The 56,288-nt window shown below is 70.1% G+C and carries 52 protein-coding genes, 2 tRNA genes and 1 pseudogene (2 of these 55 only partly in view); 13 read left to right on the top strand and 42 right to left on the bottom strand.

Translation table 11 applies throughout. The annotated features are described in order from the left end of the window. A protein-coding gene (locus tag ACX80F_RS05230) for an aminoglycoside phosphotransferase family protein (RefSeq protein WP_459335315.1) crosses the window boundary here: on the top strand, positions 1 to 619 show its 3' portion. It extends 431 nt beyond the left edge of the window; only the last 619 of its 1,050 coding nucleotides appear in the window; the start codon falls outside the window, past its left edge; its stop codon occupies positions 617 to 619. A 7-nt stretch (positions 620 to 626) separates the two neighbouring features. Here the strand turns inward: ACX80F_RS05230 and ACX80F_RS05225 are convergent, their stop codons facing one another. The 9 genes from ACX80F_RS05225 to dxr all read right to left on the bottom strand — a co-directional run bounded on the left by ACX80F_RS05225 (position 627) and on the right by dxr (position 9,598). Further along, positions 627 to 1,442, bottom strand: coding sequence for a sulfite exporter TauE/SafE family protein (locus tag ACX80F_RS05225; protein ID WP_459335314.1), 816 nt, complete (start codon positions 1,440 to 1,442; stop codon positions 627 to 629). 2 nt (positions 1,443 to 1,444) lie between these two features. Beyond that, the gene (locus ACX80F_RS05220) at positions 1,445 to 3,244 is read right to left on the bottom strand and encodes a proline--tRNA ligase (RefSeq protein ID WP_459335313.1); all 1,800 of its coding nucleotides are present in this window, start codon (positions 3,242 to 3,244) and stop codon (positions 1,445 to 1,447) included. Positions 3,245 to 3,363: 119 nt separating this feature from the next. Further along, positions 3,364 to 4,182: a GNAT family N-acetyltransferase gene (locus tag ACX80F_RS05215; RefSeq protein WP_459335312.1), complete on the bottom strand. Its 819-nt coding sequence runs from the start codon at positions 4,180 to 4,182 to the stop codon at positions 3,364 to 3,366. 37 nt (positions 4,183 to 4,219) lie between these two features. Then, entirely contained in the window at positions 4,220 to 5,386 is a 1,167-nt protein-coding gene (gene ispG, locus ACX80F_RS05210) for a flavodoxin-dependent (E)-4-hydroxy-3-methylbut-2-enyl-diphosphate synthase (RefSeq protein WP_459335311.1), read from the bottom strand. Between the two features lie 99 nt (positions 5,387 to 5,485). Beyond that, entirely contained in the window at positions 5,486 to 5,776 is a 291-nt protein-coding gene (locus tag ACX80F_RS05205; protein WP_459335310.1) for a YciI family protein, read from the bottom strand. 10 nt (positions 5,777 to 5,786) lie between these two features. Beyond that, entirely contained in the window at positions 5,787 to 6,233 is a 447-nt protein-coding gene (locus ACX80F_RS05200) for a hypothetical protein (protein WP_459335309.1), read from the bottom strand. A gap of 105 nt (positions 6,234 to 6,338) precedes the next feature. After that, complete coding sequence (locus ACX80F_RS05195) at positions 6,339 to 6,944, bottom strand: MarR family transcriptional regulator (protein ID WP_459335308.1); 606 nt, start codon at positions 6,942 to 6,944, stop codon at positions 6,339 to 6,341. A gap of 39 nt (positions 6,945 to 6,983) precedes the next feature. Next, complete coding sequence (locus ACX80F_RS05190; protein ID WP_459335307.1) at positions 6,984 to 8,327, bottom strand: M50 family metallopeptidase; 1,344 nt, start codon at positions 8,325 to 8,327, stop codon at positions 6,984 to 6,986. Further along, the gene (gene dxr, locus ACX80F_RS05185) at positions 8,324 to 9,598 is read right to left on the bottom strand and encodes a 1-deoxy-D-xylulose-5-phosphate reductoisomerase (RefSeq protein ID WP_459335306.1); all 1,275 of its coding nucleotides are present in this window, start codon (positions 9,596 to 9,598) and stop codon (positions 8,324 to 8,326) included. The genes ACX80F_RS05190 and dxr overlap by 4 nt, the downstream gene beginning before the upstream one ends. A gap of 60 nt (positions 9,599 to 9,658) precedes the next feature. Between dxr and ACX80F_RS05180 the strand changes: the two are divergent. Continuing rightward, positions 9,659 to 11,137, top strand: a pseudogene (locus tag ACX80F_RS05180) (HNH endonuclease signature motif containing protein). 3 nt (positions 11,138 to 11,140) lie between these two features. On the opposite strand, the gene ACX80F_RS05175 reads toward ACX80F_RS05180, so the two are convergent. The 7 genes from ACX80F_RS05175 to ACX80F_RS05145 are packed head-to-tail and all read right to left on the bottom strand — an operon-like array spanning position 11,141 to position 18,822. Next, complete coding sequence (locus ACX80F_RS05175; protein WP_459335305.1) at positions 11,141 to 11,965, bottom strand: HpcH/HpaI aldolase/citrate lyase family protein; 825 nt, start codon at positions 11,963 to 11,965, stop codon at positions 11,141 to 11,143. Then, positions 11,962 to 12,441 (bottom strand): MaoC family dehydratase, encoded by a 480-nt coding sequence (locus ACX80F_RS05170; RefSeq protein ID WP_459335304.1) that lies wholly within the window; start codon positions 12,439 to 12,441, stop codon positions 11,962 to 11,964. The genes ACX80F_RS05175 and ACX80F_RS05170 overlap by 4 nt, the downstream gene beginning before the upstream one ends. Further along, positions 12,438 to 13,085, bottom strand: coding sequence for a CoA transferase subunit B (locus ACX80F_RS05165; RefSeq protein WP_459335303.1), 648 nt, complete (start codon positions 13,083 to 13,085; stop codon positions 12,438 to 12,440). Before ACX80F_RS05165 ends, ACX80F_RS05170 begins: the two co-directional genes overlap by 4 nt. Positions 13,086 to 13,087: 2 nt before the next feature. After that, positions 13,088 to 13,873 (bottom strand): CoA transferase subunit A, encoded by a 786-nt coding sequence (locus ACX80F_RS05160; RefSeq protein ID WP_459335302.1) that lies wholly within the window; start codon positions 13,871 to 13,873, stop codon positions 13,088 to 13,090. A 44-nt stretch (positions 13,874 to 13,917) separates the two neighbouring features. After that, positions 13,918 to 15,090 (bottom strand): acyl-CoA dehydrogenase family protein, encoded by a 1,173-nt coding sequence (locus tag ACX80F_RS05155; protein ID WP_459335301.1) that lies wholly within the window; start codon positions 15,088 to 15,090, stop codon positions 13,918 to 13,920. Further along, positions 15,087 to 17,198, bottom strand: coding sequence for an acetyl/propionyl/methylcrotonyl-CoA carboxylase subunit alpha (locus ACX80F_RS05150; RefSeq protein WP_459335300.1), 2,112 nt, complete (start codon positions 17,196 to 17,198; stop codon positions 15,087 to 15,089). The genes ACX80F_RS05155 and ACX80F_RS05150 overlap by 4 nt, the downstream gene beginning before the upstream one ends. A gap of 4 nt (positions 17,199 to 17,202) precedes the next feature. Next, a complete protein-coding gene (locus ACX80F_RS05145) occupies positions 17,203 to 18,822 on the bottom strand; it encodes a carboxyl transferase domain-containing protein (protein ID WP_459335299.1) in 1,620 nt (539 codons plus the stop codon). A 137-nt stretch (positions 18,823 to 18,959) separates the two neighbouring features. Between ACX80F_RS05145 and ACX80F_RS05140 the strand changes: the two genes are divergently transcribed. The 3 genes from ACX80F_RS05140 (at position 18,960) to ACX80F_RS05130 (ending at position 20,737) form a co-directional block, all read left to right on the top strand. Further along, the gene (locus tag ACX80F_RS05140; protein ID WP_459335298.1) at positions 18,960 to 19,571 is read left to right on the top strand and encodes a TetR/AcrR family transcriptional regulator; all 612 of its coding nucleotides are present in this window, start codon (positions 18,960 to 18,962) and stop codon (positions 19,569 to 19,571) included. An 84-nt stretch (positions 19,572 to 19,655) separates the two neighbouring features. Next, positions 19,656 to 20,123: a GNAT family N-acetyltransferase gene (locus ACX80F_RS05135; RefSeq protein WP_459335297.1), complete on the top strand. Its 468-nt coding sequence runs from the start codon at positions 19,656 to 19,658 to the stop codon at positions 20,121 to 20,123. A gap of 74 nt (positions 20,124 to 20,197) precedes the next feature. Beyond that, positions 20,198 to 20,737 (top strand): SRPBCC domain-containing protein, encoded by a 540-nt coding sequence (locus ACX80F_RS05130; RefSeq protein WP_459335296.1) that lies wholly within the window; start codon positions 20,198 to 20,200, stop codon positions 20,735 to 20,737. Between the two features lie 16 nt (positions 20,738 to 20,753). Here the strand turns inward: ACX80F_RS05130 and ACX80F_RS05125 are convergent, their stop codons facing one another. The 3 genes from ACX80F_RS05125 to pdhA are packed head-to-tail and all read right to left on the bottom strand — an operon-like array spanning position 20,754 to position 24,354. Next, positions 20,754 to 22,133, bottom strand: a complete 1,380-nt coding sequence (locus tag ACX80F_RS05125) for a dihydrolipoamide acetyltransferase family protein (RefSeq protein WP_459335295.1) — start codon at positions 22,131 to 22,133, stop codon at positions 20,754 to 20,756. After that, the gene (locus tag ACX80F_RS05120; protein ID WP_459335294.1) at positions 22,130 to 23,164 is read right to left on the bottom strand and encodes an alpha-ketoacid dehydrogenase subunit beta; all 1,035 of its coding nucleotides are present in this window, start codon (positions 23,162 to 23,164) and stop codon (positions 22,130 to 22,132) included. Before ACX80F_RS05120 ends, ACX80F_RS05125 begins: the two co-directional genes overlap by 4 nt. Next, positions 23,164 to 24,354 carry a pyruvate dehydrogenase (acetyl-transferring) E1 component subunit alpha gene (gene pdhA, locus ACX80F_RS05115; RefSeq protein WP_459335293.1) on the bottom strand — a complete coding sequence of 397 codons (1,191 nt, stop codon included), beginning with the start codon at positions 24,352 to 24,354 and terminating at the stop codon, positions 23,164 to 23,166. The genes ACX80F_RS05120 and pdhA overlap by 1 nt, the downstream gene beginning before the upstream one ends. A gap of 186 nt (positions 24,355 to 24,540) precedes the next feature. On the opposite strand from pdhA, the gene ACX80F_RS05110 reads away from it, so the two are divergent. Next, complete coding sequence (locus tag ACX80F_RS05110; protein ID WP_459335292.1) at positions 24,541 to 25,017, top strand: Lrp/AsnC family transcriptional regulator; 477 nt, start codon at positions 24,541 to 24,543, stop codon at positions 25,015 to 25,017. A gap of 86 nt (positions 25,018 to 25,103) precedes the next feature. On the opposite strand, the gene ACX80F_RS05105 is transcribed toward ACX80F_RS05110, so the two are convergent. Next, positions 25,104 to 26,741, bottom strand: a complete 1,638-nt coding sequence (locus tag ACX80F_RS05105) for a solute symporter family protein (protein WP_459335291.1) — start codon at positions 26,739 to 26,741, stop codon at positions 25,104 to 25,106. Further along, positions 26,738 to 27,121: a DUF485 domain-containing protein gene (locus ACX80F_RS05100; RefSeq protein ID WP_459335290.1), complete on the bottom strand. Its 384-nt coding sequence runs from the start codon at positions 27,119 to 27,121 to the stop codon at positions 26,738 to 26,740. The genes ACX80F_RS05105 and ACX80F_RS05100 overlap by 4 nt, the downstream gene beginning before the upstream one ends. Before the next feature lie 211 nt (positions 27,122 to 27,332). Between ACX80F_RS05100 and ACX80F_RS05095 the strand changes: the two genes are divergently transcribed. Genes ACX80F_RS05095 through ACX80F_RS05080 form a run of 4 tightly spaced genes read left to right on the top strand, consistent with a single transcriptional unit; the run spans position 27,333 to position 31,154 of the window. After that, on the top strand, positions 27,333 to 28,520 hold the full coding sequence (locus ACX80F_RS05095) for a histidine kinase (protein WP_459335289.1): 1,188 nt from the start codon (positions 27,333 to 27,335) through the stop codon (positions 28,518 to 28,520). 19 nt (positions 28,521 to 28,539) lie between these two features. Further along, entirely contained in the window at positions 28,540 to 29,259 is a 720-nt protein-coding gene (locus tag ACX80F_RS05090) for a LytR/AlgR family response regulator transcription factor (protein WP_459335288.1), read from the top strand. Between the two features lie 16 nt (positions 29,260 to 29,275). Next, positions 29,276 to 29,662, top strand: coding sequence for a DUF485 domain-containing protein (locus ACX80F_RS05085; protein WP_459335287.1), 387 nt, complete (start codon positions 29,276 to 29,278; stop codon positions 29,660 to 29,662). Then, positions 29,655 to 31,154 (top strand): sodium/solute symporter, encoded by a 1,500-nt coding sequence (locus tag ACX80F_RS05080; RefSeq protein WP_459335286.1) that lies wholly within the window; start codon positions 29,655 to 29,657, stop codon positions 31,152 to 31,154. Before ACX80F_RS05085 ends, ACX80F_RS05080 begins: the two co-directional genes overlap by 8 nt. A gap of 15 nt (positions 31,155 to 31,169) precedes the next feature. On the opposite strand, the gene ACX80F_RS05075 is transcribed toward ACX80F_RS05080, so the two are convergent. The 6 genes from ACX80F_RS05075 to rpsB all read right to left on the bottom strand — a co-directional run bounded on the left by ACX80F_RS05075 (position 31,170) and on the right by rpsB (position 36,204). After that, a complete protein-coding gene (locus ACX80F_RS05075; RefSeq protein ID WP_459335285.1) occupies positions 31,170 to 31,748 on the bottom strand; it encodes a DivIVA domain-containing protein in 579 nt (192 codons plus the stop codon). Between the two features lie 93 nt (positions 31,749 to 31,841). Next, positions 31,842 to 32,771 (bottom strand): phosphatidate cytidylyltransferase, encoded by a 930-nt coding sequence (locus ACX80F_RS05070; protein WP_459335284.1) that lies wholly within the window; start codon positions 32,769 to 32,771, stop codon positions 31,842 to 31,844. Continuing rightward, positions 32,771 to 33,328 (bottom strand): ribosome recycling factor, encoded by a 558-nt coding sequence (gene frr, locus ACX80F_RS05065; RefSeq protein ID WP_459335283.1) that lies wholly within the window; start codon positions 33,326 to 33,328, stop codon positions 32,771 to 32,773. The genes ACX80F_RS05070 and frr overlap by 1 nt, the downstream gene beginning before the upstream one ends. A 113-nt stretch (positions 33,329 to 33,441) precedes the next feature. Then, on the bottom strand, positions 33,442 to 34,182 hold the full coding sequence (gene pyrH, locus ACX80F_RS05060; protein ID WP_459335282.1) for a UMP kinase: 741 nt from the start codon (positions 34,180 to 34,182) through the stop codon (positions 33,442 to 33,444). 176 nt (positions 34,183 to 34,358) lie between these two features. Further along, positions 34,359 to 35,195, bottom strand: a complete 837-nt coding sequence (gene tsf / locus ACX80F_RS05055) for a translation elongation factor Ts (protein WP_459335281.1) — start codon at positions 35,193 to 35,195, stop codon at positions 34,359 to 34,361. A gap of 76 nt (positions 35,196 to 35,271) precedes the next feature. Beyond that, positions 35,272 to 36,204 (bottom strand): 30S ribosomal protein S2, encoded by a 933-nt coding sequence (gene rpsB, locus ACX80F_RS05050; RefSeq protein ID WP_459335280.1) that lies wholly within the window; start codon positions 36,202 to 36,204, stop codon positions 35,272 to 35,274. A 435-nt stretch (positions 36,205 to 36,639) separates the two neighbouring features. Between rpsB and ACX80F_RS05045 the strand changes: the two genes are divergently transcribed. Continuing rightward, entirely contained in the window at positions 36,640 to 37,287 is a 648-nt protein-coding gene (locus ACX80F_RS05045) for a M23 family metallopeptidase (RefSeq protein ID WP_459335279.1), read from the top strand. Positions 37,288 to 37,290: 3 nt separating this feature from the next. Here the strand turns inward: ACX80F_RS05045 and ACX80F_RS05040 are convergent, their stop codons facing one another. From ACX80F_RS05040 to ACX80F_RS05010, 7 genes are all read right to left on the bottom strand, one after another. Beyond that, on the bottom strand, positions 37,291 to 38,481 hold the full coding sequence (locus ACX80F_RS05040; protein WP_459335278.1) for an acyl-CoA dehydrogenase family protein: 1,191 nt from the start codon (positions 38,479 to 38,481) through the stop codon (positions 37,291 to 37,293). Between the two features lie 193 nt (positions 38,482 to 38,674). Further along, positions 38,675 to 38,748, bottom strand: a tRNA-Ile gene (locus ACX80F_RS05035). 16 nt (positions 38,749 to 38,764) lie between these two features. After that, entirely contained in the window at positions 38,765 to 39,994 is a 1,230-nt protein-coding gene (locus ACX80F_RS05030) for a glycosyltransferase (RefSeq protein ID WP_459335277.1), read from the bottom strand. Positions 39,995 to 40,044: 50 nt separating this feature from the next. Further along, complete coding sequence (locus ACX80F_RS05025; protein ID WP_459335276.1) at positions 40,045 to 40,920, bottom strand: DMT family transporter; 876 nt, start codon at positions 40,918 to 40,920, stop codon at positions 40,045 to 40,047. Next, positions 40,908 to 41,531: a CDP-alcohol phosphatidyltransferase family protein gene (locus ACX80F_RS05020; RefSeq protein ID WP_459335275.1), complete on the bottom strand. Its 624-nt coding sequence runs from the start codon at positions 41,529 to 41,531 to the stop codon at positions 40,908 to 40,910. The genes ACX80F_RS05025 and ACX80F_RS05020 overlap by 13 nt, the downstream gene beginning before the upstream one ends. Positions 41,532 to 41,641: 110 nt before the next feature. Continuing rightward, a complete protein-coding gene (locus ACX80F_RS05015) occupies positions 41,642 to 42,445 on the bottom strand; it encodes a phage holin family protein (protein WP_459335274.1) in 804 nt (267 codons plus the stop codon). A gap of 71 nt (positions 42,446 to 42,516) precedes the next feature. Further along, positions 42,517 to 43,953 carry a sugar porter family MFS transporter gene (locus tag ACX80F_RS05010; protein WP_459335273.1) on the bottom strand — a complete coding sequence of 479 codons (1,437 nt, stop codon included), beginning with the start codon at positions 43,951 to 43,953 and terminating at the stop codon, positions 42,517 to 42,519. Between the two features lie 284 nt (positions 43,954 to 44,237). Here ACX80F_RS05010 and ACX80F_RS05005 point away from each other — a divergent pair, with 284 nt between their 5' ends. Further along, positions 44,238 to 45,479, top strand: a complete 1,242-nt coding sequence (locus ACX80F_RS05005) for a multidrug effflux MFS transporter (RefSeq protein WP_459335272.1) — start codon at positions 44,238 to 44,240, stop codon at positions 45,477 to 45,479. A 37-nt stretch (positions 45,480 to 45,516) separates the two neighbouring features. Here ACX80F_RS05005 and ACX80F_RS05000 read toward each other — a convergent pair whose 3' ends face one another. The 6 genes from ACX80F_RS05000 to ACX80F_RS04975 all read right to left on the bottom strand — a co-directional run bounded on the left by ACX80F_RS05000 (position 45,517) and on the right by ACX80F_RS04975 (position 53,352). After that, complete coding sequence (locus ACX80F_RS05000; RefSeq protein ID WP_459335271.1) at positions 45,517 to 47,034, bottom strand: SDR family oxidoreductase; 1,518 nt, start codon at positions 47,032 to 47,034, stop codon at positions 45,517 to 45,519. A 137-nt stretch (positions 47,035 to 47,171) separates the two neighbouring features. After that, positions 47,172 to 47,244 (bottom strand) — tRNA-Asn (locus ACX80F_RS04995). 53 nt (positions 47,245 to 47,297) lie between these two features. Further along, on the bottom strand, positions 47,298 to 49,238 hold the full coding sequence (dnaG, locus tag ACX80F_RS04990) for a DNA primase (protein WP_459335270.1): 1,941 nt from the start codon (positions 49,236 to 49,238) through the stop codon (positions 47,298 to 47,300). 85 nt (positions 49,239 to 49,323) lie between these two features. Next, positions 49,324 to 50,607, bottom strand: coding sequence for a deoxyguanosinetriphosphate triphosphohydrolase (locus tag ACX80F_RS04985; RefSeq protein ID WP_459335269.1), 1,284 nt, complete (start codon positions 50,605 to 50,607; stop codon positions 49,324 to 49,326). A gap of 67 nt (positions 50,608 to 50,674) precedes the next feature. Continuing rightward, positions 50,675 to 51,916, bottom strand: coding sequence for a tRNA dihydrouridine synthase DusB (gene dusB / locus ACX80F_RS04980; protein WP_459335268.1), 1,242 nt, complete (start codon positions 51,914 to 51,916; stop codon positions 50,675 to 50,677). An 80-nt stretch (positions 51,917 to 51,996) separates the two neighbouring features. Then, a complete protein-coding gene (locus tag ACX80F_RS04975; RefSeq protein ID WP_459335267.1) occupies positions 51,997 to 53,352 on the bottom strand; it encodes a YibE/F family protein in 1,356 nt (451 codons plus the stop codon). A gap of 193 nt (positions 53,353 to 53,545) precedes the next feature. Between ACX80F_RS04975 and ACX80F_RS04970 the strand changes: the two genes are divergently transcribed. Continuing rightward, positions 53,546 to 54,361 (top strand): lysophospholipid acyltransferase family protein, encoded by an 816-nt coding sequence (locus ACX80F_RS04970; protein ID WP_459335266.1) that lies wholly within the window; start codon positions 53,546 to 53,548, stop codon positions 54,359 to 54,361. Positions 54,362 to 54,394: 33 nt separating this feature from the next. Here ACX80F_RS04970 and ACX80F_RS04965 read toward each other — a convergent pair whose 3' ends face one another. Next, a complete protein-coding gene (locus ACX80F_RS04965) occupies positions 54,395 to 55,306 on the bottom strand; it encodes a GNAT family N-acetyltransferase (RefSeq protein WP_459335265.1) in 912 nt (303 codons plus the stop codon). Continuing rightward, positions 55,306 to 56,288, bottom strand: the 3' portion of a protein-coding gene (locus ACX80F_RS04960) for a glycine--tRNA ligase (RefSeq protein WP_459335264.1). It continues 406 nt past the right edge of the window; only the last 983 of its 1,389 coding nucleotides appear in the window; its start codon lies beyond the right edge, outside the window; its stop codon occupies positions 55,306 to 55,308. Before ACX80F_RS04960 ends, ACX80F_RS04965 begins: the two co-directional genes overlap by 1 nt.

Raw genomic sequence — 56,288 nt, 5'->3', positions numbered from 1 at the left:
GGACGAGACCCCCGGGCCGTGGGGCACGGTCCTGCGGCAGCTCTGCCTCCGCGCGGGCGACAGTGCGCCCTGGGCGGCCTTTCCCCACCTCGCGTCCGAGGCCGAGCAGTGGACGGACACGCTCCCCGCGCAGTGGGACGATCTCGGCGAACCGTTCCCGCGCTGGCTCATGGAGGCCGCGCTGGAAGTCTGCCAGGCACGCGGGGTCCTCGGCCGGCGGTCGGAACGGGACGTCCTCGTCCACGCGGACCTGCACTACGACAACCTCCTGCCGTCCTCGCCGGGCCGGCTCGGGGACTTCGTCGCCATCGATCCGAAGCCCGTGCTGGGTGACGCGGAGTATTCGGTGGCCCCCATGCTGTGGAACAGGCTCGGCGAGCTCGACCCCGCCGATCCGGCCGGTCACCTGCAGGCGCACTGCCGCGCGCTGGCGGGCGCCGCGGGGCTCGACGCGGACCTGGCGCGGGGGTGGTCCGTGGTCCGCGAGGTCCGCAACGCGCTGTCCTATCTGGCGCACGGCCGGAGCGACGACGCCGACCGGTCACTCTGGGTGGCGAGCTCGCTGCTCGGCCGGACCCTGGACGGGTTACCGCCCGCCGGCCACCTGTCCGTCCTGTGAACGCTCCTCAGTCCCCTGCCGTCAGCGGTCGGATGTTCTCGATCCACACGTCGTAGCCGAGCTTGACGATGAGTGCGCCGACGACGACCAGGAACACGACCCTGATGAAGCGGCTGCCCTGGCTGATGGCCATGCGTGATCCGGTGTAGCCGCCGGCCATGTTCGCGACGCCGAGCAGCAGGCCGAGTCCCCACAGGAGGGACCCGCTGGGCAGGAAGAACAGGAGGGCCCCGAAGTTGGTGGCCATGTTCACGATCTTGGCCTTGGCGCTGGCACCGAGAAAGTTGTAGCCCAGCAGCGTGACCATCGCGATGATCAGGAAGGACCCGGTGCCGGGGCCGATCAGTCCGTCGTAGAACCCGATGACGAGCCCGATGGCGCACGCCGTCGCGTAGTGCCGGGCGCCCTGGTACCGCAGCTTCGTGAGCGTCCCGACGGTGGGCTTCAGCGCGGTGAACACCGCGACACCGACGAGCGCCACCACGATGATGGGCTTGAAGACCGACGCCGGCAGCGACGACGCGAGGACGGCACCACCGAAGCTGCCGAGCAGGGCAACGCCCGCCATGGGCAGCGCCGTCCGCAGATCCGGGTGGGCGCGCCGGTAGTAGGTGATGGCGCTCGTCGTCGTGCCGAAGATGGACCCCATCTTGTTGGTGGCCAGGGCCTCCACGGGGGCGATGCCGGGCACCAGGAGCAGCGCGGGCAGCTGCAGCAGGCCACCACCACCGACGACGGCGTCCACCCAGCCGGCCGCGAAGCCGGCGACGAGCACCAGCAGGATCGTGGCGAGGTGCAGCTCCTCGAGTCCCGAACCTGCCAAGGTCAGTGCGCGGTGAGTTCGCGCAGCAGCGCGGCGGCCCCGTCGACGGCGACGTTCTGCGTCCCGCCGGTGCGCCGGTCCTTGACCTCGAGCACGCCGTCCGCGAGCCCGCGCCCGACGACGACGATGGTGGGCACGCCGACGAGTTCGGCGTCGCCGAACTTCACCCCCGGGGAGACCTTCGGGCGGTCGTCGTAGAGCACCGTCAGGCCGGAGGACTCCAGCTCCGCCGCGAGCTTCTCGGCGGCCTCGAACACCTCGGCGCCCTTGCCCGTGGCGACGATGTGGACGTCGGCGGGTGCGACGTTGCGGGGCCAGATGATGCCGCGGTCGTCGTGGTTCGCCTCGGCGAGGGCGGCGAGGGCGCGCGTCACCCCGATGCCGTAGGAGCCCATGGTCACCGTGGCCAGCTTGCCGTTGTGGTCGAGGACCTTCAGGCCCAGCGCGTCGGCGTACTTCCGTCCGAGCTGGAAGATGTGGCCCATCTCGATGCCCCGGGCTGCGACGAGCGGTCCCGAGCCGTCGGGTGCCTCGTCGCCCTCGCGTACCTCGACGGCCTCGACGACGCCGTCCCAGGTGAAGTCACGGCCGGCGATCAGGCCGAACACGTGTTTCCCGTGCTCGTTGGCGCCGGTGATCCACGGGGTGCCGCTGACCACGCGGGGGTCCACGAGGTAACGCAGGCCCGTTGCGGATGCGGCGCCGAGCACGGCTGTCTCGGGCGTCAGGCCCGGACCGATGTAGCCCTTCACGAGGCCGGGGTGCTTCCTGAGTTCCTCGTCCGTGGCGGCCTCCACCGCGACCTCGCCGCCGGTCTCCAGATGGCCCGCGATGTTCGCCTCGATGCGCTTGAGGTCCACGGTGCGGTCACCGGGCACGCCGACGACGACGATCTCGCGCTCCCCTGTCGGCAGGACGGCTGCGAGTACGACGTTCTTCAGGGTGTCCGCGGCGGTCCAGGGCCGGTCCGCGCGGGGGGTCGTCGTGTTGGCGGCGGCCACGAGCGTGTCGATGGTCGGCGTGTCCGGGGTGTCGAGCACCTCGGCCGCCGGGGCGTCGGTGTAGTCGACGGCGTCGGGGACCACGGTGGTGACGGCCTCGACGTTCGCGGTGTACCCGCCCGCCGACTGGACGAAGGTGTCCTCGCCGATGGGCGTCGGGTGCAGGAACTCCTCGCTCTTCGAGCCGCCCATGGCACCGGCGGTCGCGGTCACGGGGATGACCTCGAGGCCCAGGCGCTCGAAGATGCGCAGGTAGGCCGCCCGGTGGAGCTGGTAGCTGGCCTCGAGACCCTCGTCGTCGATGTCGAAGGAGTAGGAGTCCTTCATGATGAACTCGCGGCCGCGCAGGAGCCCTGCGCGGGGGCGCGCCTCGTCGCGGTACTTGGTCTGGATCTGGAACAGGCTCACCGGGAGATCCTTGTACGAGCTGTACAGGTCCTTCACGAGGAGCGTGAACATCTCCTCGTGCGTGGGCGCCAGGAGGTAGTCCGCGCCCTTGCGGTCCTGGAGGCGGAAGAGGCCGTCGCCGTACTCGGTCCAGCGGCCCGTGGTCTCGTAGGGCTCCCTGGGCAGCAGCGCCGGGAAGTGGACCTCCTGGGCGCCCATGGCCTCCATCTCCTCACGGACGATGCCCTCCACACGCGCGAGGACCTTCAGGCCCAGGGGCAGCCAGCTGTAGATGCCCGGGGCCGCGCGCCGGATGTAGCCGGCCCGGACCAGGAGGCGGTGGCTGGCGACCTCGGCGTCGGCGGGGTCATCACGCAGGGTGCGCAGGAAAAGGGTGGAGAGTCGTAAGACCACGCGGGTGTCCGTTCGTATTCATCGAGCGCTTCACGCCCCCGCCGTCCGGCGGGAAACAACAGGTACCAATCTAGCCGGTCCGCCCGCCCCGACGCCGTCACCTGCGCTCCGAGGGGGCCTCAGAAGAGGATCGTGGCGAAGGTGTCCACCTGCTCGAAGCCCACGCGCTTGTACGCCGCGAGGGCACGCGCGTTGTACGAGTTCACGTACAGGCTGACGGTGGGTGCCAGCGAACGGGCGGCGACGACGACGCCGGCCATGTAGGCGGCGCTGAGGCCCCGGCCGCGGTGGTCGGGGTGCACCCAGACCCCCTGCACCTGGACGGCCTGCAAGGACACGGTGCCGAGCTCGGCCTTGAAGATCACCGTGCCGTCGTCGTCGAACGCCGCCAGGGAGTGCCGGCGACCGATCAGCGAGGCGACCCGCCGACGGTAGTGGTCGGACCCGCCGAGGAAGGGCGAGTAGCCGACCTCCTCCTCGAACATCGCCGCGCAGGCGGGCAGGAGGCGGTCGAGCTCGTCGGGCCGGGTGAAGCGCAGATCCGGCGCCGGGGCGACGAGGGGGTCCGTGTCGATGGCCATGAGGGGCTGGGTGGGCCGGATGTCGAACGGCTCGGCGCTGTAGTCCTCGAGGGTCGACCACATGTCCATCACGCCCTCGGACAGGCCGAAGATCGAGGAGAAGGTGCGCCCCGACCGGCCCAGGTGGTCACCGAAGATGGCACCGGTCTCGTCCGTCACGCCGACCGGGACGAGATTGACCCCCGCCCAGCAGGCGGCACGGAGCTCCTGGTGGCGGAACATCCCGATGACCTCGCCGCCGGCGAACGACGGCGCAGCACTGCGCGTGGCTTCGAGATGCGACGCGACGAAGACGTTGGCCACGGGGTCCGCGTTGACGAGGCTCCACAGGTCGGGAGTGTCCGCTTCGCCGAGCACCCGGAACGACCACGGCCCCTCCGGGTCGGGCTGGGGCCTAGCTAACGGTAACCATGGGGCCACCCTGGCCAGCAGTTTCGCCATCAGCCTCCCCCATCTCCTCCGCGATCCGCATGGCTTCCTCGATGAGGGTCTCCACGATCTGGTCCTCGGGCACGGTCTTGATGACCTCGCCCCGGACGAAGATCTGGCCCTTGCCGTTGCCGGAGGCGACGCCGAGGTCGGCCTCGCGGGCCTCGCCCGGTCCGTTGACCACGCAGCCCATCACGGCCACGCGCAGCGGGACCTCCATGCCTTCGAGGCCGGCGGTCACCTCCTCGGCGAGGGTGTAGACGTCCACCTGCGCGCGGCCGCACGAGGGGCAGGACACGATCTCGAGCTTGCGGGGGCGCAGGTTGAGGGACTGGAGGATCTGGTTGCCCACCTTGATCTCCTCGACCGGCGGCGCCGAGAGGGAGACGCGGATGGTGTCGCCGATGCCCTTGGACAGGAGCGCGCCGAACGCGGTGGCGGACTTGATCGTGCCCTGGAAGGCCGGCCCGGCCTCGGTGACCCCGAGGTGCAGGGGCCAGTCGCCGCGCTCGGCCAGGAGCTCGTAGGCCCGGACCATGATCACGGGGTCGTTGTGCTTGACGGAGATCTTGAAGTCGTGGAAGTCGTGCTCCTCGAACAGGGAGGCCTCCCAGACGGCCGATTCGACGAGCGCCTCCGGAGTGGCTTTCCCGTACTTCTCCATGAGGCGCGGATCGAGCGACCCGGCGTTGACGCCGATGCGGATCGAGGTGCCGGCAGCCTTCGCGGCGTCGGCGATCTGCTTGACCTGGTCGTCGAACTTGCGGATGTTGCCCGGGTTCACGCGGACCGCCGCGCAGCCGGCGTCGATCGCGGCGTACACGTACTTGGGCTGGAAGTGGATGTCCGCGATCACCGGGATCTGCGACTTCTTCGCGATGATCGGCAGTGCCGCGGCGTCGTCCGCCGAGGGGCACGCGACGCGGACGATGTCGCAGCCGGTGGCCGTGAGCTCCGCGATCTGCTGCAGGGTCGCGTTGATGTCCGTGGTCGGCGTCGTCGTCATCGACTGGATGCTGATCGGGGAATCGGATCCGACCCCCACCGATCCCACCTTGATCTGGCGCGTCTTGCGCCGGGGAGCGAGGACGGGGGGCGGTGCTGCTGGCATTCCTAGGTTGACCGAGGTCAAAACATCCTCCATGCTGGCGGCCCTGGCCGCACGTGTGACGACATACGTGTCTTCATTATCCACCCGGCAGGACGCCGCGGCGTCCTGCCGGGATGCAGGTCACACGAGGTTGCGGAAGGCTCCGACGACGGGGTTCCATGCGGTGGTCTTGACGGCGGAGATCGCCCCGGCCTGCGCGAACGGATCCTCGCTCACCAGCTGGTGGAGGTCGGCCTCGGTCGGGGAGGCGAAGAGCAGGAGCGCCCCGGTGCCGTCGGCGAACGGGCCCGACGCGAGGACGCGGCCGTCGCCGACGAGCGCTTCGAGCCACTCCCGGTGTGCAGGCCGGTGCTCGGCGCGGATGTGGTCGTGATCGGGGTTGTAGACGTACTCGACGGCAAAGATACTCATGGGTTTCACCCTACGTGACTCCCAGCAGGTAGACCTTGACGATCGTCGCGACGCTCGCGGCCCACAGCAGGGAGGTCAGTGTGCCGATGATGAACCGCTCCGCCGCGGCGGGGGTCTCCTTCAGCTCGGCATAGCGTCCGAGGGCCTTCACGGCTACGACGTAGGCGATCGCGACGGGCTGGCCGCCGAGGATGGCGACGGTCACTGCGAGGCGCTCGAGCACGCCGATGACCAGCCCGCCGCGGAGCACCCCGGGCGGGAGGGCATCGATCGGCGCCTGCGGCGGATGTTCCGGAGGCTCCGGCATCTCGAGCTGCGGCTGGTCCGCCGGTTCGGGGAGTTCCCTGCGCCGCTCCGCGGTGTCCACCGATCGCGCCAGGCGCAGCACGAGCATGGTCACGGGATACCCCAGGCCGCCCGCGGCGACGAGGGCCACCGCGATCCACAGAGCCTCCACCGCTACCTCCTGAACCGTCGTCGACCGCACCGGTCGTCCATCCTGTCTACCGCACGCCACCCCCTGATTGGGGCAGGGCGTCGTCGGGCCGGTCGGCGCCGGGAATCATTCCTCCCGGTCGGTCCAGGCCAGGAGGCGTGCCGCCGCATTCCGGACCGCACGCTCCTCGTGCCAGGCCGCACGGGCGGCCGCCTTGCTCACGGCCTGCGGACTGATGCCGAGGCTCCGTGCGACAGCGGTCTGGGTGCCGCGCTCGCCGGGCTGCAGGAGATCGAGGATGCGCCACTCGGCCTCGGAGCGCCCCATGATGTGCCGGCCGAGCAGCGCGAGGACGCCTTCGGCCTCCACTGCGACATCGGCGCGGCCGTCCGGCCCCTCGACGGCGAGCGGCGCTCGGTCACCGGTCTTCTTCGCCCGGTCCACGGCCTTCCTGGCGGCGACGAACGCGGACCCCCGACCTTCCCGCGGCGACGCCGGGAAGGGTTCCTCCACTCCACCGACGCCGATCCCCACGTACCAGCCGCCCGCACGAAGGCAGAGCAGGACGGCGTCGACGACGTCGGCGGGATCGATGAGGGCGCCCTGCGCCTCGTCCCCTACCGAGCGCTCCCAGGGCAGGACGGCGCGGATGGGCTGCAGGAGGTCCAGCAGCTCCGGGATCCGGTCCGGGGAGGTGCGGCTGGCGGCCTGGTCGATCGTGAGGACGAACATTCTTCAACCGTATGAGGTTGAATTCGTAATTACAACCGGCTAGCCGAAGAGATCGACCGGCTTCACGATATCGGCGTAGATCAGCAGGACGCCCATGCCCAGCAGGAGGATCGCGACGGCGTAGGTGAGCGGCAGCAGCTTCGCCATGTCGAACGGTCCCGGATCCGGGCGCTTGAACAGGCGGGCGACGCCGCGGCGGAGCCCCTCCCAGAGCGCTCCGGCCACGTGCCCGCCGTCGAGCGGCAGGAGCGGGATGAGGTTGAACACGAACAGGGCGAGGTTCACGCCCGCGACGAGTCCGACGAGGGTCGCGGCGCGGGAGGCGACGGGGATCTCCTCCATCGCGGAGATCTCCCCGGCGATCCGGCCGACGCCGACCACGCTGATGGGGCCCTCCGGGTCACGCGGGGCGTCCGAGAACGCCGCCTGGCCCACCTCGATCACGCGCTGCGGCAGGTTCAGCACCACGCCGGCCACGCTCGCGAGCGAGTCGCCGACGGCGGGAAGCACCTCCGTGGCGGGCTGGGGCACGAGCTCCTGCGTCGAGCCGACGCCGATGAAGCCGACCTCCTGGGTGAGTGCGGTGCCGTCGTCGTCGACCGCTGCGGTCCCGTCCTCCGCAGCGACGGGCCGTTCCGTCAGCAGGGGCGTGATCGTGGAGTCGATTCTCTCGCCGTCGCGGACGTAGGAGATGCCGACCTCGCGTCCGGCCGCGTCCCGGATCCAGCCGGACAGCTGGTCCCAGTCGGTGACGTCACGTCCGTCGAAGGCGACCACGCGGTCGCCGGGCTCCAGGCCTGCCTGGAAGGCGGGGGCGGCGGGGTCGTCGGGTCCGCAGTCGGTCTGGCCGGTGGCCGCCTGCTGGCTGGCGGGGACCACGCAGCGGTACACCTCGGCGACCGTCGTGGTGGCCTGGGCGGTCCCGAACCCCATGATGAGGACCGCGAAGAGGACGACGCCGATGAGGAGGTTCATCAGCGGGCCGCCGAGCATGATGATGATGCGCTTCCAGATGGGCAGCTTGTAGAAGACGCGGTCCTCGTCGCCGGGCTGCAGCTGCTCGGCCGCGGCGCGGCGTGCGTCGTCGGACAGTTGCTGGAAGACGCCCGTGCTGGACTGGCGGACGGCACCGGCCTCCGTCGCCGCGGGCGGGAACATGCCCACCATCGCGACGTAGCCACCCGCCGGGATCGCCTTGAGCCCGTATTCGGTCTCGCCGCGGCGCTTCGACCAGACGGTGGGGCCGAAGCCGACCATGTACTGGGTGACCCGGACCCGGAAGAGCTTCGCGGGCACCAGGTGCCCCACCTCGTGCAGCGCGATCGACGCCGCGATGCCGACGACGACGAACAGCACTCCGATGATGAACAGCAGAACAGTCACAACGTTTCCTTCTGGCCTTGCAGATCCCCTGCACGCTCCGACAGGGGCGCGTCCTCGAGCCCACAACGGACCCGGGCACTCCGGCGTGCCCAGCGTTCCGCCGCGAGGACGGCATCCAGTGTGAGCTCACCGGCGGCGGCGCCCGTGTCCTGGGCGCGCTGCTCCCCGACGACGGCGGAGACCGTGTCCACGATGTCAGTGAAACCTAGAACTCCCCTGTGAAAGGCGTCCACGGCTTCCTCGTTCGCCGCGTTGTAGACCGCCATGCGGGTGCCGCCCTCGGCTGCGGCCTGCTTGGCGAGCGCGACGGCGGGGAAGGCGTCGTCGTCGAGCGGCTCGAAGGTCCACTCCTCGGAGCGGCTCCAGTCGCATGCTTTCGCCGACCCGGGCACGCGGAACGGCCAGCCCATGCCGAGCGCGATCGGGAGGCGCATGTCGGGTGGCGACACCTGCGCCAGGGTGGATCCGTCGACGAACTGGACCATCGAGTGGATCACGGACTGCGGATGCACGACGACATCGATGCGCTCGAGCGGGACGTCGAAGAGCAGGTGCGCCTCCACCACCTCGAGGGCCTTGTTGACCATGGACGCCGAGTTGGTGCTGATCACGCGGCCCATGTCCCAGGTGGGGTGGGCGACGGCCTGGCTGGGGGTCACGTGCTGCAGCTGGGCACGGGTCATGCCGCGGAACGGACCGCCCGAGGCCGTGAGGACGAGCCGGTCCACCTCGTCCGCCGTCCCCCCGCGGAGCGCCTGTGCTATGGCCGAGTGCTCGGAGTCGACCGGGACCAGCTGCCCGGGGGCGGCCGCCGCGCGGACGAGGGCTCCCCCGGCGATCAGCGATTCCTTGTTCGCGAGGGCGAGCAGGTGCCCGGCACCGAGTGCGGCGAGGGTGGGCTCCAGTCCGATGGAGCCGGTGATCCCGTTGAGCACGACGTCGGCGTCGGGCCAGGCGGCGACGTCGGCTGCGGCGCGGTCGCCGGCGAACAGGTGCGGGGCGTAGCCGGTGACGCCGGCGTCGTCGGAGGCTTCTCCAATGGCCTTCTCAAGCTCGGCTTCGGTGCCGGATGCGACGCCGACGGCGGGGGCCCGCACGGCGACGGCCTGGCGGGCGAGGAGTTCGAGGTTCCGCCCACCTGCGGTGAGTCCGGCCACGCTGAAGCGGTCCGGCGCGGCGGCGATCACGTCGAGGGCCTGGGTGCCGATCGAACCGGTGGAGCCGAGGATGGTGACGCGCCGGTGCCCGCGGGTGGGGTTGCTGAAATCCATGGCCCCAGTATCCCGCAGGAAACTCCCTATTTTGTCGGTGGGAGGTGATTGGCTGGAGCCATGAACGGATCGGCGCTGCTGACTCTCGAGGACGCCTACAGCGAGGCGCTCGAAGGCTGGCCCGCGGATGCGTTCGAGGAGTTCCTCGGTTCGGACGGCGAATTCAATCATGACGGGGTCGACGAACATGCCCGTGCGCGTGTCGAGGACGCATCGTCGTACGGCCTGGTCGGAGGGCTGGAGGAGGCTGCATCCGGTGCGGTCGACCTTTCCAGCCTTGCGGCCACCCTCGACCTGCTGCGGGCCGCGGACCGGCTGGCGTCCTGGGCTGCCGCCCAGCGGGCCCGCCTGATCGCAAGAGCCCACACCTTCAGTAATCCTGACCATCACTCCTGGTCGGGTACGGCCTCGTCCCTGGCCTTCACCGAGACGGTTGCCGAGACCGCAGCACTGCTCACGATGTCCGAGGGATCAGCCGCGCGGCTTGTCTCGGAGTCCCTGACCCTGACCGGTGAGCTGACGAACACCCTTGCGGCCCTGGAGAAGGGCGAGATCTGCCCCGGACGGGCGTCGGTCATCGTCGAGCAGTCCCGCACCCTCCCTGACGAGGCCGTACACGGGTTCGAGACCGAGATCCTGAAGAGTGCAGGGAACCTGAACCGCCCGAGGCTCACCGCTCGGTGCCGCCGGCTGCGGGAGAAGCTCCATCCCGAGACGCTGACCGCCCGCCGGGTTCGGGCTGCGACCGACCGCTGCGTCGTCTTCGAGCCGGACCACGACGGGATGGCGTGATTGAGTGCCTACCTGCCGGCGGAGCAGGCTCTGACGATCCACACCTCGGTGGACGCGGCGGCCCGTGCCCTGCGGAGCGGCGATGATCCGCGGACGCTGCCACAGCTGCGGGCAGACATCCTGGCCGACAGGCTGCTCGGCGCCGGCGTGCCTTCCGGTGAGGGCTCGCACTCCGCGGCGGCGAAGATCGTGGTGACCGTCCCGGTGTTCTCGCTGATGGGCCTCACGGATGAGCCGGCCGAACTGGAGGGTTACGGACCGATCCCGGCCGACGCCGCGCGCCGACTGGCAGCGGACGCCACCTCGTGGATGCGTCTGCTCACCCACCCGTACACGGGTGCGGTGCTCGGCCTGGACCGGACCCGCTACCGCCCGAGCGAGGACCTGCGGACCTGGGTCCAGCTCCGGGAGAAGACCTGCAGCTTCTACGGCTGTTCCCGTCCCGCGAGCCGCTGCGATCTGGATCATCTGGTGTCCTGGGCCGACGCCGGCTGCACGAGCGCGCACAATCTCTATCCCGCGTGCAGGCGGCACCACATGCTGAAGCACCAGACGGACTGGACGCCGCGTCCCGATCCCAACGGCGGGCTGAGTTGGTTGTCGCCGGGCGGTCGGACCTATACGACGCCGCCCGAGCCACCTCCCGGCGGCCCGGGAGCGTCGGCGACCGTACGGGTCCTGCACGAGATCGAGGCGGCGATGCGTACTGAGCGCGTGCCCGACGCGGAAGCGCTGCCGCCCTTCTGAACCTCAGCCGCCCGACGCCCGGCCCAGTACACTGCGCGCGTGGCGGAGGATCGGCTCGTCGACCATCCTTCCCTCGAAGGTGAAGACTCCGCGTTCGGTCTCGGCCGCCGCGAGGACCGCGCGCGCCCACGCGACGTCGGCCTCGGCCGGGGCGAACGCTGCCCGGACCGTCGCGATCTGACCGGGGTGGATACAGGCCTTCGCCCCGAAACCGGAGGCGACGGCGTCGTCCGCTTCCGCTGTCAGGCCCTTGAGATCGGCGATGTCCACGTACACGGCGTCGATGGCCAGCCGGCCCGCGGCGCCCGCGGCGAGCAGCACCTGCGAGCGTGCCTGGAGGGCCACCGCACGGTACGCGCCGTCGGGCCGTCGGCTCGACGTCCCGCCGAGCGACGCCACGAGGTCCTCGGCGCCCCACATCAGCGCGCTGACGCCGTCGGCACGGGCGATCCCGACGGCGTTCACGACACCACGCGCGGTCTCGCACAGCGCGAGAACGTCCACGTCACCGAGGGCCGCCCGGACGGCGGCGACGTCGTCCGGCGACTCCGTCTTGGCGAGCATGATCGTGCGATAGGACGTGCGGCGGACCGCTGCGCAGTCGAGGGCGAAATCGGGTGTCCCGACAGCGTTCACCCGCACGACGGTGCTCTCTGGGTCGAGCGTGGACGCAACAAGCGCCTCCCGCGCGGCCTCCTTCGCTGCCGGCGCGACGGCGTCCTCGAGATCGAGGATCACGGTGTCGGAGCGGTCCGCTGCCTTCCCGTAGCGTTCCGGGCGGTCCGCCGGGCAGAACAGCAGGGCCGGACCCACCACACTGCTGCTCATGCCTGCGCGTCCGGTCGCGCGGTCGAGGCCCACATGAGGACGCTGCGGCTCGCCGTCGCCACCACGTCACCGTGCTGGTTGCGCCCGGTGTGGGCCATCGAGACGATGCCCTGCCCGGGCCGGGACGACGACGGCCGCACCCCGGTGATCTCGGTCTCCGTGTACAGCGTGTCGCCGTGGAAGAGCGGCTTCGGGAACGCGACGTCGGTGAGTCCGAGCTGCGCCACGATGGTGCCCTGCGTCAGCTGGGAGACGGACTGCCCCACGAGCGTCGCCAGGGTCAGCATCGAGTTCACGAGCCGCTGCCCGAACGGCTGGCCGGCCGACCACGCCGCGTCCAGGTGCAGCGCCTGCGTGTTCATGGTGAGGGTGGTGAAGAGGACGTTGTCGGCCTCGGTGAGCGTCCGGCCCGGCCGGTGCGCGTACACGGCACCGACCTCGAGCTCGTCGAAGTACAGGCCGCGCTGCTCGATCACGCCTCTCCCCCGAGCTCCACGCGCAGCGGCGCGCCCGTAGCTGCGATGACGTCGTCGGTGCTGACGCCGGGTGCCGTCTCGCGCAGCACGAGGCCGTCGGAGTCGACGTCCATGACGGCGAGGTCGGTGATGATCCGGTCCACACAGCCCTTGCCGGTGAGCGGCAGGGAGCAGGACTCGACGATCTTCGGCCGCCCGGCGCGGTCCACGTGCTCCATCATGACGATCACGCGCTTGGCCCCGAACACGAGGTCCATGGCGCCGCCCATGCCCTTGACCATCTTGCCGGGCACCATCCAGTTCGCGAGGTCGCCGTTCCGCGCCACCTCCATGGCACCGAGCACCGCGACGTCGACGTGCCCGCCGCGGATCATGCCGAAGGATGACGCGGAGTCGAAGAACGCGGCCCCGGCGTTGGCGGTCACGGTCTCCTTGCCGGCATTGATGAGGTCGGGGTCGACGGCGTCCTCCGCCGGGTACGGCCCCACGCCGAGAATGCCGTTCTCCGAGTGCAGCACCACCTCGACGCCCTCGGGGATGTAGTTGGGAATCAGCGTGGGCATGCCGATCCCGAGGTTCACGTACTGGCCGTTCCCGAGCTCCTGGGCCACCCGGGCGGCGAGTTCGTTGCGTGTCAGTGCCATGGTCATGCTCCTTCGGGCGCGGAGGGCGAGGCGGGCGTGGCCAGCGAGACGGTCCGCTTCTCGACGCGCTTCTCGGGGTCGGGTGCGACGACGACGCGCTGCACGAAGATGCCGGGCGTGTGGACCTGCCCGGGGTCGAGCTCGCCGGGTTCCACGAGCTCCTCCACCTCCGCGATGGTGATGCGGCCGGCCTGGGCACACAGCGGGTTGAAGTTCATCGCGGTCGCGTGGAAGACGAGGTTGCCGTGGCGGTCGCCCTTCCAGGCGTGGACGAGAGCGTAGTCGGGGCGGACGGACTCCTCGAGCACGTAGTCGACCCCGTCGAAGGACCGCACCTCCTTGGGCTGCGAGGCTTGCGTGACGTTGCCTGAAGCGTCGTAGCGCTGCGGCAGGCCGCCCTCGCTGACCTGGGTGCCGACGCCCGCCGTCGTGTAGAACGCGGGGATGCCCGCGCCGCCCGCCCGCAGCTTCTCGGCGAGCGTGCCCTGCGGCGTGAGCTCCACCTCGAGCTCGCCCGCGAGGTACTGGCGGGCGAACTCCTTGTTCTCGCCCACGTAGGAGCTGATGGTCCGGCGGATGCGGTGGTCGGCCAGCAGGATGCCGAGCCCCCAGTCGTCCACCCCGCAGTTGTTGCTCACCGTCTCGAGCTCCGCCGTCCCCTGGGCGTGCAGGGCCTCGATCAGGGTCGCCGGGATGCCGCAGAGGCCGAACCCGCCGACCGCGAGGGATGCGCCGTCGGGAATGTCCGCCACGGCCTCCGCCGCACTGCCAACCACCTTGTTGATCACTGCTTCTCCTTCGTGTCGCCGCTGCGTGCGTCGGCTGGATGGACCTAGAGGCCGAGTTCCCTCGCGATGAGCATGAGCTGGACCTCCGTGGTCCCCTCGCCGATCTCGAGAATCTTCGAATCACGGTAGTGCCTGGACACCACGAACTCGTTGATGAACCCGTAGCCGCCGAAGATCTGTGTCGCATCGCGGGCATTGTCCATGGCAGCCTCGCCGGCCACGAGCTTCGCGATCGAGGCCTGCGTCTTGAACGGCTTGCCGGCGAGCATGCGGGCCGCGGCGTCGTAGTAGGCGAGGCGCGCGGTGTGGGCGCGGACCTGCATGCGGGCGATCTTGAACTGGATGGACTGGTAGGCGCCGATGGTGTTGCCGAATGCCGTGCGCTCCCCGGCGTACCGGATGGACTGCTCCACGCACCCCTGGGCCGCACCGGTCGCGAGTGCCGCGATGGCGATGCGGCCCTCGTCGAGGATCTGCAGGAAGTTGGCGTAGCCGCGTCCCCGGGTGCCGAGCAGGTTCGCCTCCGGGACGCGGACGTCCTTCAGGGTCAACGGGTGCGTATCCGAGGCGTTCCAGCCCACCTTGTTGTAGGCCTTCTCCGCGGTGAACCCGGGTGTGTCGGTGGGCACGAGGATGGTGGAGATCTCCTTCTTCACCGAACCGTCCGGCCGTTCGGAGGTTCCCGTGACCGCGGTGACGGTCACGAGGGAGGTGATGTCGGTGCCGGAGTTGGTGATGAACTCCTTCGTGCCGTTGACCACCCACTCGGGACCGTTGGCCCCGTCCTCGAGCTTCGCGGTGGTCTTGGTCCCCGAGGCGTCCGACCCGGCTTCCGACTCGGTGAGGCCGAAGCCACCCAGGGCCGAGCCCGATGCGAGGGACGGCAGCCACTGCTGCTTCTGCTCCTCGGTGCCGAACCGGTAGACGGGCATGGCGCCGAGGGAGACACCGGCCTCGAGCGTGATGGCGACCGACTGGTCCACGCGGGCCAGCTGCTCGAGGGCCAGGCACAGCGCGAAGTAGTCGCCACCCATGCCGCCGTACTCCTCGGGGAACGGGAGCCCGAACAGGCCCATGTCGCCCATCTGCTTGACGACCTCGTAGGGGAAGCTGTGTTCGGCGTCGTGCTTGGCGGAGACCGGGGCCACCACCTCGTCGGCGAACTCGCGGACGGTGTCGACGAGGCTCTGGTATTCCTCGCTCAGTTCGAAGTTCATGCTGCGTTCCCTTCCGTGGAACCTGGTGTGGAGCCGGGTGTGGTGCTGGAGTCGGAGGTGGCGGCCTCGATGGTCGCGACGATCTGCTGGGCCTTGACGAGGTCCCCCGGTTTGAGGGACAGGCGGACGACGCCGGACAGGCCGGCGGTGAGCTGGTGTTCCATCTTCATGGCCTCGACCGCGACGAGGACGTCGCCGGCCTCGACCGTGGCGCCGTCGACGACCGCGACGGACACGACCGTCCCGGGCATGGGGCTGCGGACCAAGGGGTCCGCCGCGCCCTCCTCCCGCAGGATGCGGGAGCGTGCGGCGTCGACGAGCTCGCGGCGCCCGGGCCTGCGGATGCGCGTGGACCAGCCGCCGTCGCCCAGCCAGACCGTGTCCCCGTCGACCGCGGACGGGAGGTGCGACCGGAGGCCGTCGATGGTCGCGCCGGGCACACCGTCCTCGACGGTGACGGCGACCGTGAGGTCAGGGGCGTCGTCGACCGTCGCGGTCCACCCCGTGCCGTTCCGCAGCAGCCGGACGGTCGCCGTCCCGCCGTCGTACTCGAGCGGGACGGTGCGCGGCCGCGCCGGGCCGAGGCGGAAGCCGTCCCCGCGGCTCCATGGGGACGTGCGGCCGGATGCCGCCAGACCCTCCGCCTGGACGAGGAGGACGGCGGCGAGCGCCAGGTCCTGCGCCGTGACGTGCCGGAACGCGAGCTCGGGGAGCTTCCGCTCGATCAGCGTGGTGTCGAGGCGCCCGGCCCGGACGTCGTCGTCCCCGATCAGCAGGCGCAGGTACTCGAGGTTGGTGTCCACGCCGAGCACCACGGTGCCGGCGAGCGCTGCGTCGAGGCGGTCGAGCGCCTGGGCGCGATCGGCGCCCCAGGCGATCACCTTGGCGAGCATCGGATCATACGACGACGAGACGGTCCCGCCGGGCAGCAGAGAGCTGTCCACGCGGATCCCGTCGCCCGCCGGTTCGGCGAGCGCCAGGATGCTGCCGGTGGACGGGAGGAAGCCCGCCTCGGGGTTCTCGGCGTACACGCGCGCCTCGACGGCGTGGCCGGTGAGGACGACGTCGTCCTGGGTGAGCGGCAGGCGCTCCCCCGCGGCGACGCGGATCTGCCATTGAACGAGGTCCACCCCGGTGACGAGCTCCGTGACGGGGTGCTCGACCTGCAGGCGCGTGTTCATCTCCATGAAGAAGAACTCGTCCGGTGCGGCGTCGGAGACGAGGAACTCGACCGTCCCGGCACCCGTGTAGTCCACGCTGCGGGCGGCGTTGCAGGCGGCTTCGCCGATCCGGCGGCGCGTGGTCTCGTCGAGCAGGGCCGACGGCGCCTCCTCGATCACCTTCTGGTGGCGGCGCTGCAGCGAGCACTCGCGCTCGCCGAGGTGGATCACGGTGCCATGGGTATCGGCAAGGACCTGCACCTCGATGTGGCGGGGCCGTGGAACGAGCCGTTCCAGGAACAGGGTGTCGTCGCCGAAGGCGCGGGCGGCGACGCGGCGGGCCGTCGTGAGCACCTCGGGGAGGTCCTCCGGGCGGTGGACGGCGTGCATCCCCTTGCCGCCGCCGCCCGCCGAGGGCTTGATGAGCAGCGGGAAGCCGACGTCTGCGGCCGCCCGCACGAGGTCCTCGTCCGTCAGGCCCGGTTCGGCGATACCCGGGACCACCGGCACGCCGAAGCCGGCCACGTGGTTCTTGGACCGGATCTTGTCGCCCATGACGTCGAGGGAGTGGACGCTCGGGCCGATGAAGACGATCCCTGCCTCCTGCAGCGCGTCGGCGAAGGCCGCGTTCTCGCTGAGGAACCCGTACCCGGGGTGCACCGCGCCGGCTCCGGTGCGGCGGCAGGCGTCGACGACGGCAGGGATGGAGAGGTAGCTCTCCGACGGCGCGGCGGCACCGATCCGGACGGCGACATCCGCTTCCAGGACGTGCCGGGCACCGGCGTCGGCGTCGCTGTAGACGGCGACGGACCGCAGACCCAGCGCACGGACGGAGCGGATAACGCGGCAGGCGATCTCGCCGCGGTTGGCCACGAGGACGGTGTCGAAGGGCCAGTCGGCGGTCGTGGTCGGGCCGGCGGTGAGGCTGGGGGTCTGGCTGGGGGTCATCTGGTCACATCCGGAAGAGGCCGAAGGAGGTATCGGGCAGGGGCGCATTGGCGCAGACGTCGAGGGCGAGGCCGAGGACGGTCCGCGTGTCGGCCGGGTCGATCACGCCGTCGTCCCAGAGTCGCGCCGTCGAGTAGTAGGGATTCCCCTGCGCCTCGTACTGGTCGCGGATGGGGGCACGGAACGCCTCCTCGTCCTCGAGCGGCCACTCCTCGCCGCGGGCCTCGAGCTGGTCGCGGCGGACGGTGGCGAGCACGGACGACGCCTGGTTGCCGCCCATGACGGAGATGCGGCTCGCGGGCCACATCCACAGGAACCGCGGGGAGAACGCCCTGCCGCACATCGAGTAGTTGCCGGCACCGAAGGAGCCGCCGACGATGACGGTCAGTTTCGGCACACGCGCGGTGGCGACCGCGGTGACCATCTTGGCGCCGTTCTTGGCGATGCCGCCCGCCTCGTAGTCCTTGCCGACCATGAAGCCCGAGAGGTTCTGCAGGAAGACCAGCGGGACGCCGCGCTGGTCGCAGAGTTCGATGAAGTGGGCGCCCTTGAGCGCCGACTCGCTGAACAGCACGCCGTTGTTGGCGACGATGCCCACGCGGTGGCCGTGGATGGTCGCGAAGCCCGTGACGAGCGTGGTGCCGTACTCGCGCTTGAATTCGTGGAAGAGCGAGCCGTCGACGATGCGCGCGATGATCTCGCGGGCGTCGTAGGAGGCGTTGACGTCCGTGGGCACGGCCCCGTAGAGCTCGTCCTCCGCGACGGCCGGCGCCGGCGGCTCGAGGGCATCGGGAACCGGCGCGTACGGCGCAGTGGTGGCGGGCGGCAGGGTGGCGATGATGTCGCGGACGATCTCGAGCGCGTGCTGGTCGTTGTCCGCCAGGTGGTCCGTGACGCCCGAGACCCGGGAGTGCACCTCGCCGCCGCCGAGTTCCTCCGCGGTCACCACCTCGCCGATCGCGGCCTTCACCAGCGGCGGTCCGCCCAGGAAGATGGTGCCCTGATTACGGACGATCACGGTCTCGTCGCTCATGGCGGGGACGTAGGCGCCGCCGGCGGTACAGCTTCCCAGTACCGCGGCGATCTGCGGGATCTTGCGCGCCGACATGGTGGCCTGGTTGTAGAAGATCCGGCCGAAGTGGTTGCGGTCGGGGAACACGTCGTCCTGGCGGGGAAGGAACGCTCCCCCGGAGTCCACGAGGTAGACGCACGGCAGGTTGTTCTCGAGGGCGATCTCCTGCGCGCGGAGGTGTTTCTTCACCGTCAGCGGGTAGTAGGTGCCCCCCTTGACGGTCGCGTCGTTCGAGATCACGAGGATGTGGCGCCCGTGCACCAGGCCGATCCCGGCGATCACGCCGGCGCCCGGGCACTCGTCGTCGTACATGCCGTTCGCCGCCAGCGGGGCGATCTCGAGGAAGGGACTGCCGTCGTCGAGGAGCTGGTCGATGCGCTCGCGCGGCAGGAGCTTGCCGCGCGCGACGTGCCGTTCCCGTGACCGTTCGGGTCCGCCAAGGGCGGCGGTCGCGAGGCGCGAGCGGAGGTCCTCCACCAGCGCGGTCTGGGCGGCATGGTTCGCGGTGAACGCCGGCGAGAGCGGATCCACCTTCGACGTCAGGGTCTCCATCGACTACTTCCTCGGGCACGATTCAGTTAGCACGCGCTAACTCGTTTCAGGTTAGTGGTCATTAACCGGGAAGTCCATCAGAATGAGGGAACTGTTCCCTCCCGGACAGGACCGACCCCCGACGACGAGGACCCCGCATGGAGGCATCGCCCATCCGCGAGCGCGTGACCGGCCGGAGCATCGCCAAGGCCACACGGCGCGCCGCGCTGCTGCAGGCCGCCGCCCGGCTGTTCGCGGAGCGGGGCTACAACGGCGTGTCCATCGAGGACCTCGGCGCGGCGGCGGGCGTGAGCGGCCCAGCCGTCTACCGGCACTTCGCGGGCAAGCCCTCCGTGCTCTCGGCCCTACTCACCGGGGTCAGCGAGGACCTGCTCGACGGCGGACGGGAGGTCGCCGCCGCGGCCGCCTCACCCGAGGAGGCCCTGAAGGACCTCATCGCGTTCCAGGTGGAGTTCGCCGTGAGCCACGCCGACGTCATCCGCGTCCAGGACCGCGACCTCGGCGCGCTGGCGACCGACGACCAGCGCGCCGTGCGGTCCCTGCAGCGCAACTACGTGCAGGTGTGGGTGGACGAGCTGGCCGCCTACCGGCCGGACACCGACCCGTCGCTGCTGCGGCGGAAGGTGCATGCCGTGTTCGGGCTGATCAACTCGACCCCGCACACCACCCACCGCCCCAGCTCCGCGCGGGAGCTGGCCGTGTTCCGGGATCTCCTGGAACAGATGGCGTGGGCGGCCCTGACAGTGTGAGGGCCGCGCCCCCTAGTACGCTGAATCCCGAGAAGTTCCTGCCGCGCCGACCGCCCGGCCACCCCACCGACCGAAGGTACCGCCGTGATCACGCTACGACCCGTTGAAGCCACCGACCTCGACGAGTTCTTCTCGCACCAGCTGGACCCGAGCGCCAACCACATGGCCGCTTTCGGGGCCAAGAACCCGTCCGACCGCGGGGTGTTCGACAACCACTGGCAGGACATCCTCAACGACCGCCGGATCACGGTGCGGACCATCCTCTCGGACGGCGAGGTGGTGGGCAGCATCCTCGCCTACCACGACGGTGAGACGCCGGAGATCAGCTACTGGATCGACCGGTCCCGCTGGGGGCAGGGCATCACCACCGCCGCCGTCGGACAGTTCCTGGACGAGGTGACGCAGCGGCCCATCCGGGCCCGTGCGGTGGCCGACAACATGAACTCCATCCGCATCCTCGAGCGCTGGGGATTCCGGCAGGTCGGCGAGACGCAGGGTTTCGCTCCGGCCCGCGGCGCCGTGGTGCGAGAACTCATCCTCGAACTGCCCTAGCGCTTCCCGACCGTGAAGCCGTAGCCTGTCCCGACCGCAAGGCCTGCATTTCCCGACCCCAGGGAGGACATCGCATGAGCACCACCCCGCTGGGCCGCCGCGAGACGCGCGACGGAACGGAACAGCTCGTCTTCACCCGCTCGTTCGCCGCCCCGATCGGTGACGTCTGGGCCGCCTGCACCGATCCCGAGCGGATGCGGCGCTGGATCGGCACGTGGACCGGGGACCCCGCCTCAGGCGAGATCGTCTTCCGGATGACCGCCGAGGGCGACGACGTCCCCGAGGAGGCCTACCTCGTGGAGGTGTGCGAGCCGCCCCGCCGCTTCCGGGTGCGCAGCCACGACAGCGCCCCTTTCTCACCCGACGGATCCGGTCCGCGCATCGCCTGGCAGCACGGCCTGGAGCTCACCGAGGCGGACGGTCTGACACTCCTGGAATTCACCCAGGCCGTTCCCGACGGGCCGGTCGGTGCGGCCATGGCCACGAGTGTCGGACCGGGCTGGGACTACTACCTCGATCGCCTCGGCGCCGTGATCGGCGGCACCGACCCAGGGCAGATCCTCTGGGAGCCCTACCTCGAGCGCTCCGGAGGATACGGCGCCCTCTTCTCCTAGAGCCCGGTCGCGCGCGTCAGACCATCGTCAGGACCATCGCCGGGTTCCGGAGGATCGTGCCGACGTCCGCCAGGAAGCGGGAGCCCTGCTCGCCGTCCACGAGCCGGTGGTCGAAGGACAGGCTGAGCGTCATCACCGACCGCAGGGCGATGTCACCCCGGTACTCCCAGGGCATGCTGCGGACGGCGCCCATCGCGAGGATCGCCGCCTCCCCCGGATTCAGGATCGGCGTGCCCGCGTCGATGCCGAAGACCCCGATGTTCGTGATGGAGACCGTGCCACCCGTGAGGTCCGCCGGCGAGGTCCTCCCTGCCCTGGCCGTCTCCGTCAGCGCACCGAGTGCCTGCGCGAGGTCCTTGAGGGTTCGTGCCTGCGCTGCCTTGATGTTCGGCACGAGGAGTCCGCGCGGCGTGGCCGCGGCGATCCCCAGGTTCACGTCCGCGTACTGCACGATCTCCTGCGCCTGCTCGTCCCAGGACGAATTCAGGCTCGGATTGCGCCCGATCGCGATGCAGACGGCCTTCGCCACGACGGTCAGCGGCGTCACGCGGGTGCCCTCGAACGCGCGACCCGCCTTGAGCTCCGCGAGCAGCTCCATGGTCGGCGTGACGTCGATGGTCAGGAACTCGGTCGCGTGCGGGGCGGTGAAGGCGCTGGCTACCATGGCGGCCGCCGTGTGCTTCCGCACGCCGCGGATCGGCGTCCGCGTCTCCCCGGCGCCCGACCGCACCGGCTGCGGGACAGGCTCCGGCAGGGCGTGCACTGTCGGCGCGCCCGGTGAGGACGCGACCGGCGCCGGTCCACCCGCGATCGCGGCCAGCACGTCGGCCCGCGTGATGAGGGCCCCGGGACCGGTGCCCGCGAGGCCGTCGAGGGAGATGCCGAGGTCGCGGGCCAGCTTGCGGACGGGCGGCGTCGACCGGGGCCGCTCGCGGTGCTGGGGAGATGCCACCGATGGCGGCGCGCCTGCCCCCGGGAGCGTGCGGCCGCGCCGCTGCGGACGCCCGCTCTTCTCCACCGCGGCCCCGTACCCCACGAGGTTCGGCTCGCGCTTCGCCGGCACCGGGTCGTCCGAGGCAGGCCCATCGGCGGGCGGCGGCTGGTCCTGGACATCGGCGTCGGGCCCGCCCTCGACGTCGAACGAGACGATCGGCGCCCCGACGTCGACGACGGTGCCCGCAGCCTCGTGGAGGCGCACCACCACGCCGGCGTAGGGCGAGGGCAGTTCCACGACGGCCTTCGCGGTCTCGACGTCGGCGATGATCTGGTTGAGTTCCACGGTGTCGCCCTCGGCGACGTGCCACTGGACGATCTCCGACTCCGTCAGTCCCTCGCCGAGGTCGGGCAGGCGGAATTCGCGGATCCTGGTGTTGGCCCTCGACGCGGTCACGGTCACTGTCCTGCTCCCTGGCTGCTGTCCGGGTGGTCGAGGCCGCTGAGGGAGTTCGGCCGGCGCAGGGCGCGGTCCACTCCGTCGAGGATCCTGTCGAGGTCCGGAAGGTGGTGGAATTCGAGTTTCGAGTACGGGTACGGGATGTCGAAGCCCGTGACCCGCACGGGGGCGTGCTCCAGGTAGTCGAAGCACCGCTCCGTGATGCTCGCGGCGATCTCGGCGCCGAGGCCGCCGGACTGCGCGGCCTCGTGCGTGACGACGAGCCGGCCCGTCTTCCGCACGGAGGCCTCGACCGTGGCGAAATCGATGGGGGCGAGCGAACGCAGGTCGATCACCTCGATCGAGATGCCGTCGTCGGACGCTGCGACGGCGGCGTCGCGCGCGGTCGGGACCAGCGGACCGTAGGTCACGAGCGTGACGTCGGTCCCCTCGGTCACCACGCGTGCGGCTCCCATGTCCGACGACAACGGATCCACGCCCTCGTCCACCTCGCCCTTGACGTGGTAGCGCCGCTTGGGCTCGAAGTAGAGGACCGGATCGTCGCAGGCGATGGCCTGCTGGATCATCGTGTAGGCGTCCTGCGGGTTGGACACGCTGACCACGCGCAGCCCGGAGGTGTGTGTGAAGTAGGCCTCGGGAGACTCGGAGTGGTGCTCCGGGGACCCGATGCCGCCGCCGAAGGGCACGCGGACGGTGATGGGCATCTTCACGGCGCCCTGCGTGCGGTAGTGCAGCTTGGCCACCTGGCACACGATCTGGTCGAACGCGGGATAGATGAAGCCGTCGAACTGGATCTCGACGACCGGCCGGTACCCGCGGTACGCCATGCCGACGGCGGTGCCCATGATGCCGGCCTCGGCGAGCGGGCTGTCCATGACGCGGTGCGGACCGAAGTCCTTCTGCAGTCCGTCCGTGATGCGGAAGACACCCCCGAGCTTGCCGATGTCCTCCCCCATGAGGATGACCTTGGGGTCCTCGTCCATGGCGCGGCGGAGACCGGCGGTGATCGCACGGCCGAAGGTCATGGTGGACATCAGCGGGGTCCTTCCTGGGGCTCCTGCGCGAAGGAGGCGAGGTAGCGCTCGTAATGGTCCTGCTGGCGGTCCAGCCAGGAGTTGGGCGTGCTGTACACGTGCTTGAACACGTCCGACGGCGCGGGTTCGGGCATCGACAGGCAGCCCTCCCGCAGTTCGGCGGCCACGGCGTCGGCCTTGGCCTTCACGGAATCCGTGTAACCGGCCTCCAGCAGGCCGAGGGAGTCGAGCAGCGTGGCGAGCCGGGCCAGCGGGTCGCGTGCCGCCCAGTCCTCGAGTTCGTTGGCGTCCCGGTAGCGGGTGGGATCGTCCGCCGTGGTGTGCGGCCCCATGCGGTAGGTGACGGCCTCGATGAAGGTAGGACCGCCGCCGGCACGGGCCCGCGCGAGGGCCTCCCGGGTCACGGCGAGGCACGCGAGGACGTCGTTGCCGTCCACGCGCACCGAGGGGATGCCGAAGCCGGGTGCCCGGCGGGCGATGGGCACGTGCGCCTGCAGCCCCACGGGCTCGGAGATGGCCCAGTGGTTGTTCTGGCAGAAGAAGAGGACCGGCGCCTGGTAGCTGGCGGCGAAGACCATGGCCTCGTTGACGTCGCCCTGGCTCGTGGCCCCGTCACCGAAATAGGCGACGGCCACGGAATCGGCGCCGTCGTTGATGATGCCCATGGCGTACCCGGTGGCATGGAGGGTCTGCGCCCCGATGATCACCTGCGGGGTGGCCATGTTGATCGTGTAGGGGTCCCAGCCCGAGGACGCGTTGCCCCGCCAGACCCGCAGGATGTCCGAGAGGTCCACGCCGCGACAGTAGGCGACGGCGTTCTCCCGGTAGCTGGAGAACACGAAGTCGTCGGAGCGCAGGGCGCGGCCGGAACCGATCTGAGCGGCCTCCTGGCCGAGCAGCGGCGGCCAGAGTGCGAGCTCGCCCTGCCGCTGGAGCGCGGTGGCCTCGGCGTCGATGCGCCGGACCACCACCATGTCCTCGTAGAGCTTCTGCAGCGCCGGGCCGTCGACGTCGGCCACGAGTGCGTCGTAGTGCGGGTGCGGGTGGCGGACGCCGGAGGAGTCGATGAGCTGCACGAAGTCGTCCGCGCCCGCTCGGGCGGGTCCCGGGAGTACCGTCCCGCTCGCGGGTCCGGCGTCGTCGATCCCGCCGGTGGATCCCGGTCCTGGCCGGGTGCCGTCCTGAGCCATTGCACGCAACCTTCGCATTCGCAGAGGGCCCTCCGCCGGCGATCCGCTCGGCTGGAAGGGCTCCGGGCGCCGTTGCCCGGAGTGACTGTGACCCTACTCACACGGAACAGTCGGCACAACCGTAGCGCTGTCGACTGAGCAGAGTGCCCGATAAGGGGCGACTGCACCGTGTTAGCGTTGCGCACTATGCACCCCCTCGACCTCACCGACACACGCCTGCTGCAGGCCCTGTCGAAGGACCCCCGGCGCACCGTCGTCGCCCTCGCCCAGAAGCTCGGCCTGTCCCGGAACACGGTCCAGGCGAGGATGGCGCAGCTCGAGAAGAAGGGCGTCTTCCTGTCCTTCGAGCGGCGCATCAACACCGTGGCACTGGGCTACCCGCTGACCGCGTTCATCCACGTCCACGTGCAGCAGCAGAAGCTCGCGGACATCACCCGCAGCATCGCCGCGGTGCCCGAGGTCATCGAGGCGTTCGGCCTGACCGGGCAGGCCGACATCCTGGTCCGCGTGGTCGCCGTCGACGCCGAGGACCTCTTCCGGATCAACGGCAAGATCCTCGGCTGCGACGGCGTGGAACGCTGTGACACCTCCCTGGCCATGGGAGAGCTCGTCCCGTTCCGGGTCGAGCCGCTGCTGGCCCGCGGACCGCGTCCGGCGTCCTGAGGGGCCTCTACGCGTGAGGCCGCCCCACCGGAGTGGGACGGCCTCACGCGTCAGGACGGGTCGGTCAGGATCCGGTCACGTTCCGATCAGTGGTCGGTGGCCTTCTCGGCACCGACACCGGTCAGCGAGCGCACCTCCATCTCGGCCTGCTTCATGGGGTCCTCCGCGGTCTTGGAGAGCGTGGTGCCCAACCAGCCGAGGAAGAACGCCAGCGGGATCGAGACGATGCCCGGGTTGCTGAGCGGGAACACCGAGAAGTCGGCGCCCTGGATCATCGACTTCTCGCCGCCGGAGACCACGGGCGAGAGGGCGATCAGCAGGATCGCCGAGCCGAGGCCGCCGTACATGCTCCAGACCGCGCCCTGGGTGTTGAACTTCTTCCAGAACAGCGAGTAGAGGATGGTCGGCAGGTTGGCGCTGGCCGCCACGGCGAAGGCGAGCGCCACGAGGAAGGCCACGTTCTGGCCCTGCGCGCCGATGCCGCCCAGGATGGACAGCAGGCCGATCACGATGACGGTGCGGCGGGCCACCTTGACCTCGCCGTCCGGGTTGACCCTGCCCTTGCGGATCACGCTCGCGTAGATGTCGTGGGCGAAGGAGGCCGCAGCCGTGATGGTCAGGCCCGCGACGACCGCGAGGATCGTGGCGAAGGCGACGGCGGAGATCAGGCCGAGGAGGATCGACCCGCCGAGCTCGTAGGCGAGCAGCGGCGCCGCCGAGTTCACGCCGCCCGGAGCGCCCAGGATGCGCTCGGAGCCGATCAGCGCACTGGCGCCATAGCCGAGCACGAGCGTGAACAGGTAGAAGGCACCGATGAGCCAGATGGCCCAGACCACGGACCGGCGGGCCTCCTTCGCCGTCGGGACGGTGTAGAAGCGCATGAGCACGTGCGGCAGGGCCGCGGTACCGAGGACGAGCGCGAGCGCCAGCGAGAGGAAGTCGAGCCGCGTGATGGCGCTGAGGCCGTACTGCAGGCCGGGGCTCGTGATGGCCGCGTTGCCGGAGGTCTCGATCGCCGCACCCAGCAGCGTGGAGAAGTTGAAGTCGTGGATGGCCAGGACCCAGACGGTCATGATGAACGCGCCGGAGATCAGGAGGCAGGCCTTGATGATCTGCACCCAGGTGGTGCCCTTCATGCCGCCGATGAGGACGTACATGATCATCAGTACGCCGACGACGGTGATGACCAGGGACTGGCCGAGGCGGTCGTCGATGCCGAGCAGGAGCGAGACGAGCCCGCCGGCGCCCGCCATCTGGGCGAGGAGGTAGAAGAAGCAGACCGCCAGCGTCGTGATGGCCGCCGCGATGCGGACGGGACGCTGCTTCAGGCGGAAGGACAGCACGTCCGCCATGGTGAACTTGCCGGTGTTGCGAAGGAGTTCGGCGACCAGGAGCAGTGCCACGAGCCAGGCGACGAGGAACCCGATCGAGTAGAGGAAGCCGTCGTAGCCGTTGATGGCGATCGCGCCGACGATGCCGAGGAACGACGCCGCCGAGAGGTAGTCCCCCGCGATGGCGGTGCCGTTCTGGCCGCCGGTGAAGGACCGGCCGGCGGCGTAGTAGTCGGCCGCCGTCTTGTTGTTGCGGCTCGCCCTGAGCACGATCACGAGGGTGACGGCGACGAACAGTCCGAAGATGGTGATGTTGAGCAGCGGTGAGCCGACCGTCGTCGTCTCGGTCGCCTGGAGCGGCACGTGCACGCCCGCACTCACGAGAGGGATCATTTCTTTCCGCCTGACGGGTCGATGAACACTTCGGGGGCCGCTTCCTCGAGCTCGTGCCGGAGGTTCGCGGCGATCGGGTCGAGGCGCCGGTTGGCGTAGCTGACGTACCACATCGTGATGGCGAAGGTGCTGACGAACTGCAGCAGCCCCATCACGATGCCGATGTTGATGTTGCCGACCACCGGAGTGGCCATGAAATCGATCGCGTAGGCGGCCAGCAGCACATAGGCGAAGTACCAGAGCAGGAAGAACACTGCCATGGGGAAGACGAAACTGCGGTGGCGCTTGCGCAGTTCCCTGAACTGCTCGGTCTGCTGGACTTCGGTGAAGTCGACGGCAGAACCGGAGCCGGCGGCCGGCTCTCCTGGGTGCGAGCCCATGGTTCCTCCTTCTTTCTCGGGAGTCACTCCAGCCGCGAGGGCGGCAGCGTCGCCGCGCAGGAATGCACGTCGGTGTGACTCCGATCACTCTGCTGGATGGTCGCGGGCCGCACCAGCCGGACACGGGCGTTCGTCGCCGAGCGTGCGGGTGGGTGCGGTGAACGGTCGACCGTCGCGCTGGAGGGCGCGCCCGCCCGACTACTCTGGAGCAATGTTCAGCGCCGCCGTCGACACCGCCCTGGTGTGCGCCGTCATCGTCGTCACCGTCGCCGTCGTCGCCTCGCTCGGGTTCCGCCTGTCCCGCTCCTACCGGGACCTCGGCTCCGACGCGGACCGCGCCACCTACGCCACGCTCCACACCGCGGCCCTCGCCTCCGAGCACCTCCGCGAGGGCCTCACGCCGGCGGGGGCCTCGAAGGCGAGCCGGTACCTGCACGGGCTCCTGCGGTGCGACGTGCTCATGATCAGTGACGACGCCGCGGTGCTCGCCTGGGACGGCGGGCGCGGGACGCCGCCCGAGATGATGCCCCTGGTCCGGCAGGTCCTCGAGTCGGGCCGCACCCAGATCTTCCGCCGCCAGCGCCTCGAGGCCGCGGGACTGGCGGAACCCGGCGAGCTGGTACTCTCCCCCGTCCGCGTGGACGACCGCGTGGTCGGCACGGTCGGGGCCCTGGCCGACGACGTCAACGCCGGCCTCGTCCGGGCCACGAACGAGCTCGCCGGCTGGGTGTCCACCCAGGTGGAACTCGCCGAGCTGGACTATTCGCGCCGCCTCCTCGCGGAGGCCGAGGTACGCGCCCTCCGTGCGCAGATCAGTCCCCACTTCATCTACAACTCGCTCAACGCGATCGCGTCCTTCATCAACACCGATCCGCAGCGTGCACGCGACCTCGTGGTCGAGTTCGCGGACTTCACGCGCTACTCGTTCCGCCGCCACGGCGAGTTCACCACGGTGGCGGAGGAACTGCGCAGCATCGACCGCTACCTCCTGCTGGAACGCGCCCGGTTCGGCGACCGGCTCAAGGTCAGCCTCGAGATCGGCCCGGAGGTCCTCAGCACCGTCATCCCGTTCCTCAGCCTTCAGCCGCTCGTCGAGAACGCGGTGCGCCACGGCCTCGATTCGAAGGACGGCATCGGGAACATCACCATCACCGCCCACGACGTCGGCCCCTTCGCCGAGGTGACCATCGAGGACGACGGCGTGGGGATCGACCCGGAGCACCTGCGCTCGGTGCTGGCCGGGCACACGGAGGGCGTGCACGTGGGGCTGCGCAACGTCGATTCCCGCCTCCGCCAGGTCTACGGCGACGACCACGGGCTCATCATCGACACCGCGCCCGGCGCCGGCACGCTCATCACGATGCGCGTGCCCAAGTCCCAGCCCGGGCATCAGGCGTGAGGCGCGTAATCTAGGACGCATGCTCACTGTGGTCGTCGTCGACGATGAACTCCCTGCCGTCGAGGAACTGGCGTTCCTGCTCGGCAGGGACGCCCGGGTGGGGACCGTCCACCGCGCGTCGAGCGGCGCGGAAGCGCTCGAGGTCCTGGAACAGCACAGCGTCGACGCCCTGTTCCTCGACATCCACATGCCGTCGCTCTCGGGGCTGGACATCGCCCGGGTGATCTCCCGCTCCAGCCGACCTCCCGCCGTCGTGTTCGTCACCGCGGACGAGGACCGCGCCCTGGAGGCCTTCGAACTGCGCGCCGTCGACTACCTCCTGAAACCCGTGCGCACCGAACGGCTCGCGGAATCCGTGCGCCGGGTGTGCGAGCTGATGGAGGGCTCGACGCCGGCGCCGGAGGTCATCACCGTGGACCAGGGCGGCGTCAGCCGCATGATCAGGCGCGACGACGTGCGCTACGTCCAGGCGCAGGGCGACTACGCGCGTCTGCACACCTCCGAGGCCAGCTACCTCATCCGCATCCCGCTCAACGACCTCGAGCGCCAGTGGGCCGAGGCGGGGTTCCTGCGCACGCACCGCTCCTACCTGGTGGCGATGGACCAGGTCCGGAAGGTGCGGATCAGCGCCGGCCGGGCGAGCCTGTTCGTCGGTGACGCCGAGCTGCCGGTCAGCCGCCGGCACCTCCCGGACGTCCGAGAGAAGCTCGAGGCCACCCGCCTCCGGCCGGGCCAGTGACCCCCGAAGACCGCCGATGACGCACGAGCAGCCCGAGCCGCCGCGCCGCGTCCGGGTCACTGCCCCGCGGACGGCCGCCCGGGCCACGGGGGCGTCCTTCCCCGTGGCCCGCGAGATGGCGGAGCAGTCCGAGCTGGGCCAGTTGTTCGTCGCCTCCCTGATCCGGTCGCAGCTGCGCCTCGCGCTCGTGGTGGCGGGCGGTTTCCTGATCATCCTGATGGGCATCCCGGTGCTGCTCGCGGTGTTCCCGGACATCGGGTCCATGACCGTCCTGACGGTTCCCCTCCCCTGGCTCATCCTCGGCGTCGGGGTCTACCCGCTCGTCATCGGCTGTGCCGTCCTCTACGTGCGCAGCGCCTCCCGCAACGAGCGCCGCTTCCAGGACCTCGTCGACGATGACTGACGCCCTCGACGCCGGCAGCCTGCACCTCAGCCCCGCCGTCGGTTACACCGCCCTGCTCCTCGTGGCCCTCAGCACCGTGCTCATCGGCATCTACGGCCTGCGGATCTCCCGGACCACCGGCGATTTCTACGTCGCGTCCCGGACGGTCCGCCCGTGGTGGAACGCCTCCGCGATCGGCGGCGAGTACCTGTCCGCCGCCAGCTTTCTCGGCGTCGCCGGGCTCATCCTCATCTCCGGGGTGGACGCCCTCTGGTTCCCGATCGGCTACACCGCCGGCTACCTGATGCTCCTGCTGTTCGTCGCCGCGCCCCTGCGCCGCTCCGGCGCCTATACCATCCCCGACTTCGCGCAGGCACGGCTCGATTCGCTGCTCGTACGGCGAGTGACAAGCATGCTCGTCGTCGTCGTCGGCTGGCTGTACATCGTGCCGCAGCTGCACGGCGCGGCACTGACGGTGCAGATCACCACGGGCCTGCCGTCGTGGGTCGGACCGGTGGCCGTGGTCGTCGTGGTGTGCCTGAGCGTGGTCACGGGCGGCATGCGCTCCATCACGTTCGTCCAGGCCTTCCAGTACTGGCTGAAGCTGACGGCCCTGGCCGTCCCGGCGGTCTTCATCCTCTTCCGCCTCGGCGCCGACGGGGCCTCGATCACCGCCGGCGGCAGCGCCTTCACCACGGACCTGAACACGACGGCGCACGCCTCCCTCTACGGCACGATCTCGCTCGTCATCGCGCTCCTCTTCGGCACCCTCGGGCTGCCCCACGTGCTGGTGCGCTTCTACACGAACCCCGACGGGCCGTCTGCGCGGCGCACCACGGTGCTCGTGCTCGGCCTGCTCTCGCTCTTCTACCTGTTCCCCACCGTGTACGGGATCCTCGGGCGCATCCACACGCCCGAACTCGCGGCGGCGGGCGCCTCGGACGCGACGGTCCTCCTGCTCCCCGGCCGCATCTTCGACGGTGCCATGGGCGACCTGCTGTCCGCCCTGGTGACCGCGGGGGCCTTCGCCGCGTTCCTGTCCACGACGAGCGGCCTGGTCGTCTCCCTCGCCGGGGTGGTCAGCCAGGAATTCTTCCAGGGCAGCGTGACGGGGTTCCGGCGGGCCGCCCTGCTCTCCACGATCGTCCCCCTCGTGATCGCCCTCCTCACCGACACGCTCGCGCTGGCCGGCAGCGTCGGGTCCGTCTTCGCCTTCACCGCCTCGACCATCTGCCCGCTGCTGCTGCTGGGGATCTGGTGGCGGGGCCTCACGGACGCCGGCGCGATCGCCGGGATGCTCGTCGGCGCGATCCTGTGCGGGGGGGCGATCGCGGCCACCGCGCTGCTCGGCCCGGGGACGGGCGAGCGCTGGATATGGCTGGGGCAGCCTGCCCTGTGGACGGTGCCGGCGGCGTTCCTCACCATGGTGCTCGTGTCCCGGGCGACCGCGGGACGGCGGCCGGCCACGGCGTCGCGCGTCCTGGCACGCCTCCACACGCCCGAGCCGCGCTAGGTCAGTCGATCCCGGTCAGTCGATCCCGGCCATCAGTTCGATGACGCGGTCGAGGAACGCATCCACCTGGTTCTCCTCGTAGCCGTCCGCTCCCCGGGCCTCGCGGAAGACGGCACGGCGGACGACGTCCACGCTCATCGGGACGTGGTTCTCGAGGTACTGCAGGAGCTCGTCACAGAGGTGGTCGACGTCCTCGACGTCGTAGCTCGGGGCGCCCTGCTTCGACGGCCGCCGGAAGCGCTCGCCGGCCGGGCGGTGGAGCCTGCGGCGCAGCACCGCGGCGGTCCGGCCGATCTGCCGCAGCCACGCGTCCTCCCCCTCCGTCCGGATCAGGTGGTCGCGTTCCCGCTGCGCGAAGGCGTCCTCGAGGCGGTCGAGCGCGGCGTCGACGGCCTGCGGCTCATATCCGCCGCGGACCGGGTCGAAGGCCACGGACCGGACGTCCCTGCTCGTCATGGCGTCCGTCGCAGGGTGCTCGGCGTCGTAGGGCCCGCGGGCCCTGGTCAGGAAGAGGTCCACCTGGCGGGTGCTGTAGCCGAGCTCCCGCCGTCCGACACGTGCGAACGGGGAGCTGGCGGGGCGAATGAGGTCCATGTCTGCCGATCCTTCCACCTAAACCATCAAGGACAGTTCAGGGCCCCCTGGCCCAGCGATTCCGCCGTTCTCGATTCCGCGGCCAGCCTACGATCAGAGCAGCCCCGGAATCAATGTCGCGGAGAGCAGATATGCCACCGGGCATGCGAGGACGATCGAATCGAGGCGATCCATCACCCCGCCGTGGCCGGGAAGGATGGTTCCCATGTCCTTGACGCCGAGTTCACGCTTGATCATCGACTCGGCGAAGTCACCGGCGGTGGCCGAGGCGACGACGACGACGGCCAGGGCCAGGCCGATCCACAGCGGCTGCCCGAGCAGGAGGACGGCGCAGGCTCCGCCGACGACCAGCGCGCCGCCGATCGAGCCGCCGAAGCCCTCCCAGGACTTCTTGGGGCTGATCTTCGGCGCCATGGGGTGCTTGCCGAAGAACGCCCCGATCAGGTACCCGAAGGTGTCGTTCGCGACCACGAGCAGCAGGATCGTGGCGATGATGAGGTAGCCGCCGTCGGCCCGCATCAGGAGCATCGCGAAGCCCAGCATGAACGGCACCCAGAGAAGCGTGAACGTCCCGGCCATGAGACTCTTCGCGGCATCCGGTGCGGGGTCGAGCGAGCGCCAGAGGAAGATGCCGACGACGGCGGCGACGGTGGCGGCGGCGAGCCCCTCGGCGCCGCCGAAGTAGGCGGAGAACGGCAGCAGGAGGGTTCCGGCCATGGTCGGTGCGAGGGGGACGCGGATCCGTCGCAGTCCCAGCGCGCGCGAGATCTCCCACACGCCCACCGCGGCGAACAGGGTGACGATGCCCGCGAAGACGACCGGGAAGAACAGCAGGCCCACCAGGACCGGGATGAGGAGACCGGCGCCGACGCCGATCGCGGCGGGGAGGTTGCGCCCGGCCCGCGAGGGCGCACCGGGCTCCCGGGCGGGCCGCCGCCGCTTCAGCACTCCGACGCCGGATGTCCCGCCGACGGCTTTCCGGGCACGTCCGGGGCCCGCGCCGGGGGGATTGTCATCTGCCATCAGACCTCGAGCAGCTCCGTTTCCTTGCGCTTGAGGAGCTCGTCGATGAGGTCCACGCGCGCCTTGGTCATCGCGTCGAGTTCCTTCTCGGCGCGCGAACCCTCGTCCTCTCCGGCGTCGCCGTCCTTGACGGCCTTGTCGATACCGTCCTTGGCCTTGCGACGGACGTTGCGGATCGAGATCTTCGCGTCCTCGGCCTTGGTCTTCACCAGCTTCACGTACTGCTTGCGGCGCTCCTGGGTCAGCTCGGGCAGGACCACTCGGATGACGTTGCCGTCGTTGGACGGGTTGGCGCCGAGGTCGGAGTCGCGCAGCGCGCGCTCGATGTCGTTGAGGGAGGCGCGGTCGAACGGCGTGATGAGCAGGGTGCGCGCCTCCGGGTTCTGGAACGACGCGAGCTGCTGCAGCGGGGTGGGTGCGCCGTAGTACATGACGACCACCTTGGAAAACAGGGAGGCGTTGGCTCGGCCGGTGCGGACCGTCGCGAAGTCCTCCTTGGCGACCTCCACGGCCTTGTCCATCTTGTCGGTGGCTTCCAGCAGGGTCTCTTCGATCACAGTGTCTCCTTCGATCCGCAGTCGGCTGCACGGCAACCGTTCCAGTGGTTCATCCTAGTTCAACGGCGCGGCGCGCCCGGGCGCGGCACCGTGCGGCCCCGTACCGTCCGGGGCTAGGTGGTGACGATGGTGCCGAGCTTCTCGCCCCGGATGGCGCGCGTGACGTTCCCCTCGCCCTCCATGCCGAAGACCACCATCGTCAGGTTGTTGTCCTTGCACATGGTCATGGCGGTCTGGTCCATCACGCGGATGTCCCGGCGCAGTGCCTCGTCGTAGGACAGGGTCTCGAGCTTCTCCGCGGTCGGGTCCTTGTGCGGGTCGGCCGTGTAGACGCCGTCGACACCGCTCTTGGCCATGAGGACCTCGTCCGCGTGCACCTCCAGCGCGCGCTGGGCCGCGACGGTGTCGGTGGAGAAGTAGGGCAGGCCGGCGCCCGCGCCGAAGATGACGACGCGGCCCTTCTCGAGGTGGCGGATGGCGCGCCGCGGGATGTACGCCTCGGCGACCTGCCCCATGGTGATGGCGCTCTGCACGCGCGTCTCGACGCCGGCCTGCTCGAGGAAGTCCTGCAGCGCCAGGCAGTTCATGACCGTGCCGAGCATGCCCATGTAGTCGGCACGGGAGCGGTCCATGCCGCTCTGCGACAGCTCGGCGCCGCGGAAGAAGTTGCCGCCGCCGACGACGATCGCCACCTCGACGTCACCGACGGTCGCGGCGATCTGCTGCGCTATCCCGCGGACGGTGTCGGGATCGACGCCCAGCTTGCCGCCGCCAAAGACCTCACCGGAGAGCTTGAGCAGGACCCGCCGCCGTCCTGCGGGACCACCTGTCGGAGCAGTGGAAGTGGTGTCCATGAAATGCCTCCCGGGCGTAGTGCTGTGGACCGGTCCTGGTCGGACGGCCGATGGTGCGAACGTGGGATGGTGCCGGACCCGTCTCAGGATACGGCGCGCCTCCCGGGCGCAGGAAAGGGCGGCCACCTCGAGGGTGGCCGCCCTTCACCGTCGTGCTGTGATCCGGCCCGGAGGGGTCAGGCTCCGACGCGGAAACGTGCGAAGGCCGTGGCCTTGGCGTCGGCCTCGGTCAGGACCGCGGCGACGGACTTCTTGGCGTCCTTGGCGAACGCCTGGTCGACCAGGACACCCTCCTTGAAGAAGCCGGTGAGGCGCCCTTCGACGATCTTCGCGAGGGCCTGCTCGGGCTTGCCCTCGGCGCGGGCCGTCTCGTCGGCGATGCGGCGCTCCGACTCGACGAGCTCGGCGGGGACGTCCTCGCGGGTCAGGTAGGTGGGCGAGTACGCGGCGATGTGGACGGCCACGTCGTGCGTCGCCGCGACGGCGGCGTCGCCGGAACCCTCGGCGGCGAAGAGCACGCCGACCTGGGCGGGGAGGTCCTTGGACGTCTTGTGCAGGTAGGCGTCGACGAGCTGGCCCTCGATGCGGGCGATGCGGCGGACGTCGACCTTCTCACCGAGCAGCGCACCGGCTTCGATGACGTGCTCGGAGACGGGCTTGCCGTCCAGCTCGTAGGCCAGGAGGGCCTGGACGTCGGTGGCGCCGGACTCGACGGCGGCACCGAGCACCTTGTTGGAGAACTCGATGAAGGGGCCGGCCTTGGCGACGAAGTCCGTCTCGCAGTTGACCTCGATCATGACGCCGACGTTGCCGTCGACGCGAGCGGCGACGAGGCCCTCGGCGGTGGAACGGCCTTCGCGCTTCGTCGCGCCCTTCAGACCCTTGATGCGGATCAGTTCCAGGGCCTTGTCGGCATCGCCGTTGGCCTCGTCGAGGGCCTTCTTGACGTCCATCATGCCTGCGCCCGTGCGCTCGCGCAGGGCCTTGATGTCAGCGGCAGTGAAGTTTGCCATATGAACTCCTAAGTTGGGGTGGATCGGAACATGCGTAAGGGGCATGGTTTGACCCACACCCCTTACGCATCGAGAACTACTTGGTGTCGCTGGCGGCTTCCGTGGCGGGAGCTACTGCTTCGGGGACTTCCTCGGCGATGGGGGCCTGCAGGCCTGCGGGCGCCTCCTCGACGGCGGGAGCCTCGGCTGCAGCCTCGGGAGCTGCGGCTTCGGTCGCCTCAGGCGCGGCAGCGGCGGCGTCCGGGGTGCCCTGGAGCAGTTCACGCTCCCACTCGGCCATGGGCTCGTCGGCAGCGGCGTCGTTGTTGCCCGAGCGGTTGTGGCGGGCCATGAGGCCCTCCGCCACGGCGTCGGCGACGACCCGCGTCAGCAGGTTGACGGCGCGGATGGCGTCGTCGTTGCCCGGGATCGGGAAGTCGACCTCGTCGGGGTCGCAGTTGGTGTCGAGGATCGCGACGACGGGGATGTTGAGCTTCTTCGCCTCGTCGATGGCGAGGTGCTCCTTCTTGGTGTCGACGACCCAGACGACCGAGGGGGCCTTGGTCAGGTTGCGGATACCACCGAGGTTGCTCTGCAGCTTGGTGAGCTCACGCTTGAGGAGCAGGAGCTCCTTCTTGGTGTGGCCCGATCCGGCGACGTCGTCGAAGTCGATCTCCTCGAGCTCCTTCATGCGCTGGATGCGCTTGGAGACCGTCTGGAAGTTGGTGAGCATGCCGCCGAGCCAACGCTGGTTGACGTAGGGCTGGCCGACGCGCGTCGCCTGGTCGGCGATCGCTTCCTGGGCCTGCTTCTTGGTGCCGACGAAGAGCACGGTTCCGCCGTGGGCGACGGTGGCCTTGACGAACTCGTAGGCGCGGTCGATGTAGCCCAGCGACTGCTGGAGATCGATGATGTAGATGCCGTTGCGCTCGGTGAAGATGAAGCGCTTCATCTTCGGGTTCCAACGGCGGGTCTGGTGACCGAAGTGGACGCCGCTGTCGAGCAGCTGGCGCATGGTTACGACTGGCATGTTCTGCCTTTCTTCAGCCTCGGCGTGGGCGCGGTGCGCCGCCTGAAGCTTGTTGACGGTTGTCTCGGTGCCGGCCGGGGTGGCCGGTACGTCCTGGCACCCGGTCGTCGGATGGACATGCCCTCCCCTACCGGACTTCTCCGGACCGAAGGGCGGGCACTTCGGCGCCATAGGTCGGCGCCGAATCACGGGTACGCGTAGTCAGTCTGTACATTCCACGACCCATCGATGCCAGGGGCACACGGAGGTGGGAGCAGCAGACTGCTGGGTCCAGTGTACTACAGCGGGGGTGCGCGATCTGGCCGGTGACGGAGGCCGGGCGAGGGCCCCGTCGCCCCTGCAGGGCGCTCCGGGTGCCCGCCTGTTCCGGGGCGTGATGTCCACATACGGACTCCCTCGCCGCGCTCCGGCCCTCGCGGGATCCACGCTGGGTCCATGATCCGTTCCGCTGATCCTCCGGCACCCCTGTCCGGTTCTCGCCGTCGTCGCGCCCGTTGTCCGGAAGCGGCCGCCCGCACGGCGGGCACCTGCCTCCTCGCGGTGCTGCTCTGTGCGTCGTCCGGGAGTGGCTCCCCCGCCGCTGCGTCCGCCGCCGCCGAGGGCGCTGCTGCCCCGTTCGTACCCGAGTGGTCCTGGCCCCTCGTCCCGGTGCCCGAGGTCCTGCGGGCGTTCGAGAAGCCGCCGCAGAAGTGGAAGCGCGGGCACCGGGGCGTCGACCTGTCCACGGGTGCCGGGCCCGTCCCCGTGGTGAGCCCGGCGGACGGCGTCGTGTTCTTCGCCGGAACGGTGGTGGACCGGGGTGTCCTGTCGATCGACCACGGCGATGGCCGGATCAGCAGCTTCGAACCCGTCTCCACGGAGCTGTCCCGGGGCGGGCGCGTCGAGCGGGGGCAGGTCGTGGCCGTGCTCGACGGGCCGGTCCGTGCGCACTGCGGTCGTCCGTGCCTCCACTGGGGCGTCCGCGAGGACGGCGAGTACGTGGACCCGCTGTCCTTCGTGACGGACCGGCGTCCGTCGGTGCTGCTGCCGCTGGACGACCGGCGGGACGGCGGCACGTGGGACGTGCCGCCGGCCCGCCGGTGAGGACTAGACGAACGCGGCGATGCCCGTGATCGACCGGCCGGCGACGAGGGTGTTGATCTCCTGCGTGCCCTCGTAGGAGTAGATCGCCTCGGCATCCGAGAAGATCTTCGCCATCTCGTAGTCGACGACGATCCCGTTGCCCCCGAGGATGTTGCGCCCTGCCGCGACGCTCTCGCGCATGCGGGCCGTGGTGAAGGCCTTGGCGAGGGCGGACTGCTCGTCCTTGGCCTTGCCGGCGTCCTCGAGCTGGGACAGGCGCACCATCATGCCCATGGAGCTCATGGCGTTGCCCAGGATCTGCACGAGCTGCTGCTGGACGAGCTGGAAGCTGGCGATCGGCCGTCCGAACTGCTCGCGCTCCACGGCGTACCGGCGGGCGACGTCGAAGGCGGCGAGCTGCTGGCCGACGGCCTGCCAGCCGACGGCCAGGCGCGTGACCTTGAGGACCTTGTTCGTGTCGCGGAAGCTGTTGGCGCCCTTCAGGTGGAAGTCGTCGGAGACGACCACGTCGTCGAGGACGATTTCCGCGTTCTCGACGGTGCGCAGGGCGATCTTGTTCTCGATCTTGGACGAGGAGAAGCCGGGGAGTGTGGTGTCCACCAGGAAGCCCTTGACCTGGTTGTCCGCGAGGTCCCGCGCGTAGATGACCACCCAGTCGGAGAACGTGGCATTGCCGATCCACCGCTTGGCACCGTTGAGCACCCAGGAGCCGCCGTCGCGGCGCGCCGTCGTACGGGTCCCCCCGGCGACGTCGGAGCCGCCGAGCGGCTCCGTGAGGCCGAACGCGCCGATCTTCTTCATCGCGTAGATGTCCGGCAGCCACTCCTCCTGCTGTTCCTTCGAGGCAAGGGCCTCGATGGATCCGGTGAAGAGGCCGTCGTGGACACCCATGAAGGTGGCGAACGAGGTGTCGGCGCGGGTCATCTCGGCATGGGTGATGCCGGCGAAGAGGTTGGAGTAGCCCTGGCGGTAGACAGGGCTCATGGGGTCCAGTTCGGCGACCTTCGGGATGAGGTCCTGGGGGAAGACGCCCTGGTTCCACCAGTCCACGGCATTCGGGCGGACCTCCCTGGTGAGCCAGCCCCGGATCTCCTCCAGCCTGGCGCGCTCCTTGTCGGACAGGAGCTCCTCGAAGGCGAAGAAGTCGCCGTCGGCGTACGGGAGGTTGTCGACGTCGATCGTCGTCTTGCTCATGGGATGCCCCTCACTCTGGTCGTCGGCGACCAGCACTGTTCCTCGACCACATTCTGTGCGGGCAGGTGCCCACGCCATCATGTTACCCGCCGGTAACTTAGGGCGCCAGCGGCGCCGGGCGACGGACCGGGGAACGACGAATGCGCCACCCGGGCGGGTGGCGCATTCGTGGGGTCGTCCTCGACCGGGTGCGTAGGGCTGCTGGGGCTTGAACCCAGGACAAACGGATTATGAGTCCGCTGCTCTAACCAGCTGAGCTACAGCCCCCCGGGGTACGCAGCCTTCATTGTATGCGGACGGCGAGATCCGCTTCACGGGGGGCGGGCGGCTGCGCGGAGAGGGTGCCGTAGTACAGGCCCTCGAACGTCTCCAGCGTCGCGGTGAGGTCGTGCTTGCTCACCATGGCCCGGCTTGCCGCTCCCATCGACTGCTGGTCCTCGCGGGACAGGCTCAGGATCTCCGTGATGCGCTTGCCCAGTTCTTCGGCGTTCCCCGGCTCGAAGAGATAGCCGTTCTCGCCGTCGGACACCAGATGCGGCAGCGCCATGGCGTTCGCGAGCAGCACGGGCGTGGACGCGGACATCGCCTCGAGGGCGACGAGCGACTGCAGCTCGGCCGTCCCCGGCTGACAGAACAGTGAGGCCCGGATGTAGCTCACGCGCAGTTCCTCGTCGTCGATCAGGCCGCGGAAAATCACGCGGTCGCTGATGCCGAGGCGGGCGGCCTGGGCCTGCAGGGCCGGCTTCACCTCGCCGCCTCCGACAATCTCGAGGTGCACGTCGAGATGCTCGGGGGTCCCGGCGACGGCGTCGATCAGCACGTCGATGTGCTTCTCCTCGGCAAGCCTTCCGACGAAGAGGACGGTCGGGTGGTCGGCGGGTTCGATGACCTCGCCCGGCCGGACCTCGTAGGCGGCGGCGTCGATGCCGTTGGAGACGGGGAGCACCTCACGCAGGAAGGCGTGGTCGTGCATGGCCTTCGCCGCCAGCGGCGTCGGGGTCGTGACGGCGGCAGCCCTGCCCATCACCCTGCCCATGTCCCGCCAGGAGTTCCTCGCCACGATCCTCTTGAACCACTCGGGGAAGGGCAGGAACGGATTGATGTTCTCCGGCATGAAGTGGTTGGTGGCGACGACACGGATACCCCGCTTCACTGCTTCGTACAGCGCGTACTGCCCCACCATGTAGTGGCACTGGATGTGGACGACGTCGGGCTGGACCCGGTCGAAGAGCAGGCTGATGTCCCGCTTGATCTCCCAGGGGAGGCAGATGCGCCAGTAGTCGTGGGTGGGGACGCTGTGCGAGCGCAGGCGGTGGACGGGCCAGTCGCCGTCGGCTTCCGTGACGCTCGGGCCGTTCGACGGGCGCGGCGCGAGGACATGGACCGCGTGGCCGCGTCCTGCCATCCCCTTCGCCAGCCGGTAGCCGAACTGGGCCGCACCGTTCACGTTGGGCGGGTAGGTGTCCGCGGCGATCAGGATGGTCAGGGGCTTGAAATCAGCCGGGTAACTCACGGGGGGATTCCCTACGTCGGTGTGCTGGACAGATACTTCGCGGGCCGGGATCAGCGCTGCCGCTTCACCACGTCGGGGTGGTGCCGGGCGAGGGCAACGACCCCAACAATAGCAACGAGGGCCGCCGCACCCATGCCCAGCGCGATCACCGTGCTGACCTCCGGCTGGAGTTCCTCGAGGATGATGATGCCCACGGCGATGCCGACGATGGGGTCGATGACGGTCAGGCCCGCGATGACGAGGTCCGGTGGGCCCGTCGCGTAGGCACTCTGGACGAACCATATCCCGAGCGCCACGGCCACGGCGAGGGCCAGCAGGGTGGTGATGGGGACATTGAGCAGGAAGCGGCCGTTCGGGTCGAGCAGGTGGCCCGCGACGATCTTCGTCAGGACGGCGACGAACCCGAAGAGGACGCCTGCGCCGAGGATGTAGGCGAAGGCGTTGAGGCGATGCCGGCCGATCACCGCCAGGGTGCCGAACAGCAGGACCGCGGCCACCAGCAACAGCACCACGGACAGCTCCTGGGCGGGGTCGATCGCGTGGTTCTGGCGGGTGACCTTCAGGGCGAGGACGACGAAGAGGGCGCTTCCCGTGACGCAGGCCGTGATCGCGGCGACGGTGGGGCGGTTGATGCGGATGCCCTGGTCGCGGGAATTGACGACCGTGGTGATGACGAGCGCGATGGCCCCGATGGGTTGCACCACCGTCAGGCTCGCGAGCGAGAGGGCGATCACGTTCAGCACCGTCCCCGTGACGAGCAGGAGGAGCCCGAACAACCAGCGCGGATTGGTGAGGAGCCGGGTGAAGCCCGAGGAACTGAGGCTGAGCCCGCCCGTGTTCGCGCGCACTGCGCTGCCCTGGCGCTGCGCTCCGAACGCGAGGAAGACCGCGCCGAGCAGCGCCAGCACGATGGCTAGGGCGGGCACGACTGCTGCTCGGCCCGCTCCAGCCGGTACTTGCGGTGTGCTGCGAGAAAGTAGGCCCAGAAGGCGACGACGTGCAGGACGCATCCCACGAAGAGCAGTCCCAGGGCGAGACCGAGGATCCAGTCCTGCTGGAAGCCATCGACCTCGTGCAGCAGGAGCAGCGGCGCTCCCACCAGCATCAGCGCGGTCCGGATCTTCCCGACGGTGATCACGGGGAGGTGCAGCGGTCCGCGGAACAGGACGAGGGCGTTGACGATGAGGATGACGTCCGGGATGACGATGGCCCACACGAGCCATGCGGGGGCGATCCCGTCGATGACGAAGGTCACGGCGACCACGATCAGGGCGAGGCGGTCGGCGACCGGGTCGAGCCATTTCCCGACGGTCGATACCTGCTTGAGCCGCCGCGCGAGGTACCCGTCGACCCAGTCGGTCGAGCCGATCACCACGAGCGTGACCACCGCGGCCCCGTAGCGCTGCTGCGTGATGAACCAGACGAACAGCGGGACGCCGAGGAAGCGGACGATGGTGATGAGGTTCGGCAGGGTCCAGGCCGTCGTCAGCACCGTGCCGTCGTCGCCCGGCCGTCCTCCAGCCCCGATCAGTCTCATCGCCTGTGCCTCCCCGTCCCATTATGCAGGCAGGCGGCCGGTCCCCTGTCCCGCACCCGCGGGCCGCGGGACGGGATCGGGGACCGGCCGCCTGTCGGTCGGGCTGCCTGCTACTTGCTGAGGAGGCGGCGCAGCATGACGAGCATCGCCGCGACGGACGCCGCGAGGACGCTCAGCGGCTTCCAGCGGTCGGCAAGGGTGGTGTTGAGCGGGACGTCGCGGCGGACGGCCACCGCGGCGACCCTGGGGTCGGACGCCGGGCTTCCGGCCGGCCGCACCCCCTGGGGCGCGCGGTGGCGGGCACCGTCGAGGCGTGACTTGACATCCACGCGGGCACCGAGCGAATCGCGGGCGTCGGCGATGTGCGTCCGGCGCTCCCCGGTGCGGCCGCGCAGCGCCTCGTAGGACGGCGTGGGCTCCTTCGGCGTGGTGGCCTTGTCGGCATCCTTGGGCTTCTTCTCCTTCGGCTTCTTGACGTCCAGGCTGGCCGGGTCGAAGCTGCGGCCCTCCTTGAGCACGCCGAGGTCGTACCGGATGCCGCGGATCGCGTCCTCGGGCAGCAGCGGGAGCTGCTTCTTGAGGCGGGAGACCCCGATCAGCGCGAGGATGCCACCGATGACGATGAAGAACAGGGCGACCAGCAGGGCGGCCAGCCACGCGGGCATGATCTCGGCGAGACCCATGATGGCCGCGACGACGAGAGCGACGGCGAAGAACAGGACGAAGACTAGGGCGACGACGAGGAACGCGGCGGCGATGCCGGCCTTGGTGCCCTTCTTCTTCATCTGCTCGACGGCGATCGAGAACTCGTCGCTGGCCTGCCGCGGCGTCAGGCGCGCGAGCAGCCTGATCAGTCCGACGAGCGAGAGTGAGCCTGGGGACCGCTTGACGCGCGTACTAGCCGAGCTGTTCATAGGCCCTGCCTCCATTCGTGTGGGTCTTGCTGGACATTCGCTGAACCAAAATTACCATCGGGCCGGGCACGTCATCGTGCTGCCGTGAGCCCGGCGTTGTCCTCGAGGTCCTTGCCCGCGAACTCGGGGAGCTGGGTCCGGACGAAGACGAAGGAGACGACGGCGAAGACGGTGAACGCCGCGTACATGAACCACAGTCCGAGATTCGCACTGACCCAGGGGAAGGTGAGGGTGACGATGAAGTTGAAGACCCAGTTCACCATCGTGGCGACGCCCAGGGCGATCGAGCGGATGCGGTTGGGGAACATCTCGCCGAGCGTCACCCACATCACCGGTCCCCAGGTGGCGGCGAAGAAGATGACGAAGAGGTTCGCGCCCACGAGGGCGATCGGGCCCCACACCCCGGGCAGCGCGACGTCGTCGCCGGTGCCCTCCGCCTGGAGGAACGCGAGCGTCGCCGCGAGCAGCCCGACCGTCATGCCGATGGAGCCGGCGAGCAGCAGCTTGCGGCGTCCGATGCGGTCGACGAAGAAGATGGCGACGAAGGTCATGGTGACGTTGATGATCGAGGTGATCACGGACGTCGTGAAGGAGTCGCTCTCGCTGAAGCCCACCGACTTCCACAGCGTCGTGGAGTAGTAGAAGATCGCGTTGATGCCCACGAGCTGCTGGAGCGCCGCGATGGCCATGCCGACCCAGAGGATGGGCTGCAGCCCCAGGGCGGGACCGCGCAGGTCACGGTAGCTCGCGCGGTCCTCGCGCTCGAAGCTCTCCCGGATCTGGCGGATCTTGCCCTCGGTGTCCCGGACGCCGGAGACGCGGGAGAGGATGCGCGCGGCTTCCCTGTCCCGGTCGGCGCGGATGAGGAACTGCGGCGACTCGGGGATGATGAGCGCGAGCACTCCGTAGACGACGGCCGGGAGCACGCCGACCAGGAGCATCCAGCGCCAGGCGGACAGTCCCCACCAGAATTCGTTGGCAGCGCCGCCGGCGGCACTCGCGAACGAGGCGTCGGAGAGCAGGGCGACGAAGATGCCGATCGTGATGGCGAGTTGCTGGACCGAGGCGAGTCCCCCGCGCCACTTCGACGGCGCGATCTCGGCGATGTAGCCGGGCACGATGACGGAGGCGATCCCGATGGCAAGTCCACCGACGAGGCGCCAGGCCATGAGGTCCCATTCGGAGACCGCGAAGGCCGATCCGACGGAGTTGATCGCGAACAGGAAAGCCGCCGCGATCATTACCTTCTTGCGGCCCCAGCGGTCCGCGAGCCCGCCGGCGAACCACGCGCCGGCAGCACAGCCGAGCAGCGTGATGGCGACGGTGAAGCCGAGGACGCTCGCGCTCAGCTCGAAATCGGCCTGGATGGAATCGACCGCACCGTTGATGACGGCGGTGTCGAAACCGAACAGGAGGCCTCCGACGGCCGCCGCCATGGTGATGCCGATGACCCGCGCGAGGTGCCGCGGTGGATCCGCGGACTCGGTGTCGACGTCGTGCTCGCTCATGCTCGGTTCTCCCTGCTCGTTCTGCCCTCCAACACCCTACGTCAATCCGAAGCCTGCTTAGCAGCGGCCTCGTCGCCTGGGCATCCGAGGCGGAAGCTTGACGGAGGGTCGTAAGATGAGAGCGTCGTTGATTCGCCGCAGCAACCAATTGTCCCTCCGCGGACGGCCTGCTGCACGGCGTGAGCCGCTCCGCCGTCGTCGCCGGGCCGCCGCCGCAATCGATGCATCCCCTGCTTCATCCGATCCGCATCCCGGCAGCACCACCATTCCCGTTAGGCAGCATTGTGAGCACCAACCTGGGCACCATCACCCATCCCGGCGACGCCCTGACCCGCCGCGAGAAGATCATCTACGTCTTCATCCTCGGCACCCTGACCGCCCTCGGGCCGTTCACGATCGACCTGTACCTGCCGGCTTTCCCGGCCCTGCGGTCGGACCTGGGCGTCTCCGAGGCGGCCATCCAGCTGACGCTGACGGGGACGATCATCGGGTTCGCGGGCGGTCAGCTCCTCGTGGGGCCGCTCAGCGACAAGATCGGCCGTCGCCTGCCGCTCATCTTCGCGACCACGCTGCACGTGGGCGCGTCCATCGGCGCAGCGTCCTCCGAGGACATCACCATGCTCATGCTGTTCCGCGTGCTCCAGGGCATCGGGGCCGCGGGCGGTGGCGTGGTCGCGATGGCCATGGTGCGCGACCTCTTCGGCGGCTACACCCTGGTGCGCATGCTGTCCTACATGGCGCTCGTGAACGGGATGGCACCGATCTTCGCCCCGGTGATCGGTTCCCAGCTGCTGCTGCTCTTCCCCTGGCCCGGCATCTTCTGGTTCCTCGCCGCCTACGGCGTGCTGGTGATCACGGCGGTGTCGTTGTTCATCGTCGAGACGCTGCCCCGGGAGCACCGCCGCCGGTCCGGTCTCACCGTCCTCCAGCGCTACCGGGCGGTCCTGAGCGACCGCATCTTCATCGGGATCCTGCTGGTCGGCGGCATGAACTTCTCCGGGCTCTTCTCCTACCTCTCCGCGTCGCCCTTCCTGTTCCAGGGCCCCTACGGACTGAACGAGCAGCAGTACGGGCTGCTGTTCGCCGTGAACTCGCTGGGCATCGTCGCCGGCGTGCAGATCAGTGCGCGCGTCCTCCGGCGCGTCGGCCCGCAGTGGGTCATCGCGACGGCGACGATCGTCCAGCTCTCCATGGCGATGCTCATCATCGCGTTCGACCAGCTGGGCCTCGGGTTCTGGGGTACGGCGGTGCCGCTGTGGTTCTACATCATGGCGACGGGCTTCGTCTTCCCGTGCGTGCAGGTGCTGGCGCTCATCAACAACGGAGCGCAGGCCGGCACCGCGGCGTCGCTCCTCGGCGCGGTCACCTTCGGGACGGCCGGGCTGATCTCGCCACTCGTCGGCCTGCTGGGCGAGGGCATCGAATCGGCGACGCCGATGGCGGTCGTCATGGCGGTGTGCATCGCCCTGGGCGTGCTCTTCCTCTGGACGGTGGTCCGGCCGAGGACCGTCCCCGCCCTGCAGTAGCGCCGCGCCTCGGCGCGCTACTGCAGGGCGGCCGTGCTCAGGCGGCGGCGCTCTCCGACTCCGGCCCGGAGTCCGAGGGCAGGGCCTCCGCCGCCGTGGCGATGTTGCGTGCCATGGACTTGAAGATGAACCCGTGGAACGGCAGCACGGAGAGCCAGTACAGGCGTCCGGAGAGCCCCTGGGGGAAGAAGACGGCCCGCTGGTAGAACGAACTGCCGGAGCCGTCCGGCTCCACCCTGAATTCGAGCCACGCCCGGCCGGGAACCTTCATCTCCGCGCGGAGCCTCAGGCTCTTGCCGCGGACGATCTCCTCCACGCGCCAGAAGTCGAGCGCCTCGCCCGTGAGCAGTTCCTTGGCATCCCGTCGGCCACGCCGGAGGCCGACGCCGCCGGCGAGCTTGTCCATCCAGCCGCGGGCGGCCCAGCCGACGGTCCAGGAGTACCAGCCGTTCTCCCCGCCGATCCCCTCGACGACGCTCCACAGCTTCTCCGGCGAGGCGCTGGAGCTGTAGGTCTGGACGTCGGTGAAGACCGTGTGGCCGGCCCACTGCGGGTCCGACGGCAGCGGGTCGGCTTCGGAGTCCACCTGGGTCGCGCCGGCCCAGCTGGTCTCCACCTCTCCCCCGCGCATCCTGCCGAGCGCCAGATCCACCGCGCGGCGGTAGCCCGTGAGCCCGCCGTCGGGGACCGGGATGTACTGGTCGATGTCGTGTTCGCTGGTGACGGCGTCGTGCTGGAGGGACTCGATGAGGGGCATGGCCATCGCCCGCGGGATGGGAGTGACGAGATTGACCCAGTGCCCGGCCAGGCGCGGCGTCAGGACCGGCAATGCCAGGATCTTGCGGCGCGGCAGACCCGCGGCTTCGGCGTACTGGTTCATCATCTCGGCGTAGGTGAGGACCTCGCGGGACCCGAGGTCGAACGTCCGGTTCAGGCCCTCGGGCAGGTCGAGCGCTCCGACGAGGTAGTGGATGACATCGCGCACGGCGATCGGCTCGATGTGGTTCAGGACCCACTTGGGCGCGGGCATGACGGGAAGGACGTCGGACAGGTGCCGGATCATCTCGAACGACGCCGAGCCCGACCCGATGACGACGCCGGCCTGGAACGCGACGGTCGGCACGCCGGACTCGAGAAGGATGGTGCCGACCTGCGTGCGTGACCGCATGTGGGTGGACAGCTCCACCCCGTCGGGGTGGAGGCCGCCGAGGTAGACGATGCGGCGGACTCCGGCGTCGGCGGCGGCCTCGGAGACGATGGCCGCGATGTCCGCCTCGCGCCTGTCGAAGTTCCGTCCGGACCCCATGGAGTGGACGAGGTAGTAGAGCGTGTCGACGCCCTGCGTGACCGTGCGCATGGACTCGCGGTCCTGCAGGTCACCCTCCACGATCTCGACGGACCCGGCCCAGGGGACGTCCTTGAGCTTCTGCGGGGAGCGGACGATGACGCGGACCCGGCGGCCCTCGGCCACCAGCTTCGTCACCAGCCGCCCGCCGATGTACCCCGTGGCCCCGGTCACCAGGATGAGCTTGCCGTTCGTGCGGTCAGTGTTCATGGGCGAAGCCTACGCCCGCCCGCTGACAGGTTTCCGGGGCCCGGGCACGGTCCGCCGGGGCAAAGGCCGACCGGAACTCGGGCGAAGAAAAAGGGCCGGTGACCCGGGCTTCCGCCCGGGTCACCGACCCTTCATTGCTCCTCCGACTGGACTTGAACCAGTAACCCTTCGATTAACAGTCGAATGCTCTGCCAATTGAGCTACGGAGGAAAGCGCGGTCTCTACTCTACATACCCGGGGCAGTGAAGTGAAATCGGCCGGGCTCAGTCCTCGCGGAGCCGCCTCCGCTGCATCTCGAGCTCCATCAGGTCCCGCTGCAGCTGGTTGTAGAGCGCAGGATCAGCGGCCGGATCCATGCGCTGGAGCTGCCCGAGCTTCTCCGCCTTCTGCTGCGTGATCCGCAGTTCCGTGAGCCGGTTCAGGATGTCCCGGCAGTAGCTCACCATCGCGTCGGCGTCCTTGGCCGGCAGCGGGCGGACCGCCAGTTCGCTCACGAGGGGGCGCAGTACGTCCGGCACGCCGTCGCGCACCGATTCCACCCAGCGCGACAGCTCCGTGCCGGCCGCACCCGCGGCGAGGACGGCGTTGTGGAGGGCCTCGTAGACGGGGACGGTGAAGTGGATCGTCGAGAAGCTCTCCCACTGGGGCGCCGTGAGGAGCGTGGGCTGCTGCAGCACCACTTCGAGCGCCTCCCGCTCCATCCGGGCGATCGGGTCCCGCGGATCGGGCCGCTCGAAGAACGGCTCCTGCGACGGCGCGGCCCCCTGACCACCGGAGGCCGGCGTCCCTGCCTGTCCCTGGCCCCCCTGCTGGGTCTGCTGGGTCTGCTGGCCCTGCTGCCGACCGCCGGACGAATTCTCCCGGCGTGCCGCCGCGGACACGGCGCGGGCCACCTGGTCCTCCCCCACGTACTGCATCCCGAGCCAGCGGGAGAGCTCCCTCGTGTAGGTGGAGCGCAGCGACACATCCCTGATCTGCGCGACGATCGGTGCCGCATGGCGCAGCGCCTTGACCTGGCCCTCTCCGGACGAGAGGTCGAAGGTGGCGAAGGACGCCTTGATGGCGAACTCGAACAGGGGCCGGCGGTCGGTGATGAGCTCGCGCACGGCGTCGTCGCCCCGGGTCTGCCGGAGTTCACACGGGTCCGCGCCCGAGGCCTCGACGGCCACATAGGTCTGCGCGGTGAACCGCTGGTCCTCCTCGAACGCGCGCAGCGCGGCCTTCTGGCCCGCGGCGTCGCCGTCGAACGTGAAGATCACCTCGCCGCCCGTGCCGTCATCCGAGAGCAGCCTGCGGGCGATCTTGATGTGGTCCGTGCCGAAGGCCGTCCCGCAGGTCGCGACCGCTGTGCCCACGCCCGCGAGGTGGCAAGCCATGACGTCCGTGTAGCCCTCGACGACGACGAGCTGGCGGTTCTTGGCGATCTCCTTCTTGGCGAGGTCGATCCCGTACAGCACCTGGGACTTCTTGTAGAGCGAGGTCTCCGGCGTGTTGAGGTACTTCGGCCCCTGGTCGTCCTCGAAGAGCCTGCGGGCCCCGAAGCCCACGGTGTCCCCGGTGATGTCGCGGATGGGCCAGATGAGGCGCCCCCGGAAGCGGTCGTAGAAGCGCCCGGGATTGCTCGAGGAGGCGCTGAACATGCCGGTGAGTTTCAGTTCGTCCAGGGTGAACCCGCGGCCCGTGAGGTGGTTGAGCAGGCCGTCCCAGCCCTGGGGCGCGTACCCGACGCCGAAGTGCGCGGCCGCGTCGCGGTCGAAGCCGCGGTCCTGCAGGAACTGGCGGGCGGTGCCGGCGCCGGGCGTGAGGAGCTGGTCGCGGAAGAACTCCGCGGCGATCTTGTGCGCGTCGAGGAGCCGCTGCCGCCGGCCGACGTCCTCGCGCCGCGGCCCGGTGCCGCCGTCCTCGTAGTGCAGTTCGAAGCCGATGCGTGCGGCGAGCTTCTCGACGGTCTCGCTGAAGGAGGTGTGGTCCTGCTTCTGCACGAAGCTGATGACGTCCCCGCCCTCGCCGCACCCGAAGCAGTGGTAGGAGCCCATCTGCGGGCGCACGTGGAAGGACGGCGACCGCTCGTCGTGGAACGGGCACAGGCCCTTCCAGGAACCGATACCGGCGGACTTCAGGGTGACGTAGGCCTCGACGACCTCCTTGATGTCCGTGCGCTGGCGTACCTCATCGATGTCTTCGCGTTTGATGAGTCCGGCCATGACCCCAGTTTAGGCCCGCCCCACCGACACTCGGACCGTGTCCGCGGAGTATGTGCGCCGGTCCGCGGGCGGGTGTGAGGACCGCCTACCAGAGGGCGGGGACCGGGCCGACGATGCGTTCGTGGAGACCGAGGGCGGACACGTCGGTGAGCGAGGCGACCTGGTCGACGACGACGCGCAACCGGGCGTCGTCGTCGCCGGCCTCCCGCCAGTCCGCAGCGAACATCGGCTCGAGGTGCCGGTCCCCGTCGGCGTGGATCTGTGCCACGAGGGACGCCAGGATCTCCCGCTGGCGCTCGTAGAGGGGCTGGCGGTGGTCGGTGGTCATCACGTACGTGGTGGCCAGGCCCTTCATGACGGCGATCTCCATGACGGTCTCCTCCGGCACGACCATCTCCGCGTTGTAGCGGGTCAGCGGGTCGGGCCCGTAGATGGACCGGGTGGACTGCATGGCGCTCAGGCAGAACCGGCCGATCAGCTGGCTCGTCATGTTCTTCAGCGCCGCCATGGACCGCCGGGTGCCGTCCGCCTCGCGCACCCAGACCGGCGTCCTCTCGAGCCGGGCGAGGGCGGCGTCGACGGCGGCCGGGTCGCTGCCCGGGAGGTACCACTGCTGCGTGTAGCCCACCACGCGTGCGCGGGCATCCGGGCTGTCCATCCACCGGAGCTGGAGGTGCCCGGCGACGATGGCGTCCTCGACGTCGTGCACGGAGTACGAGATGTCATCCGCGAGGTCCATCACCTGCGCCTCGAGGCACGAACGGCCCTCGGGGGCGCCGTCGCGCAGCCACGCGAAGACCGGGAGGTCGTCGTCGTACGCACCGAACTTCGTGGTGCGCCGGCCGCCGAGAACGGGCGCCGCGGCGGCCGTCCACGGGTACTTGCACGCGGCGTCGAGGCTCGCGCGCGTGAGGTTCAGCCCCGCGGGACTGCCGTCGGACGTGAGGACCTTCGGCTCCAGCCGCGTGAGGAGGCGCAGGGTCTGGGCGTTGCCCTCGAACCCCCCGATGCCGTGGGCGAGGTCGTTGAGCGCGGATTCACCGTTGTGCCCGAAGGGCGGGTGCCCGAGGTCGTGGGCCAGGCACGCGGTGTCCACGATGTCCGGATCGCAGCCGAGCGTCCTGCCCAGTTCACGGCCGATCTGCGCGACCTCCAGCGAGTGGGTGAGGCGCGTGCGCACGAAGTCGTCGGTGTCGGGCGCCACGACCTGCGTCTTCGCGCCGAGGCGGCGCAGCGCGGACGAGTGCAGTACGCGCGCACGGTCCCGCTCGAAGTCGGTGCGGTGGGAGCTCTTCGGCGGCTCCTCCACCCACCGCTCGGTGTCCGCGGCACTGTAGCCGGGGGTGGGGGACGGATCGCGGAGACTCATGATGCCTTTCTAGCGCAACGGGGGAGGGAGTGTGTGCCGGTCCGTGCCGATGTGGAGTGCGGGTGGGTCATCCGCCGGAGACGTCCACCTCGGCCGCGGCGATGTCCGCCTGCTGCGCGGCGTTAAGGACGCGGCCGTCGAGCCAGTGCTCGGGCAGGGCGGTCCGCTTCGGGGAGCCGGCACGGCCGCGCGGGCCCTCGGCGTCCTGGCCGGGGTACGGCGAGTCCTTGTCGAGTTCGTCCAGGAGCCCGCGCAGGACCTCGAGGGTGGGGACGGTGGCGAGCTTGGCACGCAGGTCGCCGCCGACCACGTAGCCCTTGAAGTACCAGGCCATGTGCTTGCGGATGTCACGCAGGCCCATCATCTCGCTGCCGAACGTCTCGACGAGCAGCTCGGCGTGGCGGTAGACGGTGTCGGCGACCTGCCCCAGGCCGGGACGGTGCCGGGAGGAACTGCCCTCGAAGGCGTTGACCAGGTCGCCGAAGAGCCATGGTCGCCCCTGGCAGCCACGGCCGATGACGACGCCGTCGACGCCGGTCTGGTGCACCATGCGGACGGCGTCCTCGGCGCTCCAGATGTCCCCGTTGCCGAGCACGGGGATGTCCGGCAGGGCCTCGCGCAGTTCGGCGATGGCGTTCCAGTCGGCCTTGCCGGAGTAGAACTGGGACGCGGTGCGTCCGTGGAGGGCGACGGCGGCGACCCCGCTGTCGCGCGCGATCCTGCCGGCCTCGCGGAAGGTGAGGTGGTCCTCGTCGATGCCCTTGCGCATCTTGATGGTGAGCGGAACACCGCCCCTGGAGGCCTCGCGGACGGCGGTCTGCACGATGCCGGTGAACAGGTCGAGCTTCCAGGGCAGGGCCGCTCCCCCGCCCTTGCGGGTGACCTTCGGCACAGGGCAGCCGAAGTTCAGGTCGATGTGGTCCGCGCGGTCCTCCTCGACGAGGAGGCGGACGGCGGCGCCGACGGTCTTCGGATCGACGCCGTACAGCTGCACGGAGCGCACTTTCTCGTCGTCGTCGTGCGAGATGATGCGCATGGATTCCGGGCTGCGTTCCACGAGCGCACGGGAGGTGACCATCTCGGAGACGTAGAGCCCACCCCCGTACTCGCGGCAGAGCCGACGAAACGCCTTGTTGGTGATGCCGGCCATGGGGGCGAGGATCACCGGCGTGTCCACGGTGATGGGGCCGAGGGTGAGCGGCGGCAGATCGAGCTTGAGCGCGCCGTCGGGTGCGTCGGGAAGGGCATCCGCCGGGTCGCCGTAGCCGGGATCGCCGGAGGGGACGGGGAGAGTCGATACTGCGGTCACCCCTCCATTGTCGCAAGCACCCGCAAATCCGTCGGGTGCCGCACGCCTGCGCTCCCTGGCCGCCCTGCGCCACGCGTTCGTCATGCGCCCGGCTCCACGCCGGCCGGCCGATCCCCGAGCGCCACGAGCCGTTCCCCCGGGGCGAGCGTTCCCGCACCCCCGGCGGGGACCGCCGGCGCACTCCGTCGCGGGACGTCGTCGTGCCCGCCGTGCGCGGACCGGGGACCCACGGCCTTGACCACCAGCACCGCGACCAGGGTGGTGAGCGGGATGGCGAGGACGAGGCCGATCGAGCCCACCAGGGTCCGCACCACCTCCTCCGCGAGGTCACCGCTGGTGAGGGTGTCGAGGAGCGCGCGGTCGTAGAGGGAGACGAGGATCAGCACCGGCAGTGCGGCCCCCGCGTACGCGAAGGCGATGGTGTAGACGGTGGAGGCGATGTGGTCGCGGCCGATCCGCATGGCGGAGCCGAAGAGCCGGCGCCCGGAGGTGGTCGGCGCGAGCTCGTACAGCTCCCACACCGCCGAGGACTGCGTGATCGTCACGTCGTTGAGCACGCCCAGGCCGGAGATGATGAGGCCGCACAGGATGATCGCGGAGATCGACAGCTCGTCCGACGCGTTCACCAGCGTGTACGCGTTCTCGTCGCCCACGCCGGTCAGGTGGGCCGCGTCCGTGGCCCAGGCCGCGAGCAGTGCCGTGATGCCGAGGCCGAAGACCGTTCCGAGCAGCGCCGTCGAGGTGCGGGCGGAGACCCCGTGCGCGAAGTAGAGGACGCCGTACATGATCACGGTCGAGCCGACGAGTCCCAGCAGCAGGGGCGGCGCGCCCTCCACGAGACCGGGCAGGATGAACTGCGCCAGGATCACGAGGGCGCCGACGAGGCCGATGATGGCCCGCAGGCCCCGCCAGCGGGCCACGGCGACGACGACGACGGCGTAGAGCGCCGCGAGCGCGACGACGGGCACGGAACGCACGAAGTCCACGAAGACGTAGGGCGCGGCGCCCTGCAGGACCTCGGACAGGTCGAGGTAGCGGATCTCGTCGCCCGGCTCGACGGCGTTCGTCGCCGCGAGTTCGGGGGTCACCTCGACGGGGACGAGGCCGCCCCCGCCGGCCGGCTGCGTGTAGGCGATGGTGCAGGTGAGCGCCGTGCCGCCGGCCTCGACGGTCGGCCGGGAGGACGGGCAGTCCGCCTCGGCGACGTCGCGGACGGTGCCGGTCACGAAGCTGACGCCGTCCGCCGTCGCGTACGGACTGGCGACGTCCAGGGAGCTGCGGTCCCCGCTCGGCCACAGGAGCACCATGGCGACGAGGGTCAGCACGCCCAGGGGCACGAGGACGGCCGAGAGCAGGAGGGTCGCCCGGCGCCGCGTCGCGAGCGCTGAGGCGGACGGCTCCGCGCTCCCGCCGGTGTGCTGGTGGCTGTGGCCCACGGGTTTCCTCGCTGGTCGGGCGGTCGGACGGATCGTCTGCGATTCTACGCAGGCAGTCCGCCGGTGCGGTGCCGGCCCGACATTCCGGCGCGAATCCCTGCCCGTGCAGCACAGGTCCACCCGCCCGGGGTACAAAGAGTACATACGGAGCACCGCGGGTCCTTCCCGCGATCGCAGGAAGAGGGATCAGAGCATGGGATGGAAGCCGCGGCAGAGCGACAGGATGTACCGCTTCGTCGTGTACGCGGGCAAGACCGCGTTCGCGGCGCTGCGCCTGCCGGTGACGGTCACCGGGACGGAGAACCTGCCCGCATCGGACCCCCTGAACGGACGCTCCCGCGGCGCCGTCCCCGGGCACGGCGCCGTCGTCGTCATCACGCACTTCGGGTACCTGGACTTCGCCTTCGCCGAACTCGTGCTGTGGAACCACGCCCGCATCCAGGCGCGCTACATGATCTCGAAGCGTGCGGCGGAGCACTGGTTCGTCAGCCCGTTCGTCTTCGGGCTGGGCCACGTCATCACGGACCGGAAGGCCGGCGCGGCGGCGTACGACGACGCGCTCGTGAAGCTGCGGGCCGGCGAGTACGTGGCGATCCTCCCCGAGGCCGGCGTGTCCCGCAGCTACACCGTCCGCGCGCTCAAGACCGGCGCGGTCCGGCTCGCCGCCGAAGCCGGCGTCCCCGTGATCCCCGTCTCCGTGTGGGGGTCGCACCGGCTGCTGACCCGCGGCCACGGCTTCTCCGTCCGGCGTGCGTGGAGAGCCCCCGTCCGCGTCCACATCGGTCCCGCGGTCCGCCACGAGCCGGGGATCGACGTCGCCGAGGAGACGGAGAGGCTCCGCCAGGAACTCCAGGACGGCATCGAGACGTGCATCGCCGACTTCCCGGTGGCCCTGGAGCCCGGTGCCTGGTGGATGCCCGCGCACCACGGCGGCGGAGCCATGACCGTGACCGAGCGGGAGGCCGCGGACCTCGCGGACCTGAAGGCCGGGCGGCACGACCGCGGCTGAGTGCCGCGGTCTCCTCTGCCACGGGCCCGCGCGTCAGCCCGTCGCGACGACCAGAGTCTCCGGTCCGGCGAGCCGTGCGGCCCCCGTGGCCAGCAGGGGGTCGACGACGGCGGCGAGCGCCTCCATCGCGTCGTCGACCTCGAGCTGGATGGGGTACTGGTGCACGAGCATCGCGATCAGGGTGGCGACGGCGGCCTGCTGCTCCCGCGGCGGCAGCGTCGTGTCGTAGCCGAGCAGCACGTCCGCCGGGTCGTCGGTGCGGGCCTGCGTGTAGCTGACCGCGAAGGCCGCGATGGCCCCGCCGTCGGCCTTCGGCCGGTCCCTGAGCACGATCGCTCCCCCGGCGCCGCTCGCGTCGCCGAGGAACAGCTGCTGGGCGCGGCCGAGGCTGAGGTCCGCCCGGTCCCACGCGTGGACGGACTCGTAGAAGCCCACGACGGCCCGGGTGAGCTCCACGGACCCGGTGGCGGCCTCCTCCAGCTGCGGTCCGGCGGCGTCGTCGAAGGCGGGTGCCGCGAGGGCCCCGGGGGCGACGACGACGAGCCGCGAGCGCTGCAGGGTGCCGAACCCGGTGGCCTCGGCGAAGGCTGCGCCGGTGGTCCCGGGTGAGACCTTCGACCGCAGGAGCGTCACGCCCGAGGGCGACGCCGCGGCCTCGTGCTGGAGCATCGTCAGGAGCGTCGACCCGACGCCGGCCCGCCGGTGGTCCTCGGCGACCTCGATGTAGCACCAGAGCCGGTCCGGGTGGAGCGCCGCCCCGTAGACGCAGCCGGCGGCCACGGGGACGCCCTGGTCGACCGCCGTGATGCAGCGGTTCCAGGGGCTGTCCGACGGCGGGCGGAACGAGCCGCGGAACTGCTCGGCGGCCGCCGATTCGGGGCCGCCCCAGAGCTGGAGCAGCTCGAGGTCGTCCCCGTCCTGCCAGGCGCGGTACTCGAGGGCCATCAGGCTCCGATCAGGCGCGCGGCGAGGTAGCCCTGCACCTTGTCGAGGGACACGCGCTCCTGCGCCATGCTGTCGCGCTCGCGGATGGTCACGGCCTGGTCCTCGAGGGTGTCGAAGTCGACCGTGATGCAGAACGGCGTGCCGATCTCGTCCTGGCGGCGGTAGCGGCGGCCGATGGCGCCGGCGTCGTCGAACTCGATGTTCCAGGACTTCCGCAGCTGGGCGGCGAGGTCCTTGGCCTTCGGGGAGAGGTCCTCGTTGCGGCTGAGCGGCAGGACGGCGGCCTTCACCGGGGCGAGGCGCGGGTCGAGCTTCAGGACGGTGCGCTTGTCCACGCCGCCCTTGGCGTTGGGGGCCTCGTCCTCGGTGTAGGAGTCCACGAGGAACGCCATGAAGGAGCGGGTCAGGCCGGCGGCGGGCTCGATCACGTACGGCGTGTAGCGCTCGTTGGTGGCCTGGTTGAAGTAGCCCAGATCGGTACCCGAGTGCTTCGAGTGCGTGGACAGGTCGAAGTCGGTGCGGTTCGCGATGCCTTCGAGCTCGCCCCACTCCGAGCCGGCGAACCCGAAGCGGTACTCGATGTCCGTGGTGCCCTTGGAGTAGTGGCTCAGCTTCTCCAGCGGGTGTTCGAACAGCCGCAGGTTGTCCGGGTCGATGCCGAGGTCGGTGTACCAGGAGAGCCGCTCGTCGATCCAGTAGCGGTGCCATTCCTCGTCGGTGCCGGGTTCGACGAAGAACTCCATCTCCATCTGCTCGAACTCCCGCGTGCGGAAGATGAAGTTGCCGGGCGTGATCTCGTTCCGGAAGCTCTTGCCGATCTGGCCGATACCGAACGGCGGCTTCTTGCGCGCCGTGGTGAGCACGTTGTTGAAGTTCACGAAGATGCCCTGCGCGGTCTCGGGGCGGAGGTAGTGCATGCCCTCCTCGGAGGCGACCGGCCCGAGGAAGGTCTTCAGGAGTCCGGAGAACTCCTGCGGCTCGG

The organism is Arthrobacter sp. TMS2-4 (genome assembly GCF_054511075.1).
This window is presented reverse-complemented; position numbering and strand designations above follow the sequence as displayed.

Bases quoted from the DNA above. Each gene is read 5' to 3' on its own strand.
- ACX80F_RS05205 (WP_459335310.1), bottom strand. From the start codon at position 5,776: ATGAGTATCTTTGCCGTCGAGTACGTCTACAACCCCGATCACGACCAC.
- ACX80F_RS05195 (WP_459335308.1), bottom strand. From the start codon at position 6,944: ATGTTCGTCCTCACGATCGACCAGGCCGCCAGCCGCACCTCCCCGGAC.
- dxr (WP_459335306.1), bottom strand. From the start codon at position 9,598: ATGGATTTCAGCAACCCCACCCGCGGGCACCGGCGCGTCACCATCCTC.
- ACX80F_RS05175 (WP_459335305.1), bottom strand. From the start codon at position 11,965: ATGAGCAGCAGTGTGGTGGGTCCGGCCCTGCTGTTCTGCCCGGCGGAC.
- ACX80F_RS05165 (WP_459335303.1), bottom strand. From the start codon at position 13,085: ATGGCACTGACACGCAACGAACTCGCCGCCCGGGTGGCCCAGGAGCTC.
- ACX80F_RS05155 (WP_459335301.1), bottom strand. From the start codon at position 15,090: ATGAACTTCGAACTGAGCGAGGAATACCAGAGCCTCGTCGACACCGTC.
- ACX80F_RS05150 (WP_459335300.1), bottom strand. From the start codon at position 17,198: ATGACCCCCAGCCAGACCCCCAGCCTCACCGCCGGCCCGACCACGACC.
- ACX80F_RS05145 (WP_459335299.1), bottom strand. From the start codon at position 18,822: ATGGAGACCCTGACGTCGAAGGTGGATCCGCTCTCGCCGGCGTTCACC.
- ACX80F_RS05140 (WP_459335298.1), top strand. From the start codon at position 18,960: ATGGAGGCATCGCCCATCCGCGAGCGCGTGACCGGCCGGAGCATCGCC.
- ACX80F_RS05130 (WP_459335296.1), top strand. From the start codon at position 20,198: ATGAGCACCACCCCGCTGGGCCGCCGCGAGACGCGCGACGGAACGGAA.
- ACX80F_RS05120 (WP_459335294.1), bottom strand. From the start codon at position 23,164: ATGTCCACCATGACCTTCGGCCGTGCGATCACCGCCGGTCTCCGCCGC.
- pdhA (WP_459335293.1), bottom strand. From the start codon at position 24,354: ATGGCTCAGGACGGCACCCGGCCAGGACCGGGATCCACCGGCGGGATC.
- ACX80F_RS05110 (WP_459335292.1), top strand. From the start codon at position 24,541: ATGCACCCCCTCGACCTCACCGACACACGCCTGCTGCAGGCCCTGTCG.
- ACX80F_RS05105 (WP_459335291.1), bottom strand. From the start codon at position 26,741: ATGATCCCTCTCGTGAGTGCGGGCGTGCACGTGCCGCTCCAGGCGACC.
- ACX80F_RS05100 (WP_459335290.1), bottom strand. From the start codon at position 27,121: ATGGGCTCGCACCCAGGAGAGCCGGCCGCCGGCTCCGGTTCTGCCGTC.
- ACX80F_RS05095 (WP_459335289.1), top strand. From the start codon at position 27,333: ATGTTCAGCGCCGCCGTCGACACCGCCCTGGTGTGCGCCGTCATCGTC.
- ACX80F_RS05090 (WP_459335288.1), top strand. From the start codon at position 28,540: ATGCTCACTGTGGTCGTCGTCGACGATGAACTCCCTGCCGTCGAGGAA.
- ACX80F_RS05085 (WP_459335287.1), top strand. From the start codon at position 29,276: ATGACGCACGAGCAGCCCGAGCCGCCGCGCCGCGTCCGGGTCACTGCC.
- ACX80F_RS05080 (WP_459335286.1), top strand. From the start codon at position 29,655: ATGACTGACGCCCTCGACGCCGGCAGCCTGCACCTCAGCCCCGCCGTC.
- ACX80F_RS05075 (WP_459335285.1), bottom strand. From the start codon at position 31,748: ATGGACCTCATTCGCCCCGCCAGCTCCCCGTTCGCACGTGTCGGACGG.
- ACX80F_RS05070 (WP_459335284.1), bottom strand. From the start codon at position 32,771: ATGGCAGATGACAATCCCCCCGGCGCGGGCCCCGGACGTGCCCGGAAA.
- pyrH (WP_459335282.1), bottom strand. From the start codon at position 34,182: ATGGACACCACTTCCACTGCTCCGACAGGTGGTCCCGCAGGACGGCGG.
- tsf (WP_459335281.1), bottom strand. From the start codon at position 35,195: ATGGCAAACTTCACTGCCGCTGACATCAAGGCCCTGCGCGAGCGCACG.
- rpsB (WP_459335280.1), bottom strand. From the start codon at position 36,204: ATGCCAGTCGTAACCATGCGCCAGCTGCTCGACAGCGGCGTCCACTTC.
- ACX80F_RS05045 (WP_459335279.1), top strand. From the start codon at position 36,640: ATGATCCGTTCCGCTGATCCTCCGGCACCCCTGTCCGGTTCTCGCCGT.
- ACX80F_RS05040 (WP_459335278.1), bottom strand. From the start codon at position 38,481: ATGAGCAAGACGACGATCGACGTCGACAACCTCCCGTACGCCGACGGC.
- ACX80F_RS05020 (WP_459335275.1), bottom strand. From the start codon at position 41,531: ATGAGACTGATCGGGGCTGGAGGACGGCCGGGCGACGACGGCACGGTG.
- ACX80F_RS05015 (WP_459335274.1), bottom strand. From the start codon at position 42,445: ATGAACAGCTCGGCTAGTACGCGCGTCAAGCGGTCCCCAGGCTCACTC.
- ACX80F_RS05010 (WP_459335273.1), bottom strand. From the start codon at position 43,953: ATGAGCGAGCACGACGTCGACACCGAGTCCGCGGATCCACCGCGGCAC.
- ACX80F_RS05000 (WP_459335271.1), bottom strand. From the start codon at position 47,034: ATGAACACTGACCGCACGAACGGCAAGCTCATCCTGGTGACCGGGGCC.
- dnaG (WP_459335270.1), bottom strand. From the start codon at position 49,238: ATGGCCGGACTCATCAAACGCGAAGACATCGATGAGGTACGCCAGCGC.
- ACX80F_RS04985 (WP_459335269.1), bottom strand. From the start codon at position 50,607: ATGAGTCTCCGCGATCCGTCCCCCACCCCCGGCTACAGTGCCGCGGAC.
- ACX80F_RS04970 (WP_459335266.1), top strand. From the start codon at position 53,546: ATGGGATGGAAGCCGCGGCAGAGCGACAGGATGTACCGCTTCGTCGTG.
- ACX80F_RS04965 (WP_459335265.1), bottom strand. From the start codon at position 55,306: ATGGCCCTCGAGTACCGCGCCTGGCAGGACGGGGACGACCTCGAGCTG.